The sequence below is a fragment of the Peteryoungia algae genome (assembly GCF_030369675.1).
Taxonomy (GTDB): Bacteria; Pseudomonadota; Alphaproteobacteria; order Rhizobiales; family Rhizobiaceae; genus Allorhizobium; species Allorhizobium algae.
Window position 1 is genome coordinate 949506 of sequence record NZ_CP128477.1, and the last position, 56718, is coordinate 1006223.

At 62.4% G+C, this 56718-nt stretch carries 54 protein-coding genes, 1 tRNA gene and 1 pseudogene (2 of these 56 running past the window's edge); 33 read left to right on the forward strand and 23 right to left on the reverse strand.

The window, feature by feature from the left end:
* The 4 genes from QTL56_RS04835 to tgt form a co-directional block, all read left to right on the forward strand.
* Window positions 1-494 carry the 3' portion of a peptidylprolyl isomerase gene (locus QTL56_RS04835; RefSeq protein ID WP_245136848.1) on the forward strand. 76 nt of this gene lie to the left of the window's left edge, so the window shows 494 of its 570 coding nt (coding positions 77-570); its start codon lies off the left edge, out of view; its stop codon occupies window positions 492-494.
* A 40-nt stretch (window positions 495-534) separates the two neighbouring features.
* The gene (locus tag QTL56_RS04840) at window positions 535-1044 is read left to right on the forward strand and encodes a peptidylprolyl isomerase (RefSeq protein ID WP_229575482.1); all 510 of its coding nucleotides are present in this window, start codon (window positions 535-537) and stop codon (window positions 1042-1044) included.
* Between the two features lie 92 nt (window positions 1045-1136).
* Complete coding sequence (gene queA / locus QTL56_RS04845; RefSeq protein WP_245136847.1) at window positions 1137-2231, forward strand: tRNA preQ1(34) S-adenosylmethionine ribosyltransferase-isomerase QueA; 1095 nt, start codon at window positions 1137-1139, stop codon at window positions 2229-2231.
* A gap of 3 nt (window positions 2232-2234) precedes the next feature.
* Window positions 2235-3365 carry a tRNA guanosine(34) transglycosylase Tgt gene (gene tgt / locus QTL56_RS04850; RefSeq protein ID WP_245136846.1) on the forward strand — a complete coding sequence of 377 codons (1131 nt, stop codon included), beginning with the start codon at window positions 2235-2237 and terminating at the stop codon, window positions 3363-3365.
* Between the two features lie 43 nt (window positions 3366-3408).
* Here tgt and QTL56_RS04855 read toward each other — a convergent pair whose 3' ends face one another.
* From QTL56_RS04855 to QTL56_RS04870, 4 genes are all read right to left on the reverse strand, one after another.
* Window positions 3409-3855: a DUF4864 domain-containing protein gene (locus QTL56_RS04855; protein WP_245136845.1), complete on the reverse strand. Its 447-nt coding sequence runs from the start codon at window positions 3853-3855 to the stop codon at window positions 3409-3411.
* 102 nt (window positions 3856-3957) lie between these two features.
* Complete coding sequence (locus tag QTL56_RS04860; RefSeq protein ID WP_306424870.1) at window positions 3958-5232, reverse strand: TRAP transporter large permease; 1275 nt, start codon at window positions 5230-5232, stop codon at window positions 3958-3960.
* A 9-nt stretch (window positions 5233-5241) separates the two neighbouring features.
* The gene (locus QTL56_RS04865) at window positions 5242-5799 is read right to left on the reverse strand and encodes a TRAP transporter small permease (RefSeq protein WP_245136844.1); all 558 of its coding nucleotides are present in this window, start codon (window positions 5797-5799) and stop codon (window positions 5242-5244) included.
* Window positions 5800-5886: 87 nt separating this feature from the next.
* On the reverse strand, window positions 5887-6867 hold the full coding sequence (locus tag QTL56_RS04870; RefSeq protein ID WP_370660344.1) for a sialic acid TRAP transporter substrate-binding protein SiaP: 981 nt from the start codon (window positions 6865-6867) through the stop codon (window positions 5887-5889).
* Window positions 6868-7327: 460 nt separating this feature from the next.
* On the opposite strand from QTL56_RS04870, the gene QTL56_RS04875 reads away from it, so the two are divergent.
* Complete coding sequence (locus QTL56_RS04875) at window positions 7328-8083, forward strand: metallophosphoesterase (RefSeq protein WP_245136843.1); 756 nt, start codon at window positions 7328-7330, stop codon at window positions 8081-8083.
* Window positions 8084-8233: 150 nt separating this feature from the next.
* On the opposite strand, the gene QTL56_RS04880 is transcribed toward QTL56_RS04875, so the two are convergent.
* Complete coding sequence (locus QTL56_RS04880) at window positions 8234-8989, reverse strand: DeoR/GlpR family DNA-binding transcription regulator (RefSeq protein WP_245136842.1); 756 nt, start codon at window positions 8987-8989, stop codon at window positions 8234-8236.
* A gap of 249 nt (window positions 8990-9238) precedes the next feature.
* Here QTL56_RS04880 and QTL56_RS04885 point away from each other — a divergent pair, with 249 nt between their 5' ends.
* From QTL56_RS04885 to QTL56_RS04915, 7 genes are all read left to right on the forward strand, one after another.
* Window positions 9239-10204 (forward strand): ABC transporter substrate-binding protein, encoded by a 966-nt coding sequence (locus QTL56_RS04885; RefSeq protein WP_370660325.1) that lies wholly within the window; start codon window positions 9239-9241, stop codon window positions 10202-10204.
* 100 nt (window positions 10205-10304) lie between these two features.
* Window positions 10305-11321 carry a quaternary amine ABC transporter ATP-binding protein gene (locus QTL56_RS04890; RefSeq protein WP_245136841.1) on the forward strand — a complete coding sequence of 339 codons (1017 nt, stop codon included), beginning with the start codon at window positions 10305-10307 and terminating at the stop codon, window positions 11319-11321.
* A gap of 4 nt (window positions 11322-11325) precedes the next feature.
* Complete coding sequence (locus QTL56_RS04895) at window positions 11326-13350, forward strand: ABC transporter permease (RefSeq protein WP_245136840.1); 2025 nt, start codon at window positions 11326-11328, stop codon at window positions 13348-13350.
* The gene (locus QTL56_RS04900; protein ID WP_245136839.1) at window positions 13347-14255 is read left to right on the forward strand and encodes a phosphotransferase; all 909 of its coding nucleotides are present in this window, start codon (window positions 13347-13349) and stop codon (window positions 14253-14255) included. The genes QTL56_RS04895 and QTL56_RS04900 overlap by 4 nt, the downstream gene beginning before the upstream one ends.
* Window positions 14252-16693, forward strand: a complete 2442-nt coding sequence (locus QTL56_RS04905) for a GcvT family protein (RefSeq protein ID WP_245136838.1) — start codon at window positions 14252-14254, stop codon at window positions 16691-16693. Before QTL56_RS04900 ends, QTL56_RS04905 begins: the two co-directional genes overlap by 4 nt.
* A gap of 11 nt (window positions 16694-16704) precedes the next feature.
* Window positions 16705-19122 carry a GcvT family protein gene (locus QTL56_RS04910; protein ID WP_245136837.1) on the forward strand — a complete coding sequence of 806 codons (2418 nt, stop codon included), beginning with the start codon at window positions 16705-16707 and terminating at the stop codon, window positions 19120-19122.
* Window positions 19119-20045 (forward strand): choline/ethanolamine kinase family protein, encoded by a 927-nt coding sequence (locus QTL56_RS04915; protein WP_245136836.1) that lies wholly within the window; start codon window positions 19119-19121, stop codon window positions 20043-20045. Before QTL56_RS04910 ends, QTL56_RS04915 begins: the two co-directional genes overlap by 4 nt.
* A 52-nt stretch (window positions 20046-20097) precedes the next feature.
* Here the strand turns inward: QTL56_RS04915 and QTL56_RS04920 are convergent, their stop codons facing one another.
* The 7 genes from QTL56_RS04920 to QTL56_RS04950 form a co-directional block, all read right to left on the reverse strand.
* On the reverse strand, window positions 20098-20916 hold the full coding sequence (locus QTL56_RS04920) for an MBL fold metallo-hydrolase (protein WP_245136835.1): 819 nt from the start codon (window positions 20914-20916) through the stop codon (window positions 20098-20100).
* Between the two features lie 10 nt (window positions 20917-20926).
* A complete protein-coding gene (locus tag QTL56_RS04925) occupies window positions 20927-21712 on the reverse strand; it encodes a TatD family hydrolase (protein WP_245136834.1) in 786 nt (261 codons plus the stop codon).
* Window positions 21713-21716: 4 nt separating this feature from the next.
* Window positions 21717-23270: a methionine--tRNA ligase gene (gene metG, locus QTL56_RS04930; RefSeq protein WP_245136833.1), complete on the reverse strand. Its 1554-nt coding sequence runs from the start codon at window positions 23268-23270 to the stop codon at window positions 21717-21719.
* A gap of 172 nt (window positions 23271-23442) precedes the next feature.
* Complete coding sequence (locus tag QTL56_RS04935; protein ID WP_245136832.1) at window positions 23443-24468, reverse strand: DNA polymerase III subunit delta'; 1026 nt, start codon at window positions 24466-24468, stop codon at window positions 23443-23445.
* Window positions 24465-25160, reverse strand: coding sequence for a dTMP kinase (gene tmk / locus QTL56_RS04940; RefSeq protein ID WP_245136831.1), 696 nt, complete (start codon window positions 25158-25160; stop codon window positions 24465-24467). The genes QTL56_RS04935 and tmk overlap by 4 nt, the downstream gene beginning before the upstream one ends.
* Window positions 25161-25280: 120 nt before the next feature.
* Complete coding sequence (locus QTL56_RS04945; protein WP_245136830.1) at window positions 25281-26447, reverse strand: D-alanyl-D-alanine carboxypeptidase family protein; 1167 nt, start codon at window positions 26445-26447, stop codon at window positions 25281-25283.
* 54 nt (window positions 26448-26501) lie between these two features.
* Window positions 26502-27560 carry a septal ring lytic transglycosylase RlpA family protein gene (locus QTL56_RS04950; RefSeq protein ID WP_245136829.1) on the reverse strand — a complete coding sequence of 353 codons (1059 nt, stop codon included), beginning with the start codon at window positions 27558-27560 and terminating at the stop codon, window positions 26502-26504.
* 289 nt (window positions 27561-27849) lie between these two features.
* Here QTL56_RS04950 and QTL56_RS04955 point away from each other — a divergent pair.
* Window positions 27850-27939: transfer RNA gene (locus QTL56_RS04955), tRNA-Ser, on the forward strand.
* Between the two features lie 331 nt (window positions 27940-28270).
* Here the strand turns inward: QTL56_RS04955 and QTL56_RS04960 are convergent.
* A complete protein-coding gene (locus QTL56_RS04960) occupies window positions 28271-28795 on the reverse strand; it encodes a TetR/AcrR family transcriptional regulator (protein WP_245136828.1) in 525 nt (174 codons plus the stop codon).
* 72 nt (window positions 28796-28867) lie between these two features.
* Between QTL56_RS04960 and QTL56_RS04965 the strand changes: the two genes are divergently transcribed.
* The 8 genes and pseudogenes from QTL56_RS04965 (at window position 28868) to QTL56_RS05000 (ending at window position 36609) form a co-directional block, all read left to right on the forward strand.
* Complete coding sequence (locus QTL56_RS04965; RefSeq protein WP_245136827.1) at window positions 28868-29938, forward strand: alcohol dehydrogenase family protein; 1071 nt, start codon at window positions 28868-28870, stop codon at window positions 29936-29938.
* A gap of 160 nt (window positions 29939-30098) precedes the next feature.
* A pseudogene (locus QTL56_RS04970) lies at window positions 30099-30503 on the forward strand ((R)-mandelonitrile lyase); the annotation flags it as partial.
* A gap of 147 nt (window positions 30504-30650) precedes the next feature.
* Entirely contained in the window at window positions 30651-31958 is a 1308-nt protein-coding gene (locus QTL56_RS04975) for a hypothetical protein (RefSeq protein WP_245136826.1), read from the forward strand.
* 62 nt (window positions 31959-32020) lie between these two features.
* Complete coding sequence (locus tag QTL56_RS04980; protein WP_245137186.1) at window positions 32021-32752, forward strand: COG3904 family protein; 732 nt, start codon at window positions 32021-32023, stop codon at window positions 32750-32752.
* A gap of 173 nt (window positions 32753-32925) precedes the next feature.
* The gene (locus QTL56_RS04985; protein ID WP_370660326.1) at window positions 32926-34230 is read left to right on the forward strand and encodes an efflux RND transporter periplasmic adaptor subunit; all 1305 of its coding nucleotides are present in this window, start codon (window positions 32926-32928) and stop codon (window positions 34228-34230) included.
* Between the two features lie 9 nt (window positions 34231-34239).
* Entirely contained in the window at window positions 34240-34956 is a 717-nt protein-coding gene (locus tag QTL56_RS04990) for an ABC transporter ATP-binding protein (protein WP_229575508.1), read from the forward strand.
* The gene (locus QTL56_RS04995; RefSeq protein WP_229575509.1) at window positions 34946-36151 is read left to right on the forward strand and encodes an ABC transporter permease; all 1206 of its coding nucleotides are present in this window, start codon (window positions 34946-34948) and stop codon (window positions 36149-36151) included. Before QTL56_RS04990 ends, QTL56_RS04995 begins: the two co-directional genes overlap by 11 nt.
* A gap of 116 nt (window positions 36152-36267) precedes the next feature.
* Window positions 36268-36609: a hypothetical protein gene (locus QTL56_RS05000; protein ID WP_245136824.1), complete on the forward strand. Its 342-nt coding sequence runs from the start codon at window positions 36268-36270 to the stop codon at window positions 36607-36609.
* 69 nt (window positions 36610-36678) lie between these two features.
* On the opposite strand, the gene QTL56_RS05005 is transcribed toward QTL56_RS05000, so the two are convergent.
* The 3 genes from QTL56_RS05005 to QTL56_RS05015 all read right to left on the reverse strand — a co-directional run bounded on the left by QTL56_RS05005 (window position 36679) and on the right by QTL56_RS05015 (window position 39887).
* Window positions 36679-37395: a phosphodiester glycosidase family protein gene (locus QTL56_RS05005; protein WP_370660345.1), complete on the reverse strand. Its 717-nt coding sequence runs from the start codon at window positions 37393-37395 to the stop codon at window positions 36679-36681.
* Window positions 37396-37518: 123 nt separating this feature from the next.
* Entirely contained in the window at window positions 37519-38223 is a 705-nt protein-coding gene (locus tag QTL56_RS05010) for a 4Fe-4S dicluster domain-containing protein (RefSeq protein ID WP_245136822.1), read from the reverse strand.
* A 98-nt stretch (window positions 38224-38321) separates the two neighbouring features.
* Window positions 38322-39887 carry a trimethylamine methyltransferase family protein gene (locus tag QTL56_RS05015; RefSeq protein ID WP_229575513.1) on the reverse strand — a complete coding sequence of 522 codons (1566 nt, stop codon included), beginning with the start codon at window positions 39885-39887 and terminating at the stop codon, window positions 38322-38324.
* Window positions 39888-40157: 270 nt separating this feature from the next.
* On the opposite strand from QTL56_RS05015, the gene QTL56_RS05020 reads away from it, so the two are divergent.
* Entirely contained in the window at window positions 40158-40859 is a 702-nt protein-coding gene (locus QTL56_RS05020) for a cobalamin B12-binding domain-containing protein (RefSeq protein WP_229575514.1), read from the forward strand.
* A 24-nt stretch (window positions 40860-40883) separates the two neighbouring features.
* Here the strand turns inward: QTL56_RS05020 and QTL56_RS05025 are convergent, their stop codons facing one another.
* Window positions 40884-41018 carry a hypothetical protein gene (locus tag QTL56_RS05025; protein WP_280640729.1) on the reverse strand — a complete coding sequence of 45 codons (135 nt, stop codon included), beginning with the start codon at window positions 41016-41018 and terminating at the stop codon, window positions 40884-40886.
* A gap of 54 nt (window positions 41019-41072) precedes the next feature.
* The gene (locus tag QTL56_RS05030; protein ID WP_229575515.1) at window positions 41073-41234 is read right to left on the reverse strand and encodes an entericidin domain-containing protein; all 162 of its coding nucleotides are present in this window, start codon (window positions 41232-41234) and stop codon (window positions 41073-41075) included.
* 37 nt (window positions 41235-41271) lie between these two features.
* Between QTL56_RS05030 and QTL56_RS05035 the strand changes: the two genes are divergently transcribed.
* Entirely contained in the window at window positions 41272-41898 is a 627-nt protein-coding gene (locus QTL56_RS05035) for a DUF1638 domain-containing protein (RefSeq protein ID WP_229575516.1), read from the forward strand.
* Window positions 41899-41924: 26 nt separating this feature from the next.
* On the opposite strand, the gene QTL56_RS05040 is transcribed toward QTL56_RS05035, so the two are convergent.
* Window positions 41925-42092 (reverse strand): entericidin domain-containing protein, encoded by a 168-nt coding sequence (locus tag QTL56_RS05040; RefSeq protein WP_370660327.1) that lies wholly within the window; start codon window positions 42090-42092, stop codon window positions 41925-41927.
* A 219-nt stretch (window positions 42093-42311) separates the two neighbouring features.
* Here QTL56_RS05040 and QTL56_RS05045 point away from each other — a divergent pair, with 219 nt between their 5' ends.
* The 8 genes from QTL56_RS05045 to QTL56_RS05080 all read left to right on the forward strand — a co-directional run bounded on the left by QTL56_RS05045 (window position 42312) and on the right by QTL56_RS05080 (window position 50951).
* The gene (locus QTL56_RS05045) at window positions 42312-42959 is read left to right on the forward strand and encodes an exopolysaccharide biosynthesis protein (protein WP_245136821.1); all 648 of its coding nucleotides are present in this window, start codon (window positions 42312-42314) and stop codon (window positions 42957-42959) included.
* An 11-nt stretch (window positions 42960-42970) separates the two neighbouring features.
* Window positions 42971-43747 carry a formyl transferase gene (locus QTL56_RS05050; RefSeq protein ID WP_245136820.1) on the forward strand — a complete coding sequence of 259 codons (777 nt, stop codon included), beginning with the start codon at window positions 42971-42973 and terminating at the stop codon, window positions 43745-43747.
* Between the two features lie 108 nt (window positions 43748-43855).
* Window positions 43856-44158 (forward strand): virulence factor, encoded by a 303-nt coding sequence (locus QTL56_RS05055; RefSeq protein WP_245136819.1) that lies wholly within the window; start codon window positions 43856-43858, stop codon window positions 44156-44158.
* Window positions 44151-44747, forward strand: coding sequence for a methylenetetrahydrofolate reductase C-terminal domain-containing protein (locus tag QTL56_RS05060; RefSeq protein ID WP_229575521.1), 597 nt, complete (start codon window positions 44151-44153; stop codon window positions 44745-44747). Before QTL56_RS05055 ends, QTL56_RS05060 begins: the two co-directional genes overlap by 8 nt.
* A gap of 3 nt (window positions 44748-44750) precedes the next feature.
* Window positions 44751-45848 (forward strand): methylenetetrahydrofolate reductase, encoded by a 1098-nt coding sequence (locus QTL56_RS05065; RefSeq protein WP_229575522.1) that lies wholly within the window; start codon window positions 44751-44753, stop codon window positions 45846-45848.
* 83 nt (window positions 45849-45931) lie between these two features.
* Window positions 45932-46894 (forward strand): methyltetrahydrofolate cobalamin methyltransferase, encoded by a 963-nt coding sequence (locus QTL56_RS05070; protein ID WP_229575523.1) that lies wholly within the window; start codon window positions 45932-45934, stop codon window positions 46892-46894.
* Window positions 46895-47005: 111 nt separating this feature from the next.
* The gene (locus QTL56_RS05075) at window positions 47006-49039 is read left to right on the forward strand and encodes an ASKHA domain-containing protein (RefSeq protein WP_245136818.1); all 2034 of its coding nucleotides are present in this window, start codon (window positions 47006-47008) and stop codon (window positions 49037-49039) included.
* A 127-nt stretch (window positions 49040-49166) separates the two neighbouring features.
* Window positions 49167-50951 (forward strand): SLC13 family permease, encoded by a 1785-nt coding sequence (locus QTL56_RS05080; protein WP_229575525.1) that lies wholly within the window; start codon window positions 49167-49169, stop codon window positions 50949-50951.
* A gap of 275 nt (window positions 50952-51226) precedes the next feature.
* On the opposite strand, the gene QTL56_RS05085 is transcribed toward QTL56_RS05080, so the two are convergent.
* Window positions 51227-52267 (reverse strand): sensor histidine kinase, encoded by a 1041-nt coding sequence (locus QTL56_RS05085; protein WP_245136817.1) that lies wholly within the window; start codon window positions 52265-52267, stop codon window positions 51227-51229.
* A gap of 358 nt (window positions 52268-52625) precedes the next feature.
* On the reverse strand, window positions 52626-53222 hold the full coding sequence (locus QTL56_RS05090) for an NAD(P)H-dependent oxidoreductase (protein ID WP_229575527.1): 597 nt from the start codon (window positions 53220-53222) through the stop codon (window positions 52626-52628).
* Between the two features lie 98 nt (window positions 53223-53320).
* Between QTL56_RS05090 and QTL56_RS05095 the strand changes: the two genes are divergently transcribed.
* The gene (locus tag QTL56_RS05095) at window positions 53321-53947 is read left to right on the forward strand and encodes a TetR/AcrR family transcriptional regulator (protein ID WP_245136816.1); all 627 of its coding nucleotides are present in this window, start codon (window positions 53321-53323) and stop codon (window positions 53945-53947) included.
* A 31-nt stretch (window positions 53948-53978) separates the two neighbouring features.
* On the opposite strand, the gene pdxR is transcribed toward QTL56_RS05095, so the two are convergent.
* A complete protein-coding gene (gene pdxR, locus QTL56_RS05100) occupies window positions 53979-55430 on the reverse strand; it encodes a MocR-like pyridoxine biosynthesis transcription factor PdxR (RefSeq protein WP_245136815.1) in 1452 nt (483 codons plus the stop codon).
* A gap of 64 nt (window positions 55431-55494) precedes the next feature.
* Here pdxR and QTL56_RS05105 point away from each other — a divergent pair, with 64 nt between their 5' ends.
* The gene (locus QTL56_RS05105) at window positions 55495-56220 is read left to right on the forward strand and encodes a pyridoxamine 5'-phosphate oxidase family protein (RefSeq protein WP_245136814.1); all 726 of its coding nucleotides are present in this window, start codon (window positions 55495-55497) and stop codon (window positions 56218-56220) included.
* Between the two features lie 92 nt (window positions 56221-56312).
* On the opposite strand, the gene QTL56_RS05110 is transcribed toward QTL56_RS05105, so the two are convergent.
* Window positions 56313-56718, reverse strand: the 3' portion of a protein-coding gene (locus QTL56_RS05110; RefSeq protein ID WP_245136813.1) for an acyl-CoA thioesterase. 29 nt of this gene lie beyond the right edge of the window; 406 of the gene's 435 nt are visible here — the last part of the coding sequence; its start codon lies beyond the right edge, outside the window — the gene reads right to left on this strand; the stop codon is at window positions 56313-56315.

Below are 56718 nucleotides of genomic sequence, written 5' to 3' on the forward strand. Positions count from 1 at the left end.
AGGACTTCCTGACCATCCAGCTGAAGGACGGCCCGGTCGTGATCCAGCTCATGCCGGACGTGGCGCCCAAGCACGTCGCGCAGATCAAGGATCTCGCCGCCAAGGGCGAATACGACAACGTCGCCTTCCACCGCGTGATCGAGGGTTTCATGGCCCAGACCGGCGATGTCCAGTTCGGCGACATGGAAAACGGTTTTGAGCCCGGCCGCGCCGGCACCGGTGGCTCCAGCCTGGGTGATATCCCGGCTGAGTTCTCCAGCGTGCCCTTCGAGCGCGGTACGGTCGGCATGGCCCGCAGCCAGGATCCGAACTCCGCCAATTCGCAGTTCTTCATCATGTTCGCCGAGGGCGGCTTCCTGAACGGCCAGTATACGGTCGTCGGCAAGGTCGTGGCCGGCATGGAATATGTCGACAAGATCAAGCGTGGCGAAGGCGGCAACGGCGAAGTCGCCGATCCCGACCGCATGATCAAGGTCACCGTCGGTCGCAACTGATACACCAAGGGCCAGACGCCCAAATACAAGGAGAAAACCCATGGCCGAGATCAAGGATCCGGAAAACACCATCCTGATGGAAACCACCAAGGGCAAGGTCGTCATTGCGCTCTTCCCGGACCTGGCCCCCGGCCATGTCGCTCGCATCAAGGAATTGTCGCGCGAAGGTGCCTATGACGGTGTCGTCTTCCACCGCGTCATTCCCGATTTCATGGCTCAGACCGGCGACGTCCAGTACGGCAAGAAGGGTGGCGAGAGCTTCAACCCCGGCCGTGCCGGCATGGGCGGCTCTGACAAGCCGGACCTGAAGGCCGAATTCTCGGCCACGCCGCATGTCCGCGGCACTTGCTCCATGGCCCGTTCGCAGAATCCGAATTCGGCCAACTCGCAGTTCTTCGTCTGCTTCACCGACGCTCCCTGGCTCAACAAGCAGTATTCCGTCTGGGGCCAGGTCATTGAAGGCATGGACATCATCGATCAGATCAAGAAGGGCGAGCCAGTCAGCGACCCCGATTCGATCCTGTCGATGAAGGTTGCCGCCGACGCCTGATCGGCTTACAGCACACGAAGCCCGCCACGGTGCGCAGCGCCCTGGCGGGTTTTCGCGTTTAGCCGCGCCATGACAGACCCGAACAGATAACGATGCGTGTAGACCTTTTCGATTTCGATCTTCCGGATGACAACATCGCGCTGAGGCCTGCAAGCCCGCGTGATCATGCCCGCTTCCTGGTGGTTCGCCCGAATGCGACCCCGGTGCTCGAAGATCACCATGTCTATGATCTGCCGTCCTTTCTGAGGCCTGGCGATGCGCTCGTGTTCAACGACACCAAGGTGATCCCGGCCCAGCTCGAGGGCATACGGCACCGCGAAGGCGCGGAAGAAATCGCCGTCTCCTGCACGCTGCATATGCGCGTTGGCGCCAGCCGCTGGAAAGCCTTTGCCAAGCCCGGCAAGCGCATCAAGCCAGGTGACCGCATCGATTTCGGGGTGGGGCAGGGCAACAGCGCCGTCTGCCTGCTCGGCTCGCTCGTCGCGACCGTCGCCGAAAAGGGTGACGCCGGCGAGATCGACCTCGCCTTCGACCTCTCCGGCCCCGATCTCGACCAGGCGATCGCCAGCGTCGGCCATATCCCGCTACCGCCTTATATCGCCGCCAAGCGGCCGGAGGACGGACGAGATCGCGCCGACTACCAGACCATCTATGCGCGCGAAGAAGGAGCCGTTGCGGCCCCGACCGCCGGCCTGCATTTCACACCTGACCTCTTCGCCAGGCTCGACGCTGCCGGCATTGAACGCCACTTCGTCACCTTGCATGTGGGCGCCGGCACCTTCCTGCCGGTCAAGGCGGACGACACGGCCGACCACAAGATGCATCAGGAAATCGGCCATATCGACGCGACCACGGCCGCAGCGCTCAGTGCCGTTCGTGCGCGAGGCAACCGCGTCATTGCCGTCGGCACGACTTCGCTTCGCCTGCTCGAAAGTGCCGCCGAGGACAATGGCCACATCCCCGCCTGGTCGGGTGCGACCGGCATCTTCATCACGCCCGGCTATCGCTTCAAGGCGGTGGACATGCTGATGACCAATTTCCACCTGCCCAAATCCACGCTCTTCATGCTGGTCTCCGCCTTTGCTGGCCTCGACACGATGCGCGGCGCCTATGCGCATGCCATCGAGACCGGCTACCGCTTCTACTCCTACGGCGATTCCAGCCTGCTCTTCCGGAAAGACGACTGACCGATGTCCGAGAATTTCACATTCAATCTGAAGGCCACCAGCGGCAAGGCCCGTCTCGGTGAGATCACCATGCCGCGCGGTACGATCCGCACTCCAGCCTTCATGCCTGTCGGCACCGTGGGCACGGTCAAGGCCATGTATCTCGACCAGGTCAAGGAAGGCGGCGCCGACATCATCCTCGGCAACACCTACCACCTGATGCTGCGCCCCGGCCCGGAACGCGTTGCCCGCCTCGGCGGTCTGCATGAACTCATCCGCTGGCCGGGCCCGATCCTTACCGATTCCGGCGGCTTCCAGGTCATGTCGCTGTCGGGCCTGCGCAAGCTCGACGAGCAGGGCGTCACCTTCAAGAGCCATGTCGACGGCTCGCTGCATCACATGTCGCCTGAACGATCGATCGAGATCCAGGGACTGCTCGATTCGGATATTCAGATGCAGCTCGACGAATGCGTGGCGCTGCCCAATGAACCCCGCGAAATCGAGCGGGCCATGGAACTGTCGCTGCGCTGGGCAGAGCGCTGTCGCGTGGCCTTCGGCACCCAGCCCGGTAAGGCCATGTTCGGCATCGTCCAGGGCGGCGACCAGCCTGCGCTCCGCATCCGCTCGGCCGAAGGCCTGAAGCAGCTCGACCTCAAGGGCTATTCCATCGGCGGCCTCGCCGTTGGAGAGCCGCAAGCCGTCATGTTGGAAATGCTCGGTATCACGCTTCCGGTCCTGCCGACGGAAAAGCCACGATATCTGATGGGCGTCGGCACACCGGACGACATGCTGAAATCCGTCGCCGAAGGCATCGACATGTTCGACTGTGTCATGCCGACAAGGTCTGGCCGCCATGGCCTTGCCTTCACGCGGCGCGGCAAGGTGAACATCCGCAACGCCCGCCATGCCGAAGACATGCGCCCGCTCGACGAGCAATCCTCCTGCCCGGCGGCCCGCGATTATTCGCGTGCCTATCTGCACCACCTTGTGCGCTCGAACGAGGCTCTCGGCGGGATGCTGCTCTCCTGGAACAATCTGAGCTATTATCAGGAACTGATGCAGGGCATCCGCCAGTCCATCGCCGAGAACCGCTTCGAGGATTTCAAGGCCGAAACCATCGAGACCTGGGCGCGCGGCGACATCGACCCGAAGTGATTGGCGCAGAGGGGCAGGGCAGCGTTTGTCCTGTCCGCGACCCTCAGATGCCTTGACTGTTGGTCTCGCGCATTATCCGCACGCCATTGATCGCAAACTGCCCATTACGCTGCCGCTTCAGTTCGTAATACACCGCCCAGTCCTTTCCGTCGGGCGCCGAGATCAGGACTTCCTGATAGGCGATCGTCCCGTCGGGCGAGACCTGGTTGCGCCCAAACGCGTAATTGCCCGGCCGGTAAACCGGCGCGTAGCTTTTTTTCACCATCTCGAAGAAGCGTTCCGCGTTCGGAAACACCGACTTGATCTCCGGCGACGCAAACGAGTACGCGGTCGTCGCATCATCGTTGAGAAAGGCGGTGATCTGTTGTTCGATCACATCCTTGGCGAGACCGGCGACACCAATGCTTTCCTCCTGCTGGGCGAAGGCCGGGGCATTGAGAATGCCGGCCACGAGAAAGATCGCAATTCCAATTCGCATGCGCATCATCATCCCCTTGCTTTAGAAAGTCCGAAACAAAAGGATAGGCGGATTCGTGACGATGAAAAGACCGTTCAAGTGGAAGTGAGCGCGTTTGCCCTCACATGAAGGGCATCACCGGTACCAGAGTGTGGGCAGGTAGAGCGTCAGTTGCGGGAACACCGTGATCAGCAGCAACACCGTCATCAGAGGGATGAGGAATGGCGCGGTCGCTCTCACGGTCTTCTCGATTGAGAGGTTGGATACCCTCGCCAGCACGAACAGGACCATGCCGATCGGTGGTGTGATGAGGCCGATCATCAGGTTGAGCACCATCACCACGCCGAACTGAACCGGGTCGATACCGACATGCAGGACGGCCGGCATCAGGATCGGGACGAGAATGGAGATCGCCGCAATCGTTTCCATGAAGCAGCCGACGATCAGGATGATGACGTTGATGATCAGCAGCAGCATGATCGGATCGTCGGTGATTGTCAGCAGGAGTTCCGTGAATTGCGCCGTCACCTGGGTGACCGTCAGGACCCAGCCGAACAGCGAGGCTGCGGCAACGATGACCAGCACCGAGGCGGTTGTTTCGATCGTCTGGATCGTGATCTGGTAGAAACGTTTCACCGACAAGGTGCGGTACACGACGAAGCCGAGGATGAGAGCCCAGGCGCAGGCGGCGATCGCCGCCTCTGTCGGAGTGAATGCACCCGTCGCGATGCCGCCGATGATGATCGCAGGCGTGAGCAGGGCCGGCACGGCATTCAGGGCACTTCTCGCCAGGACCCGCAATCTGAACGCCTGATCGGCGCCGATCTTGTGCCGCCATGAATACCAGGTGATGTAGGCCATCAGCGAGCCTGCCATCAGCAGGCCCGGAATGAAGCCCGCCGCAAACAACTGCCCAATGGAGACATTGGCCATGACGCCGAAGATCACCATCGGCAGGGACGGGGGGATGATCGGCCCGATGGTCGAGGATGCAGCTGTCACGCCGACCGCGAGATGGTCGTTGTATCCCCGGTCCCGCATCGCCTTGACCTCGATCGTCCCGAGCCCGCCGGCATCGGCCACAGCCGCGCCCGACATGCCCGCAAAAATGACCGATGCGATCACGTTGACATGGCCAAGCCCGCCCTTCAGCCAGCCGACAGCCGCCGTGGCAAAGTCGAAGATCCGGTTCGTAATGCCGGCGGAATTCATCAGATTGCCCGCCAGAATGAAGAAGGGAACGGCAATCAGCGGAAAGCTGTCAACGCCACCCACCATTCGGTGGAGCACGACGAAATCCGGCAGGTTTCCAATGAAATGTGTATAGGCAAGGGATGCACCACCCAACGCCACAAAGACAGGCACGCTGACCAGCAGCAGCCCGAAGAACACCATGAGAAGCAGGACCATCGACAGACCTCAATCGAAAATCTGCGACGGGTCCGAAACCGGATCCCAGCCGCGCTTGGCATTGGAAATGAGAGCCTGAACCGCCCGCCAGAGCATAAGCAGGCAGCCAACGAGCACGCCGCCATAAACCACGCTCATTGACACGTCGATCACGGTCATCCGCTGGATCATCATGCGTTGGGTCAGGTTCCAGGCGAACCAGACCAGCAGGATGACGAAGCCCAGCGTGATCATGTCGGCCACGAACCGCAACACCCTTGCAACGTTCGGCGGCATCATGTCCACGATCACTTCTACCGCGATATTGGTACGCCGCCGGAAGACGATCGCTGCCCCGAAAAAGGTCACCCAGATCAACAGATAGCGGCCGATCTCCTCGGTCCAGGCGACCGAGTCATTCAGCACATAGCGGCTGAAGAATTGCAGAAAGGTGACGCCGCCCAGGATCCAGAACAGGCAGAAGGCGAGAACGTCATCGATTCTGAAAATGAGCGGCGGATCGGCCTCGTCCTCGACATGCAGGATGGCGGCTGGCGTTGCAGCCTCGTCTTGCGGCTCGTGTGTCATGCGCTGTCTCCGCGCTGGCTGGCATCGAAGCGGCTGCGGCGCATCGCGCCACAGCCAATTCCCGCGAGGGGGTTAGCCCCAAAGGGGTCAGAGCGCCTGCAGCGCGTCATACTGCTCCTGTGACCAGCCGGCGCCGGACTCAGGATCGTTGTGCAGTGGTACTGCAGCATCGATGAACGGCTTGCGATCGATCTCGACCACCGTCTTTCCGAGCGTCCGGAATTCGTCGGCAAGACGGCCCTCCGAGGCGCGGATGTCTGCGGTCGCCCGCGAAGCCGCTTCCTTCAAGACTTCGTCCATGATCGTCTTCTGCTCGTCCGACAGTTGCGCCATCACATGGCCGCCGACGATGGTCAGCAGCGATTCCGTGATGTGACCGGTCAGCATGATATGGCTTTGAACTTCGTAGAATTTCTTGGCCATGATCGTCGGCAGAGGGTTTTCCTGCCCGTCAACCGTACCCTGCTGCAGGGCGAGATAGACTTCGGCGAAAGCGATCGGTGTCGCATTCGCGCCGACGGATTTGGTGAACATCAGGAAAAGCGGGGCAGGCGGCACGCGCAATTTCATGCCCTTCATGTCTTCTGGCTTGGTCACCTCGCGGTTGGCGGTCAGGTGCCGCTGGCCGTAATAGGTGAGGGCATGCACCTTGTGACCTGTGGCACTGTCATACCCGCCTGCGATCTCCTTGAAGAGGTCGCTGTCGCGATAAGCCTGCCAATGGTCGAAATCCCGCAGGATGAACGGCGCATTGGAGATCGCGATCGGCTTGTGGATCGCGCCGGCAAAGGCCACGCCCGTATAGATGATGTCGACGGTCCCGAGGCCGAGACCTTCATTGATCTGGTTTTCATTGCCGAGCTGTGAGGCGGGGAAGACCGAGATTGAGATCTCGCCATTGGTCCGCTTCTTGATTTCCTCGGCCGCCCATACCGCCTGGTTGTGATAGGGTTCGCTCGTCTCGTAGACATGCGCCCATTTCAATTCCATGGCCGACTGCGCCGGTCCTGCGAAGATGCCAGCCAAAGTGAGTGTTGCGATTGCGAGCGAAGCGCCCCTGCGGGTCAGTTTCATGATCAGTCCTCCCAATGCCGGCGGTCCCGGCCGTTCCTCCGAATGATCGTCCAGTCGCGCACTTCAGCGGCACTTCGCCTGGCGCTGGCGTCCCGCGTGCCTCCACATGCGTACCCCCTGTCCGTGGCCGGGACGCGAACTGCGTCACACCCAACCTGTCGTACAAGTAAATCGAGCGCTGGGCATGGTCAACAGACAACTGAAATTGCCTGGCATTTGCTGGGGCATTTGCGGCTGCCGTCCCAAAAGGAGCGCGGCGGACAGGGCCGTTGCTTCGGGCGCTCCGGTCGCAATACGCGCAGCGAGACGCATTCTCCGAAACCGATCCCACGACGATAGTCTGTCGTAGAGTGGCGGGTAGGGTGCTCGACAGCCCCTGCACCATGCCTTGCTCGCCGCCCAAAATGCGCTAGAAGGCTTGGATGCCTTTAGAACCGCAACGGATCCCCTGAGTATGCGTCTCTTCCTCGGATCCGATTTCCACGTTGATTATCAGGAGAACCTGGATTGGTTGCGCGCACTCTCGCGCTCCGAATTCACCGACGACGTTCTGATCGTGGCCGGAGACCTCTCGGACGAGATTGATCTCGTGAAGGCTTGTTTCGACGAACTGCTGCCGCGTTACGCCAAGCTCGTCTTTCTGCCCGGCAATCACGACCTCTGGACGTCGCGCAGCGGGAAGGGGCCGTCATTCGACAAGTTCGAGACGCTCAATGCGCTCTGCCGGGGCTACGGCATCGAGACCGGGCCGCTCGCGGTCGGCCGGACGCTTATCGTCCCTTTGCTTGCCTGGTATGATTATTCCTTTGGCGAGCCCGGACCCACCATCCGGCGCGGCTGGATGGATTTCTACAAGTGCAACTGGCAAGGCCTGACACCGCCGGAGGTCGCCGCCCGGTTCGACGCGATGAACGTGATCCCGGAGACATCAGGCTTCGAAGCGGTCTATAGCGTCTCGCATTTCGTGCCGCGCCTCGATCTCATGCCGGCGCGCTATCCGGAGAAACACAAGGCTCTGTTTCCGGTGCTCGGCACCGACCGTCTGGAAGCCCAGATCCGCCGGCTCGGCTCGTCGAAGCATTTCTACGGACACAGCCACCTGAACCGCAACAAGGTGATCGACGGCGTGACCTATATCAACAACGCATTCGGCTATCCTTCGGAGGCAGAGATCTCGGCCAAGACCATCCTGCATGTCGCGGATCTCTGAGGGCCGAGGGAATGCCAAGTGAGCGCCGACATCACCACATACAAAGATCGCATAAGATAGATTATGGAACTAATCTACATATAGAGATGGTAGGCATTTTAGGCTGCGGCAGTCGGTCAGCCCTCGACAATTGAAAGCCGATAAGGCTTGTCACGCAATCAACAGCCGCGCACCGGCATCAGCGATGGCCTGGGCGATTTCGGCCGACGGCGCTTTGTCTGTCGCAAGCTCGGAGATCGCCTCGAAGCCGCAAACGCGCACGAGCCCATCGCGGCCGAATTTGCTGTGATCGGTAACGACAAGCGTTCGCTGCCCGCGCATCAGGACCGTGCGGGCGAATTCCGCTTCTTCGAGATCATAGTCCATCATGCCATGTGTGTTGACCGCGCCGGTCGAGATGATGGCATGGGTCACGGAGAAGCGACTGATGAAGTCGATCGCCGTACTGCCGAAGGCCGCACCATTGTCGCTGCGCAATTCTCCGCCTGCCATATAGACCCGGTTATCGTTCAAGGTCGCCAGGGTCCGGGCAATGTCGGAGGAATTTGTAACGATCGTCAGGCGTCGGTGACCGATCAGTTCCCGCGCCAGGAAGCTCGTCGTGGTGCCTGTATCCAGCATGATGGAATCGCCGTCCCGGATCGTTGCTGCCACGGCCGCAGCAATCCCCCGTTTCGCCTCGCTGTTCTCACGCATTCGTCTCTCGAACGGCGCTTCGCCGATCGTCGACGCAAGGCCGACGGCGCCATGCATCTTGATCAGGGAGCCGCTGTCGGCCAACGGCTTGATGTCGCGCCGGATCGTCTCCAGCGACACATCGAGTTTACGTGCCAGGAGCGACAGGGCCACGCTTCCTTCGTGCTCCAGCACCCGCATGATTTCCCGCTGTCGCTTTGAAGGCGGCATGACGCTCTCTCCCCACACCCAATGTTACGGCCGCTCGATAGCGCGCCATGCGTCCAGTCGCAACCAATTACCACACATTCGGTCAAAAAAGCACAAAATGCCACAAATCGACATTGACAAGTCCGTACGCTTGATCCGAGACTGACGTCATACACACGCTCGTCATCAGATATGAAAAATACGGGGAACGACGACCGGGTGCCTTGCCAGTTCTATGGATTTTCAACGGGCTCTACTGGGAGAACTCGAATGCCTCATCTTGACCGCATGCCGAGGACCATCGCGACCGCATTGCTGATGTCCGCCTCATTTCTGGCCGTGCCGCTCTCGGCACAGGAATCCACCGATCCGATCAAACTGACGCTGCATGACTGGACAGGCCAGTTGATCACCACCCAGATCATGGGTGAAGTGTTGAAAAAAGCCGGCTATTCCGTCGAATTCGTTCAGGCTGATTATCTCGCACAGTTTGCCGGTCTCGAATCCGGCGATCTCCATGTCGCCATGGAAATCTGGGAGACGACCGGCCGTGAGGCCATGGATGCCGCAACGGCCACAGGCAAGGTCGAGAATCTCGGCGAAACCGGCATGCAGGCCAAGGAAGAATGGTGGTTTCCCGAATACATGAAGGAGAAATGCCCCGGCCTGCCGAATTGGGAGGCGCTGAAGACGGAGGCCTGTGCCGAAGCCTTCTCGACGGCAGAAACGGCACCGAAGGGTCGTTATCTCGGCGGACCGGTCACCTGGGGCGGATTCGACGACGAGCGCGTTGAAGCACTGGACCTCCCCTTCGAGGTCGTTCATGCCGGAACAGACGCGGCGCTTTTTGCCGAACTCGAAAGCGCCTATCAGCGCCAGGCCCCTATCCTCCTCTGGATCTACGCGCCGCATTGGGCGCCGGCCAAATACAAGGGCGAATGGGTCGAGTTCCCGCAATACACCAAGGAATGCTACACCGACGCCGCCTGGGGCTCGAATGCCGATATGGCCTATGATTGCGGCAAGCCCTTCGGTCCGATCTGGAAGGTCGCCTGGTCTGGTTTGAAGGACAAGTGGCCTGGTGCCCATGAAGCCATCAAGGCCTTTAACGTCGGCAATGACGAAATGGGCGCGATGATCACCGAGGTCGATCTCGAGGGCAAGAAGGTCGAGGAGGTCGTCGCCGAATGGGTCGGCGCCAACGAGGCCAAATGGTCGGAGTGGATCAAGAACTAGCCGAACTGGCTCCGGTCGCCTGCGCATGCACGCCGCGCGGGTGACCGGTCTTTCGAACGGCCCCGGCGGGCCACCCGTCCTGCGATCCAGCGGAACTGCCATGTCGATTGAAGCCAAACTCGTCTGTCGCAATGTCTGGAAGATATTCGGTGCGGGTGCCCGCGAAGCCGTGTCCTCAAACGGTGGCAAGCCGGACGCCGAGACCCTCTTGAGCGCCGGCCTGGTCGGTGCCGTCAGGGACGTCAATCTCGAGGTGCGGACCGGCGAGATCTTCGTCATCATGGGACTGTCCGGCTCCGGCAAGTCCACACTGGTGCGTTGCCTGTCGCGGCTGATCGAGCCAACCTCGGGTGAAATCCTGTTCAACGGGGAAAATCTGCTGGCGGCCAGCGAAGCCCGGATGATCGAGATCAGACGCCATCAGATGGGTATGGTCTTCCAGAATTTCGCGCTTCTGCCGCATCTGACCGTACTCGACAATGTCGCCTTTCCGCTGGAGGTCCAGGGCATTGACCGGCTGGCGCGGGAGGACCGCGCCCGACGCATGGTCGAACTGGTCGGTCTCGCCGGCAAGGAGACCGCCTTCCCGCGCCAACTCTCCGGCGGCCAGCAGCAGCGCGTCGGCATTGCCCGTTCGCTTGCGGTCGAACCCGAGCTCTGGTTCCTGGACGAGCCCTTTTCGGCGCTTGATCCGCTGATCCGCCGAGAAATGCAGGACGAATTCCTGCGCCTGCAATCGGTGCTGAAGAAGACCATCGTCTTCATCACCCACGATTTCGACGAAGCGATCCGGCTCGCCGACCGCATCGCGATCATGAAGGATGGCGAAATCGTGCAGGCCGGCACGCCCGAGGAACTCGTTTTGGCGCCCGCCACCGATTATGTCGCCGAATTCACCCGCCATGTCGCCCGCTCCAAGGTCGTCAAGGTCGCGTCCCTGATGACGGCTGCAACCGGCCCCCTGCCCGCGGCCACCACCTCGCAGTCGGCCTCCGTCTCCGAAGCCGCCGCCCTCTTCCTCAACGCCGGCGACACGCTTGGCGTCGTCGATGCAGAGGGCCGACCGGTTGGCCTCCTGCGACGCAGCGATGTCGTCGACGTGATGATGCAGGGCTGAAGCCATGAACCCATTGCCCGCCCCGCCATTCCAGGCCGTCGAGACCGACAAAACATCGACTGGCAAACGCCTGGCGGATGGCGCCCTGGCGATCGTCGCTTTCACCGTCTTCATGGCCTGGTGGCTCGGCCCGTCGATCGGCCAATGGGCCTTCGACTATCCACGCGCCTGGCAAATTCCCGCGGCTCGACACATCAGCCAGTGGATGAAGTGGTTGGTCAACGAGGCGAGCTTCGGCCTCTTCTCCTTCACCGATTTCACGCGCTTCATCGCAGATCTCATCGACATTCCCTATACCTTGGCGCTCAGCCTGCTCGCCACGGGCTTTCTTTCCGGCCAGGGGTCTGCAGCAGTCCAGATCGTCCCGCCGATTTCCTTCCTGGGTGTGATCCTCCTTGTCGGCCTGTTGGGATACTATGCGGGCGGACGCAGGCTGGCGACACTGGTCGTGGTCTGCTTCGGTTTCCTCGCCGCTTTTGGTCAATGGTCGAGTGCCATGGTGACGCTCGCGTCCATCCTCGTCGCCGTTCCGATCGGTGTCGCATTTGGTCTGCTTCTGGGGCTTGCCGGTTATCGCTGGCCCTGGGTTGACCGGGCCATCACACCACTCCTGGACCTGATGCAGACGATCCCGATTTTCGCCTATCTCGTGCCGATCCTCTTCCTCTTCGGTTTTGGCCCGACGGCTGCCATTGTCGGTACGGTGATCTATGCCATGCCGCCCATGGCCCGTATCACCATCCTGGGCCTGAGAGCCGTGCCGTCGGAAATCCGGGATCTCGGCCACATGGTGGGCTGTTCGCGTCACCAGATGACATGGAAAGTCATGGTGCCCTCAGCGGCCGATCCGATCATGGTCGGCGTCAACCAGGTCATCATGCTCTCGCTCAACATGGTGATCATTGCCTCGATGATCGGCGCCGGCGGCCTCGGTTTCGAGGTGCTGGCCGCGCTGCGCCGCCTCGACATCGGAGCAGGCTTCGAGGCGGGCTTCGCAATTGTTGCCCTTGCTGTCGCCCTCGACCGCCTGAGCCAGGCTATCGCCCGGAAAGCTGGTGTTCCTCCTGTTCTCGCTGAGGGCAGGACCAGTCTTGTCCAGCGCCACCCCTATCTGTCTGCAGCCCTAGCAGTCATCGTCGTCAGCCTGATCGCAAGTTTTCTAACCCCTTCTCTCGCCACACTGCCAGACAGTCTCACCCTGTCGACCGGCACCTTCTGGAACGAGGTGGTGAAATGGATCAACATCAACTTCTTCGACGTGCTCGAGGTGATCCGCACCACCCTCCTGCTGCACCTGCTGGTGCCGGTCAAACGCTTCCTGGCCGAATTGCCCTGGCTCGGTGTCGTCGCCCTTCTCGCCATCGCCGGCTTCCGTCTTGGCGGTTTCAGGCTCGCTGCACTGGCCGGCGCCCTCTCCTTCCTGATCGCCGCGACAGGTCAATGGGAAAAGGCGATGGTGACGGTCTATCTGTGCGGCATCGCCGTCATCATCGCGAGCCTGATCGGCATCCCGATCGGCATCCTTGCCTCGGAGCGGGAACGGGTCTGGAGGTGGCTGCAGGTGGTGATCGACACGCTGCAGACGCTGCCCTCCTTCGTTTATCTTATGCCGGCCGTGATGCTGTTCCGCGTCGGTGATTTCACTGCCCTCATCGCCATCGTTGCCTATGCCGTGGCACCCGCGATCCGTTACACGGCGCTCGGCCTCCAGCGCGTCGATCCAAAGGTCATCGAGGCCGGGCGCGCCATGGGCTGCACCCCCTTTCAGATCCTCACCAAGATCAAGCTGAAGCTCGCACTTCCCGAACTCATGCTCGGTCTGAACCAGACGATCATGTTTGCGCTCTCCATGCTCGTGATCACGGCCTTGGTCGGCACCCGCGATCTCGGCCAGGAGGTCTATATCGCTCTGACCAAGGCCGATACCGGCCGCGGTATTGTCGCCGGGCTCGCTGTCGCCTTCATCGCCATCATCGCCGATCGGCTGATCTCTGCCGGCGCTGCGCGTCTTCGGGAGCGGATGGCATGACCGACGTCACCCCGCCCCCCCTGATTGAAAATCGCATCGCGGCCCTGCCCTGCTGGAATGGAGCACTGGAGATCTCCGTACTCAAGGGCGGCCTGAGCAATGAAAGCTTCCTGGTGGCGGATGCCACCGGCCGCCACGTTGTGCGTTTCGGGACCGACTATCCCTTCCATCAGGTGTCCCGGACCCGCGAACTCATGACGGCGCGCGCCGCCCATGGGGCCGGCTTTGCTCCGAAGGTGGAATATGCCGAGCCCGGCATCATGGTTTCGACCTTCCTCGATGCGAAGACATTCTCAGCCGGCGACGTTGCGGCCGAACGCGAACGCGTCGCTCTTCTGCTCAGGCGCTTTCACAACGAGATGCCACGCCACGTCTCCGGCGCCGGTTTCATGTTCTGGCCCTTCCACGTAGTGCGCGACTACGCCCGCACGCTTGAGGCTGGCGGCAGCCGGATGATCCCTCAACTCGCGCGCTACCTTGTTCTGGCCGAGGAACTGGAAGCGGTTCAGTCCCCTCTCCCCATTGTTTTTGCCCACAATGACCTCCTCCCCTCGAACATCCTCGATGACGGCGAGCGGCTCTGGTTGATCGATTTCGAATATGCCGGCTTCTCGACGGCGATGTTCGACCTCGCCGGGGCGACCTCGAATGCCGGGCTGACAGCCGACCAGTCGGAGGAGTTTCTCACCGCCTATTTCGGCGGAGCCCCCTCGTCCGAGATCCGCCGCTCGCTCGCCGCCATGCAATGTGCCTCGCTGCTACGCGAGGCGATGTGGAGCATGACCTCCGAGCTCTATCTTGATGCGCCGGGCGCCGACTATGTCGGCTATACGGCCGAAAACCTCACGCGCCTGCAAGAAGCGCTGGACCACTATAACTCTGTCTATGGGAAACACTCCAAATGACCCTTCCCTCCCACGCCCAGATCGTCGTTATCGGCGGTGGAATCATCGGCTGCTCGACCGCCTATCATCTTGCCAAGGAACACAAGGCAGACGTGTTGCTCCTCGAACAGGGCGCACTCACATCGGGTTCGACCTGGCATGCGGCCGGCCTCGTCGGCCAGTTGCGCTCCTCCGCGTCCATCACCCGCGTGCTGAAATATTCTGTCGACCTCTACAAGGGTCTCGAAGCCGAAACCGGTCTGGCCACGGGCTGGAAGATGAGCGGCTGCCTGCGACTGGCGACGAACCAGGACCGCTGGACCGAGTTCAAGCGGCTTGCCACGACCGCCGGCAGCTTCGGCATGGAGATGCATCTCGTTTCCCCCGCAGAGGTGCAGCGTATGTGGCCGCTGATGAATGTCGATGATCTCGTCGGTGCCAGCTGGCTGCCGACCGATGGCCAGGCGAGCCCGTCCGACATAACCCAGTCACTGGCCAGGGGCGCGCGGATGCATGGCGCGAAAATCGCCGAGAACGTGCGGGTGACGGGCTTCGAGATGAAGGACGGCCGGATCACCGCGGTGAAGACGAGCGAGGGCGATGTCACCTGCGAAAAAGTGGTGAACTGCGCCGGGCAATGGGCGCGTCAGGTCGGTGCGATGGCCGGCATCAACGTCCCTCTGCAGGCCGTCAAGCACCAGTACATCATCACCGAGAAGATCGACGGCCTGTCGACCGACGCCCCGACGATCCGCGACCCCGACAGGCGGACCTACTACAAGGAAGAGGTTGGCGGCCTGGTGATGGGCGGCTATGAGCCCAACCCGCAAGTCTGGTTCACCGGTGATCTGCCGGATGATTGGGCCTTCCGCCTGTTCGACGACGATTTCGACCATTTCGAGCAGCACATGGTCCAGGCCATCGAACGCGTTCCGGCTTTGGAAAAGGTCGGGGTCAAGCAGATGATCAATGGACCCGAGAGCTTCACGCCGGACGGCAATTTCATTCTGGGTGCAGCGCCTGAATGCAAGAACATGTTCGTCGGCGCAGGTTTCAACGCCTTTGGCATCGCGTCCGGCGGAGGCGCCGGCTGGGTGCTGGCACAATGGGTGATCGATGGCGAGGCCCCGCTCGATCTCTGGGTCGTCGATATCAGGCGTTTCGCCGACATGCATCGCGATCGTCAGTGGGTCTGTGACCGCACGCTGGAAGCCTACGGCAAACATTACACGATTGCCTTCCCGCACGAGGAATATGAAAGCGGCCGCCCCCGCCTCGTCTCTCCGCTCTACGACCGCCTAAAAGGTTCGGGCGCCGTTTTCGGGTCGAAACTCGGCTGGGAGCGTCCCAACTGGTTCGCCCCGTCGGGCACGGAACCGAAGGATGTCTATTCGATGGGACGGCAGAACTGGTTCGATCCCGTCGGCGAGGAGCACCGCCACGTGCGTGAAGCGGTCGGCATCTTCGACCAGTCGTCCTTTGCGAAATACGAACTGTCGGGTCCCGATGCCTTGAAAGCGCTGGACTGGATCTGCGCCAATGACGTGAACAAGCCTGTCGGCCGCCTGACCTACACACAGCTCCTCAACACGAGGGGTGGCATTGAGGCGGACTTGACCGTCGCTCGCGTCTCGGAGGAAACCTTCTATATCGTCACCGGCACGGGTTTCCGCACCCATGACTTCGGCTGGATATCAGATCATATTCCGCCGGGTGCCGATTGCACCCTCGCCGATATCACCGAAGACTGGGGCACACTGTCACTGATGGGGCCGAAGTCCCGCGACGTGCTCAGCAACGTCACCTCGGCTGATCTCTCGAATGCGGCCTTTCCCTTCGGCCATGTGCGCGAACTGTCCATCGCCGGAGCAACCGTTCGAGCGCTGCGTGTCACCTATGTGGGTGAGCTCGGCTGGGAACTGCATATCCCGATCGCCGCACTTGGAGACGTCTATGATGCGCTGATGACCGCGGGCAAAAGCCATGACATCCGCCCGATCGGATACCGCGCCCTGGAATCCCTGCGCCTCGAAAAAGGCTACCGTGCCTGGAGCTCCGACATCACGCCAAACGACACCCCCTTCGAGGCAGGCCTCGGCTGGGCGGTGAAGCTCCGCAAGAACACGGATTTCCTGGGTCGCCGGGCGCTGGAAAGCCTCGCCGGCCAGCCGCTCAAGAAACGGTTGATGGGTTTCACCGTCGATGATCCCTCGATCGTGCTTGCCGGGCGCGAGACGATCCTCAGAAACGGCGAGCCGGTCGGCTACCTCACGAGCGGCGGCTACGGCTACACGGTGGCCAGGAATATCGGCTACGGCTATGTGCGCAATGCCGAGGGCGTCAGCGACGACTACCTAAAAAGCGGCGTCTACGAATTGGTGGTCGCAGCGGCAAGGACGCGGGCCACGCTTCACTTCGGGGCAATGGTCGACCCGGCCATGGACAAGATCAAGGCCTGAGGGGTTTGCCCATGTCATTTCGCGCGGATCGTCACGTCCACATCCTCATCATCGGCGGCGGCGCCATCGGCACCTCTATTGCCTACCACCTCGCCCGCGATGGTGCGAAGGATGTCCTTCTTGTCGAAAAATCCATGCTCACCCATGGCTGCACCTGGCATGCGGCAGGCCTCGTCGGTCAGCTCCGGGGAAAGCGCAATCTGACCAGGCTGATGCAGAACTCGGTCGCCGTCTTTGATCGGCTGGAAGAGGAGACCGGGCAGCACATCGCCTGGAAGAAAGTGGGCTCCCTCAGGCTTGCCGGCAGCCCGGAACGCTGGAGCGAAATCCGCCGGTCGATGACCCAGGCCAAAAGCTTCGGCGTGGAATGCCATTCCCTCTCCGCTGACGAAGCAGCCAGCCGTTTCCCGTACATCGTCAGGGACGGCATTGAAGGTGCAGCCTTCATCCCCGGCGACGGCTATATCGATCCCTATTCCCTGACCATGGCCTATGCCAGGGGCGCCCGCATGAACGGCGCGAAGATCGAGGAAGGCGTCACCGTCGAGGAGATCGTCGTCGACAATCGCCGCGTCGTCGGTGTCGTCACGAATGGTGGCACCATCTCCTGCGACATCATCGTCAACTGCGCCGGCCTCTGGGCAAAGCGCGTCGGCGAGATGGCAGGCGTGCCGCTGGCTGCGGGTGTCGTGGAACACCAGTATTTCCTCACCGAGAAGAAGCTGACCCTGCCGCCAGACCTCACCACGCTGCGCGATCCTGACAACAATTTCTACCTGAAGCCGGATACCGGCTCCTTCGCCATCGGCGGCTGGGAAGACGGCACGAAGGGCTGCTGGCGCGGCAAACCGCCGCTCGATTTCGGTCGCGAACTCTTCGAGCCCAACTGGGAGCGGCTGGAGCTCTTTGCCCTGCCAACCGCGACCCGCATTCCCGCCCTGAACGACATCGGCATCCAGACCGTGATCAACGGCCCGATCCCGGTCTCCTTCGACGGGGAACCGATCATGGGGCTCGCGCCGGAACTCGACAATTTCTATGTCGCCTGCGGCTTTACCGCCGGCATCGCGGCCTCTGGCGGTGCGGGACTGGCGCTCTCCAACCTCATCCTGCACGGTGATGCCGGCATGGACCTTTGGCCTTTCGACGTCCGTCGCTTCGGCGCGGTGCATGCCCAGGGACGGTATCTCGAGCAACGGGCCATCGAGGCCTATGGCGCCTATTACAAGGTCCATTGGCCGGGCGAGGAGGCACAAGCCGCGCGAGGCCTGCGCCGCTCGCCGTTGCACGAGGTCCTTGCCAGGAACGGTGCTGTCTTCGGCTCGAAATTCGGCTGGGAACGCCCAAACTGGTTTTCCCAAGCGGGCTCGGAAAACCGGGATATCCCCTCTTTCGAGGACAAGCCGAACTGGTTCGACGCTGTCGAAGATGAGGTCAAGGCAATCCGCGAGCGCGTGGTGCTCATCGACCAGTCTTCCTTCTCAAAGTTTCAGATCAGCGGCCCCGGTGCCTGGGCCGCCATGCAGCGGATTGCGGCAAACGATCTCTCCGGCCCGCCCGGCAAGGCCGTCTACACCCAGCTTTGCAACGCGCGCGGAGGTGTCGAGGCCGATGTGACCATTGTCCACCTCGCCGACGACCTGCTCTACCTGATCACCGGATCCGGCTTCGGTGTGCGAGACGGCAACTGGGTCTCCCGACATCTGCCCGAGGGCGTGATCCTCAGCGACTTAACGAACCGGTTCGCCACGCTGAACATCTGCGGTCCGCGGGCTCGCGAGGTGCTGCAGAGCGTGTCCGACGACGACCTTTCCAACGCAGCCTTTCCCTTCCTATCAGCAAGACGCATCGAAATCGGTGCTGCAACGGCGCTTGCTGTCCGCATCGGTTATGTCGGCGAGCTCGGCTATGAACTCTATGTCGACCAGGAGTATGCCGCTCACGTCTACGACACGCTGAAGGCGGCCGGAAAGTCCTTCGGCATCGCCGATGCCGGCTACCGGGCCATCGATGCGGCGCGTCTGGAGAAGGGCTATCTCTACTGGTCCGGCGACATCACGCCCGACTACAACCCATATGAGGCCGGTCTCGGTTTCTGTGTTGCCCTCGACAAGGGGGACTTCATAGGCCGCGATGCCTTGGCGACGATCAAGGCGGCAGGCGTCGGGCGCAAGCTCGTCTCCTACACCATCGACGGCTTTGCCCCTTTTCACGGCGGCGAGGCCGTCTTGCTCGACGGCAAGGTCGTCGGTTCCACGGCCAGCACCGGTTACGGATATACGCTCGGCAAGACGATCGCCTTCGGCTACCTGCCAGCCGAGATGGCGAACGGTGAAGAATTTGAGATCGAGGCCTTCGGCAAGAGCTACCCGGCGCGCCGGGGTGCCCGCAGTCTCTACGATCCGAAGATGCTGAGGCTGAAAGCATGACCGAAGAGGCCGAGATTGCGCTTGCCCGCGAAACAATTAAGACGATTCCCCTGCTTGCCGGATACAACGGACCGATCGAGCGTCTGGGCGGCCTCACCAATCTCGTCTTCCGCGTCGGCGACCACTGCCTGCGCATCCCCGGCAAGGGCACCGAGGAATACATAGATCGGGTCAACGAAATGGTGGCGACGGAGGCCGTCGCCCGTGCCGGTGTCGGCCCGGATATTCTCTTTGCGGATCCCGCGAGCGGCATCTTCCTCTCGCGTTACCTCAATGGTGCCGCGACCATGACACCGGATCGCTTCCGCTCGCGCGCCGGCGCCGCTGCCCGGGCCGGCAAGGCCTTTCGAAAGCTGCATGACAGCGGGGCCATCTTTCCGGCACGGTTCGAGCTGTTCGCAATGATCGACAGCTATCTCGGCATCCTCGAAACGAAGGATGTCGCCCTTCCCATGGGATATCATGATGTGCTCCGGGAGGCCGAAGCCGTGCGGGCGGCGCTGTCGGCCCATCCACTGCCGAATCTTGCCTGCCACTGCGATCCGCTTTGCGAAAACTTCCTCGACGATGGCGAGCGCATGTGGATCGTCGATTGGGAATATTCCGGCATGAACGACCCCATGTGGGATCTCGGCGATCTCTGCATCGAAGGCGGTTTCGGCCCGGAGCAGGAGGAGGAGATGATCCAGGCCTATTTCGGCCGCGAGCCCTCCCCCGCCGAGCGGGGCCGGATTGTCATCTACAAGGCAATGTGTGATTTGCTGTGGACCCTCTGGGGCCTGATCCAGCTCGCCAACGGCAACCCTGCAGACGATTTTCGCATCTATGCCGATAACCGTTTCGCCCGCTGCCGCGGCTTGATGCAGATCTCGGATTTCTCCCGCGCCATCGAATCCGTCGCGCGCGGCTCATCTGGCGGATGATGCCGGCTTCGCCGAGACCGGCCGGCGAAGCTAATTCAGGATCTTAAAGAACTCAGATATCCATTTCAAATTGCATGGTAAACTGGTCGTAGCCGGGTTCGACATGCGACGGCGTCTCGGCCATGACTGTCTCGTAGTCGAGCGGCGTATGCATATGCGTCAGCACAGCACGTTTCGGCGCCAGCCGCGCGATCCAGCCGAGCGCCTGTTCCAGCGACAGATGGCTCGGATGCGAACGATACTGCAAGGCATCGATGACGAGCAGATCGAGACCGGAGAGTTTCGCCACCGTCTCGTCCGGAAAATCGGAGACGTCGCAGCAATAGGCGACATTGCCGACCCGCAGACCGATCGAGATGATGTCGCCATGCTGCTGTTTAAGCGGCAGAAGTGTGATCGGCCCGCCTGCCCCGTTGACCTCGATCGGCGCGGACATGTCCTCGATGATCTGCGGCGCGACGATCGGCGGATAGTTGCTGCCTGAAGGCGTCTTCAGGCAATATTCGAAGCCCTCCTCGATGCGCGCCATGGTGTAGGGCTCGGCATGGATCGGAATACGGTTCCTCTGGGTGATGAAATAACCTCTGAGGTCGTCGATCCCGTGCAGATGGTCCGCATGCGCATGGCTGTAAATCACGGCATCGATATGTGCGACCTTTGCGCGGATCATCTGCTCGCGAAAATCCGGTCCGGTATCGACAACGACGGTTGTCTTGCCGCCATCGGGTCCGACCTGCTCGATCAGGAAGGAGGCGCGGGTCCGCCGGTTGCGAGGATTGTTCGGGTCGCAATTGCCCCAGTCGCCGTTGATCCTCGGCACGCCTGGTGACGACGAACAACCGAGCAGCGTGAACCGGCGCGTGACCCTCATCAAAGCTCCCTCAGCTGAGCCGTGGCATCTTGGAGAAGCAGCGGAAGGCATTCTCTGTCGTGATGTCTGCCATCTCCGCGTAGCTCACGCCCTTCACCTCGGCCAGAACCTCCGCCGTATTCACCACATAGGACGGCTCGTTGCGTTTTCCACGCCAGCGCTTCGGCGCCAGATAAGGGGCATCCGTTTCGACCAGCAACCGGTCCAGTGGCACGCTCCTGGCGATCTCGCGCAACTCTTCCGATTTCGGGAAAGTCACAATGCCGGAAAAGGAGACGTAGCCGCCGAGCGCCACCCCGGTATCGGCAAGCGTCTGTCCCGATGAGAAACAATGGAGGATGAAGGGGAAGGCACCCTTCCCGGTCTCGGCAGTCAGGATATCGGCCATGTCCTCATCGGCGCTACGACTGTGAATGACGAGCGGCAAGCCCGTGCGTCGCGCCGCCTCGATATGGCGGATCAGGCCGGTCTTCTGGTCCTCGGGCTTCTGCGTGTCATAGAAATAGTCGAGCCCCGCCTCGCCGATCGCCACGATCTTCGCGTGGCTTTCCGCCAGCCGAACGAGTTCGTCCGCCGTCACGTCCAGCTCGTCGCCCGCATTGTTTGGATGCGTTCCGACCGAGCAGAAGACGCTCGGGTAACGCTCGGTGAGTGCAAGCAGCGTCTCGAGTTTCCGAACCCGCGTCGAGATCGTCACCATTTGGCGGACGCCGGCCTGGTGCGCACGCGTGACAAGCTCGTCACGCTCTGCGTCAAAATCGGCGAAGTCCAGGTGGCAGTGCGTATCGATCAGCATCGTCTCACGCCTTGCCCGTGTCCGGCGCAACGTAACGCGGATAGACCGGCGACGGTGCCGGCAGTTCCGTGCCCGGCTGAAGGCGACCGGCAGAGCCGAGCTTGGCAAAGACCCGGTCTTCGTCGGCCACGGCCACGAGATCCAGGATCTTCGCCGAAGACGCCGGCATGATCGGCTGGAAGAGGATGGCGATCTGCCGCACCACTTCCGCCGTCACATAGAGCACGGTGCCCATGCGCGCCTCGTCGGTCTTCTTCAGAACCCACGGCGCCTGGGCTGCGAAATAGCGGTCGGCCTCGTTGACGATGTTGATGATCGCTGCCACCGCCTTGTGGATCTGCTGGCGGCCCATCTCTTCGCGGCAGATCGCGATGGCGTCGTCGGCGACCTTGAGGATCGCCTCGTCTTCCGCCGTCAGCGGACCGGGTGTCGGCACCCTGCCCTCGCAGTTCTTGTTGATCATCGACAGGGAGCGCGAGGCGAGATTGCCGATGCCGTTTGCGAGGTCGGCATTGATGCGGGTCGCAATCCCCTCTTCTGAATAGCTTCCATCCTGGCCAAAGGAGACCTCGCGCAAGAAGAAGTATCGCACCTGGTCGAGACCGAAATGGGCAACGAGATCGACAGGATCGACGACGTTGCCTACGGATTTAGACATCTTCTCGCCCTTGTTGAGCAGGAAGCCATGGGCATAGACGCGCTTCGGCAAAGGCAGGCCCGCCGACATCAGGAAGGCCGGCCAGTAGACGGCGTGAAAGCGGATGATGTCCTTGCCGATGATATGAACGTCGGCCGGCCAGTATTTGGCGCGCGGTCCATTCTCGTCTTCAACATAGCCCGTCGCGGTAATGTAGTTGGTCAGTGCGTCGACCCAGACATACATGACATGCTTGTCGTCGCCGGGCACCTTGATACCCCAGTCGAAGGTCGTGCGCGAAATCGACAGGTCCTTCAAGCCCGACTTGACGAAGGAGATCACCTCATTGCGGCGCTCGTTCGGTCCGATGAAATCCGGCTGGTCCTCGTAAAGCTTGAGAAGCTTGTCTTCGTAGGCCGAGAGCTTGAAGAAATAGCTCTCTTCCTCGACCCATTCGACCGCCGTCCCCTGCGGCCCGTAGCGCACGCCATCGGCGCGCAGCTCGGTCTCTTCCTCCTGGTAATAGGCCTCGTCGCGCACCGAGTACCAGCCGGCATAGCCGCCCTTGTAGATGTCGCCATTCTTCTCCATCCGCCGCCAGACCTCCTGCACCGTCTGGTGATGGCGCTGCTCGGTCGTGCGGATGAAGTCGTCGTTCGAGGCATTCAGCAGCGTGCCCATCTCGCGAAAGGCATTGGAATTGCGCTCGGCCAAAGTCTCGGGCGAAATCCCTTCCGCGCGTGCCGTCTGCTGCATCTTTTGCCCATGCTCGTCCGTTCCGGTCAGGAAGAACACATCCCGACCGTCGAGCCGCTGGAACCGCGCCATGGCGTCCGTCGCGATCAGCTCATAGGCATGGCCGATATGCGGCTTGCCGTTCGGATAGGAGATGGCAGTGGTGATGTAGAAGGGATCGCTCATGGCTTCTTGTTGTCTTTTCGTCGGTTGCGATGTCACGAAGCCGGACAATGGCGGCGTAGGGCCGGCCATGAACGGCGAAAACAATTGGGGTCGAACGCTCTTAAAGCATTCCTCGGCCTTTAGGAACATCCGTTTTGCTGCAGCGCCACGAAGTCGCTTCCCGGCCGCAGGATCAGCGCACGATCGCCGCCAGCACGTCGAGGATCGTCTGCTTGCGGTCCAGATTGTAGGCAGCCGCCACGCCGAGCTGCTGGTTGATGACGGAGGAGAGCCGGGCATAGTGCTCGGCGCCGCCGAGATCACCCGCCATGGCAAGCTTCCGTGCCGCCTCAGCCAGATGATCGCCGAGATGTTCGGTGAAGAAGCCGAAGGCGACTTCGCTGTCCTTGCCCGAAAGCGCGTCGGCAATCTTGAACATCATCCGCCGCTGGGCGGGCCCCGTCGCGGCAAGCATCTGCTCGAAGGCCTCCAGAATGTCGGCGCCGCCATAGTTCACCAGCTTCAGCGCGCGCGCCACGCTGCCCTTGGCCAGCGAAAGCACCGCCTCGCGCTTCTCCGGGGGAACCGAGAGACCGAGCTGCCCCAGCGCCTGATCCATGGCCGGCGGCGATAGTTCATGCAGTTTGAGCGGCAGGCAGCGCGACCGGATGGTAGGCAGGAGCTTGCCGGGCGCGTGGGACAGCACCAGGAACATCGCGCGCTTCGGCGGCTCCTCAAGGATCTTCAGGATCGCGTTTGCCGCATTCCGGTTGAGATCGTCGGCGGGATCGATGATCACGATACGCCAGCTGCCCGTGCCGGATGTCTGGCTGAAGAAATGTCCTGCTTTCCGCACTTCGTCGACGGTGATCGCAGTCCGCACACGGCCTGTCTTTTCGTCAACGGGCCGCGACAGATGCAGAAGATTGTGGCTGGCACCCGAGGCGAGTTGCCGTGTCACGGGATGCGCCGGATCCGGATCGGCAATCACCTCCGGCGCAGTCTGTGGCTCCGGATGGCGCAGGATGTGATTGGCAAAGCGAAAGGCGAGCGTTGCCTTGCCGATACCCTCGGGCCCCTCGATCAGGACGGCATGGTGGCCCTTGCCCGATCGATAGCTGCGCGCCAGAAACTCTTCCGCCGCCTCGTGACCGAAAAGCTTGATATTGCTGACCGGCGCGATCGCCCCGTCGAGAAGCCCTGCTCTCTCGTCACTCATGACCGCGCCGCCTGCCCGTCGTCGGTCTGGCCGGAAGCCGGTCCGGCCATCACGCGTTCCACTTCCGACAGGATGTCGCGCGCAATGTGGTCGACATCGAGCGAGGCATCGATAACCCGACAACGTCCCGGCTCGCGCAGAGCAATGTCGAGAAAGCCTTGCCGGCGCTTTTCGTGGATTTCGAGTTTTTCCTTCTCGAAACGGTCCGGTGTGGCCGTTTCGGCCAGGGCGCCTGCCCTGCGCCGCGCCCGCTGCAATCCGACCTCCGCCGGAAGGTCCAGCACCAGCGTCACGTCGGGCATGCTTGTCCCAATCGAGACGCGCTCGAGCGCGGCCATGAGCGGCGGTTCGAGATTGCCGGTCACGCCCTGATAGACGCGCGAGGAATCGACAAAACGGTCACACAGGACGGTCTCCCCGCGCGCGAGCGCCGGGCGGATCACACAATCCAGATGATCCGCCCGGGCCGCTGCGAAGAGCAATGCCTCCATGCGCACGCCGAAAGGTTCGGCAGCACCCGAAAGCAGAACATGGCGGAGCGCTTCTGCCCCGGCAGAGCCACCCGGCTCGCGGGTCGTGACGACCGTATGGCCGCGCACGCGCAAGGCTTCCGCAAGCAGGCGAATCTGGGTCGATTTCCCAGCCCCCTCGCCTCCCTCGAAAGTCACGAACAATCCGCGCGCCGTCGTCAATGCCTTGCCTACTTCCCGCCTGCGGCGTTCCAGATTTTCACCCTGTCGGGCATGCCTACGGCTCTAAACCAAGATGCTCGCCCGCGAAACCGCGAACAGCAGATGCGGCTGCATTTTACGTCAGATCCAGAAGAACAGGAGTTCGACCACTGCATCCCAGGCCCGCTGGCGCAGTGTCCCCACTTCAACCGCCTCGGCACTTTGCAGGGGCAGGCTTCTCAACAGCCGTTCGCCGGAATAGAGGTTGAGCGTGGCGATTTCGCGATCCGCGGCGACCGGTGGATCGAGCGGCCAGCGATAGACGATGCGCGCCTGCAGCCGTTCTGGATTGTTGACGGGAACATAGACCTCGATTGCTCGATCGGCGACAAGTGGCACCTTGGACGACGCGCCGCCATAGACACTTGCTTCACCGACGACCTCACCTGCCTTGAACAGCGTGCGCATCTCGAAACTGTCGAAACCCCATGCAAGCAGCCGCGCCGCTTCATCGGTTCGCTCCTTGTTGGTCTGAGCGCCGCCCAGGCCCAGAAAGAGCCGCCGTCCCCCCCGCTCCATCGAGGCGACGATGGCAAAGCCGCTGCCTTCGGCAAAGCCGGTGCCGAGCCCGTCCGCGCCGAAGGATAAAAGCGGGTTGCGATTGCGCTGCAGGATCGTGTTCCACTCGAATTCAGGCAGGCTGAAGGTCCGGTAGAAGTCCGGATAGGTGTCGACGAGATGGCGCGACAGTTTCACGAGGTCGAAGAGTGTGGATCGATTGTCGGGATGCGGCAGGCCCGTCGCATTGCCGAAGTGGCTATCCGTCAGCCCGAGTTCGGCAGCCCGGGCATTCATCCGATCGACGAACTTCGCCTCAGACCCCTCCATGCCCTCTGCAATGATCAGACAGCCGTCATTGGCCGTCTGCACTGCGATCCCCTTGATCAGATCGCCCACCGATACCTGGCTCTTCACCGCTGCAAACATGGTGGATGTGCGTGACGGCGCGCCCCCCGTTCGCCAGGCGTATTCCGAAACCGGATAGATCGTATCCGGCCGGATCTCGCCCTTTGTCAGTGCATGGAAGACGACTTCGAGCGTCATCAGCTTGGTAAGTGAGGCTGGCGCAAAACTCTGGCGTTCGTTCTTGGCGAGCAGTACCGTGCCGGTGGATGCCTCGATCAGATAGACTTGCGTTGCCTTTGTCTCGATCAGTTGCGGGGCGGGAACGGCCTGTGCGCGCGCCGAACCCGGCTCGGCCGAGACGAGTGCTGCAAGCAGCAGAAAAAGGGAGAGGAAAGGACGCATGATCACACTTCGGCTAAGGGACGCAGGCCCTCTCCTTGCCCGGTCGCAGCGGCGTCAGAGCCCGCTGGAGAGCTTGATGCCGCCCGTCGCGACCGAGGAGAGAATCGACCGCTCGGTGAGGCCGTCATTGCGCACGAGAATGGCATCGAAGGCAAGCGCGCCGGCTTGTGCCGGTTGCTCGGCGTAGGCCGAAGCAAAGCCTGACCCGTCGTAGCCGTCGACATGATGCGGCCTCGGCATTGGCGTCGGACCATAATCCGGAAGCGCCGCAAAGGTCTCGCCCGGCATCACCGTTGCGCCAGCACTCCCCTGCATCAGAAGCTGGGCATCCAGCGTCTGCTGGACCGCTCCGCCACTGGGCGTCGAACCGGCGAGCGCTGTCTGATAGGTGGTCGCGACCGGGGGCTGATATTCAGGCATGGTTGTGTCGTTCGACGCGACCATGACGCCGGATGCGATCTGGCCACCCGGATCGATGACAGGGCCTCGATCGCCCTTCCGGGTGTAGGAGGCCATCAGATAGGGCATGTCATGCCCGTCCATCCGGGCCGGCCCGACATATTGCACGCGCACTTCGCCGGTACCGCTGTGTTTCATGTCCAGCATGTCGGCCGTCTTGCGCGACAGGTCTATGATACGGCCCTTGTGAAACGGACCGCGATCGTTGATGCGCACGACGACGGAACTGCCGGTATTCAGGTTGGTGACGCGTGCATAGCTGGGCAGAGGCAGAGTCGGATGGGCAGCCGACAAGTGTTCCTTGTCGTAGAGCTCGCCATTCGCCGTCATCCGCCCATGGAAGGCATCGCCATACCAGGAGGCAACGCCGACCTTGTCATAGCCGGGATTTTCCTTCGGCACGAAGGTCTTGCCCTTCACCACATAGGGCTTGCCGACCATATATCGCCCGCCGCCCTTGGGGACCGGCCCACTCGCTACCAGCCTCGGGCTCGCCTTCACGCCATAATCCGACTCGGCAAAATATTCCTTCGACCGCTTCGGCTTTTCAGCCGTGTCCTTGGTGGTCGAACAGGAGGCGAGAGAAGCGCAGAGCAGCGCCAGGCCGAACCACTTTGCCGATTTGGCCCCAAGGCCGTGCGTCGTCAGATGCATGTGTCCCACTTCAGATCAGCGGGGCATGCTGACATCGCGCCCCATCTGCGAGGCCCCCATGCCCCGCTCACTTGCGCGCAATTAACCTGTGCAAAAATGGCCAAAATGGGAAAAGTCACAATTTGAACGATCCAGAACGCCAGAATCTGCATTCATGGTTAATCGGACACTAACGTCGGGCGGCGCATGACCCGATGCGAGCCGGGTGGCTGCATGCGGCAAAACCATGCCGCAAGGCGCGACAACACTCTTGCCAAGTGTGATCGCTTTGCGCATAACGCCCCCGTCTGGAAGAGTGTCCGAGTGGTTTAAGGAACCGGTCTTGAAAACCGGCGTGCGGGAGACCGTACCGTGGGTTCGAATCCCACCTCTTCCGCCACAACCCTATATTTGTGCCGCGCAATTTGCGTGACGTCGGCTGCCCCAATCCGGGCTACCCTGAAACATCGTCAGCAACACACTGCAACTGATTTGCTGTTGCGGCATCTAGTGATTCCCTCATCAACCAGGCACAGTCGATCCCGCGCGCCCCGCATGGCGGCACTTCGCTGACGCCCCTGCGGCTGCGCTGTGGCCTGATCTTGCCACGCGCGAATCCAGCCCCGGCCGTTGCGGAGCATGGGCTCAAGCTTCCGATGCGCTCTCCCCGCAAGTCGTCGGACTCTGTCGGTATGGTCAGGCTGCCGCAGCGTAGACCGGGCAAGAGGTCGTTACGGGTTGCTCGATGCGAATGCCGATGCCAGGCGTTTGGCAGCCGCGACCGCCTGGTCCCCGTGCAGCGGCCAGGACTGCGTCAGGCCTTCGAGGATGACCAGCATGGCCACCTCCTGTCCGGCAAGCCCCGCTGCGGCGGCCGCACGCTCGGCCACATCTTTCTTGTGCCGCTCGAGCAGGTCGCGCACGGATGCATTGCCGGGGTCGGCAGCCACCGCCGCATGGAACAGACAGCCATGCGCGGCCTCGGTCTGCATCCACGTGCCAATCCGGTCCATCAACAGGGCACGGGCCTCGCCTGGATCATCCGGCAAGCCGTCCATCACCCGCGCCATGTAACGTTGATGACGATGCTCCAGTGCAGCCTTCACCATATCGGCCCGCGAGGGCGTATATTTGTAGAGCGTGCGCAGGCTCACCCCGGCGGCCTCGCGCAGGGTGTCGACATTCGGCTCGGCAAAGCCGTGGCTGGCAAAGGCCCGTTCCAGCCCGGCGGCGATCTTTTCTCGGATTCCGTCCATGCTTGACGCGGTAAAGGGATTGCTCTACCGCCGCAAGTAGAGGAAGTGCTCTACTTTGCGAAAGGACGACCGATGGCCCGGCCCGAAACGATGAAAGCCGTCCTTCTGACCGGTCACGGCGGCCTCGACCGGCTCGAATTCCGCGACGATGCACCTGTCCCTGAGCCGACAGCCGGCGAGGTTCTGATCCGCGTCCGCGCCTCGGCGGTAAACAATACCGACGTGAACACGCGCACGGGTTGGTATTCGAAGGTCGTGCGCGGCGACACCAATTCGGCCGCGACCGCCGGCTATGACGGCGCGTCGGATGCCGATGGCGGATGGTCGGGCGCGCTGTCCTTTCCGCGGATTCAAGGCGCCGATTGCTGCGGCGAGATCGTCGCCGTGGGGCAGGATGTCGACCCGGGCCGCGTGGGCCAGCGCATTATCGTGCGCCCCATGTATCAGCCGAAGGCCAGCGATGACCCGCACGCGCTTTTCACCTTCGGATCCGAAGTCGACGGGGCCTTTGCCCAGTTCGCCGTCATCGAGACCGAACATGCCATCGCGGTGGACAGTGCCCTGACGGATCTTGAGCTGGCCTCCTTTCCTTGCGCCTTTTCCACCGCCGAGGGCATGATCCAGCGTGCGGGCCTTCGCGCCGAACGCGTGCTGATCACCGGGGCATCCGGCGGGGTGGGGTCGGCGGCAATCCAGCTGGCGAAACGGCGAGGCGCCCATGTGACTGCGGTGACCTCCCTGTCGAAGGCTGAGGCCCTGCGCGATCTTGGCGCAGACGCGACGCTGGCGCGCGCCGACGCGCTGCCGACGGATGCCTTCGACGTGGTGCTCGACCTGGTGGGCGGCGCGCGCTGGCCAGACCTGCTGGAAGCGCTCAATGTGCGCGGGCGCTATGTGACCTCCGGCGCGATTGCGGGCCCGATCGTCGAACTGGACCTTCGCACGCTCTATCTCAAGGACCAGACCCTGATCGGCAGCACCCGGCAGGACCCGCGCGTCTTTGCCGACCTCGTGGGATACATCGAGCGGGGGGAAATCCGTCCGGTCCTTGCCGGCAGCTATCCCCTGCACGAGATCCGGAGCGCCCAGGCGGCGTTTCTCGAAAAGGGCCATATCGGCAAGATAGGCCTGCACATTCCGTAACGCCCATGGCACGGCCTCACCGTGACGTGTAGCATGTCCTGTGCATGCACTTTCGGCCGGACCAGAGTGCCAAAGATTGGACGGCAGGCCCATCCCTTCGGCCACTGACCACGTATGTGCGTGCCGATGCGGGAAAGGAACTTCAGTGACAGCTCATGAGACAAGTCTGAAAATTATTCGTGCCGAGACGGGCGCTGCGCCAGCTCCACCGGAATATTTTACCGGTGACGTGCAGATCTCGGGCCGCTACCAGGCCGACGCTCCTGCCTGCATCGGCGGCGCCACCGTGTCTTTCGCCCCCGGCGCAAGAACGGCCTGGCATACACATCCTCTCGGACAGACCCTGTTCATCGTCAGCGGGCACGGCTGGGTCCAGCAGGAAGGTGAGCCGGTCCAGGACGTCCGGCCCGGGGATGTGGTCTGGATCCCGCCGCTGCTCCGGCACTGGCACGGGGCATCCGCGCATGAACCGATGACGCATTTTGCAGTCGCCGAGGCGCAGGCCGGAAGCTCGGTCACCTGGATGGAAAAGGTCTCCGACGAGGATTACCTCAAGGGGCCTTGAAGCGTAGCACCGGTACCTCGGGTGGTCGCCTGTCGCCCCCTCGGATCTGTGGCACCGGGTTGCAGCCCAATGGTCGGCCGCCCGACAGCCTTCATTTTGCCTGCTTCTTGAGAACTTGTTAAGAATTCATTCCTGTCGGAGGTCTTCATGGCGCTTGGCGCATCGCATCGCTTGCAGGACGGCGTTCTTGCCGTCGAAACCATGACGCGCTTTGCGCTCGCGGTCCTTGCTCTCGCCTCCGGCGTCTACACCTATCTCGGGGTGCGCAGTCTCCTCGACGGTTCGCCGACCGCTATTTTCTTTGCCGCCATCATCTACTCGGCATCGGTTTCGGTGGCGATCTATGCCTTCTGGTCCTACATGGCGCGCTTCTATCCGCATGTCACCGGCGCGGCCTCGCGCGGCGCCATGATCGGCGTCATGGCGCTTGGCTGCGCCATGATCATCGCCATGTCGAGCTGGCTGAATGCGGCCGCCCTTGCAGGCTCTGCAGCGCTCGAACAGCATCTCGCCGAAACGGTGCAGGACTACACGGCCGACCTTGATCAGGCGCACCAGAATGCGCTCGCCGCGCAAAGCCTGCTGCCGGATATCCAGCGCACATCGGAGCGCTTTTCGAGGCTTGCCGAAGATGAACGCCAGAACGGCGCCCTGACGGGAACAACCGGGTCTGGCAGCGTCGTCCAGCTCCTGACGCAGATGTCGGCGCAGTTGAGCGAGCTCGAGACCGGCATCGTGGCATCCCGTGAACGGGTCACGACACTCTTCGACCAGGGGCGCACCCATCTGGCAACCATGCGCACACTGGTCTCCGCGCCGGGCGCGATAGCACCGCGCAGCGACGAATTCTCCGCCGAGGTCGTTGCCCTGTCAGGTGTCATAACCTCCCTGGAACAGACCTCGATTGCGCCCTCGGTCAAGCGGGCGGCCGAAGACCTCTCGCTCGGCTTCATCGCGCCCGTTGCCGATGGAAGGGCCGCCGATCTGGCCGACCGTCAGGACCAGGTGATGCAGACGATCCGCACCTCTGTCTCTGCCCAGTCGCAAGTCCTGTCACAGGCCGCGGACGATATCCTGGCGCGCGAGCCGGTCGCGGAGCGCCGGTTCGTGCCGCTATCGTCTGCAGAAGCCGTTCTGCGGTATGCCGCCGATTTCATTCCGGCCTGGGCCGGTGCCATCTCCATCGACCTGCTACCCGCCGTCCTCGTCTTCATCCTGGCCGTGGTGCATGGGGCAATCAGACGGCAGGAGGAGCGCATGCCCTTTGCCCACAGGATCACGGCGGCCGAACTTCTGGAAGCCCTCGAAGTGCAGCGCGCGCTCGCCCGGCAAGGGGTGGACGTCGAGCAGGTCTTGAAGGCTGCCGAGCCCGAGGATGAGCATGGTCGGACGGACTCCAACATCACCAGCCTCGACATGTCGGCAAAGGCGCCGCGAAAGGGACCGCCCGCGTGAGACCCGCTTCGCTTTTCCAGCGCTTTAAGACCGCTGTCCTGCGCGCCGACGACGGTCTGCTGATGCGCGGTGCATTCTTCGGCCTTCTGGCGGCAGCGGGGACCTTCCTCTTCGTCGACCTTCGGGAAATGAGCCTGGCACGCGCTGCGCTCCCGGGGCATGATCCCATGACGACGGACGCCCCGGTGCTGCCACCGGCCTTGACGGACGGCGTTCCGCAGGCGCCGCCGGTGGAGCCGGAAGCCTCCCGCGAGGTCCTGCGCCAGGCGATGCGCTTCGAACTCCTGCCAGGTGGCCAGCTGAAGGCGGAAGGGTCGATCGATCCGGGTGCCGCCGACCGCTTCGCCGAGGAAATCGCCGCGCGCGGTGAATATGTGAAGGAAGTGTCCTTGAATTCGCCGGGTGGCTCGGTTGACGATGCACTGGCGATGTCGGCGCTGATCCGGGAACAGGGGCTGAGCACCAGAGTGGCGGCAAAGTCGCTCTGCGCCTCGTCCTGCCCTCTGATATTTGCCGGCGGTGTCGCGCGCGAGGCGGAAGAAAACGCCATTCTCGGCGTCCACCAGGTCTTCAATGCCGGCCAGGAGCGACCGTCTCCCGAACAAGCCATGTCGGCAGCCCAAAGCACGACGGCGCGCATCACCCGGCATCTCGGCGAGATGGGCATCGGCGAGGGCCTCTGGATGCACGCGCTGGAAACACCTCCCGACCGCCTCTACTACCTGACGCCGAAGGAAATGGTCGAGTACAAGCTGATCACAGCACCGCAGGCGGCGGCAAAGCAGGCGGACTGATCCGGAACGCGCTTTGCCACTTCGGCATCACAGCGGAGACGTCCAGATTACAACCTTACCAATCTTTCACTGTCCTTTCTCCACCGAACCTCTATCTCCATGCAAACGGAACAATGACGCCGATTGACCCGGATCAAGGGCGCGGCGCCGGTTCTGGTCCAGGTTGTGGGCCGATGCATTTCTGCGACGGAGTGGCTGTGAAAGACGACGTGAAATCCGAGACTTCTCCCGAGACGGAGGAACTGAAGGTCATCCTGGCAAATGCGGCGCGGCCGAAGGCCCGCTGGGGGCTGCGTATGCTCGGCCTTCTGGTTCTGGCCGGCCTTGGTTACGGTGCCTATCTCTGGTCCGCCGGCGGAACCACCGTCAGTTACACCACAGCCGAGCTGAAACCCGGCGACCTGACCGTCCTTGTGACCGCCACCGGCTCGGTCGAGCCGACGGTCCAGGTCGATGTTTCCTCCGAGCAATCGGGCACGGTCCGCGACGTTCTGGTCGACTTCAACAGCGAGGTGAAGAAGGGCGACGTTCTGGCGCGCCTCGACACCGACAAGCTGAGCGCCGACCTGAAGGCCAAGGAGGCCGCCCTCGCCTCTGCCCGTGCCTCCGTATCGAAGGCGCTTGCCGACGAGCAGTCCGCCAAGGCCAAGCTCGACCGTCAGACCACGCTGGTTTCGAGCCGTGTCTCCACCCAGCAGGATCTCGACACGGCCGAATATACGTTCCAGGCCGCCTCTGCCGCACGCCAGAGCGCCGAAGCCGATGTGATCTCGGCAGAAGCAGCCCTCGAACAGGCGAAACTCTCGGTGTCCAAGGCGACCATCGTGTCGCCGATCGACGGCATCGTACTCTCGCGTGACGTTGACACAGGTGCGACCGTCGCGGCCTCCCTCGAGGCGCCGACACTGTTCACCCTTGCCGGCGACCTGCGCCAGATGGAGCTGCAGGTCTCGATTGACGAGGCCGATGTCGGCCAGGTCGCCGTCGGCCAGACCGCCACCTTTACGGTCGATGCCTTCCCCGAGCAGCGCTTTCCGGCCGAGATCACCTCGATTCGCTACGCTGCCGAAACCGTCAGCGACGTCGTCACCTACAAGGGCATCCTCTCGGTTGCCAATGACGATCTTCTTCTGCGCCAGGGCATGACCGCGACGGCCGACATCGTCGTCCAGTCGGTCGAAAACGGTCTTCTCATCCCCAATGCCGCCTTGCGTTATTCTCCGCCGGCCACCGCCACAGCCGAAACCACCGGCGGCGGCAGCGGTGTCTTCAGCCTCTTCCGCCCGCCGCGCGAGGCGGCGCGCAGCGCACCCGAGCCCGAAGGCAGCGAACGCACGATCTGGTTGCTGCGAGACGGTGAACCCGTCGCGGTCAACATCGAGATCGGCGCATCCGACGGACAGAACACCGTCATCGTCAAGGGCGACGTGAAGCAGGGCGACCGGGTCATCACCGACCAGACCGTCCGCAACGGCTAAAGGCGCGCAATGGCCTCCTCCCCTCTCCTCGAGTTTCGCCAGATCTCCCGCATCTATGGACGCGGCGAGGCGACGATCCGTGCCCTCGACCGGGTGGACCTGTCGATCGACCGAAATGAATTCGTCGCGATCATGGGACCCTCCGGCTCCGGCAAATCGACCGCCATGAACATCCTCGGCTGCCTCGACGTGCCGACCTCGGGCCAATATCTCTTCCAGGGCATCGACACGACCGGCTTCAACCGCGCGCAATACACGCTTCTGCGGCGCCACATGCTGGGTTTCGTCTTTCAGGGTTTCAACCTGCTCCCCCGCACCTCCGCCGTCGAAAATGTCGAATTGCCACTGGTCTATCGTGGCATGGATCCCCGCGAGAGACGTCTGCGCGCGATGAAGGCGCTTGCCCAGGTCGGCCTGGCCGGGCGCGAGAATCACACGACGCAGGAACTCTCGGGCGGTCAGCAGCAACGCGTCGCGATCGCCCGTGCCATCGTCACCAGCCCCGCCGTGCTGCTCGCCGATGAGCCGACCGGCAACCTCGACACGAAGACCAGTCGCGAGATCATGGAACTCATCACCGGCCTCAACCGTGATCACGGCATCACGGTCATCATGGTCACCCATGAAGACGATATCGCGGCTTATGCGAAGCGGACCCTGCGTTTCGTCGATGGGCATATCCAGTCCGACAGCGGGATCCAGGAGGCACGCGCCCATGTTCGGTGAAACCCTGAAGCTGGCGCTCCGCGCGATCAGCCGGAACCTTCTGCGCTCCTTCCTGACGGTGCTCGGCGTCGTCATCGGCGTTGCCGCCGTCATCGCCATGGTGACGATCGGCAACGGCACGACCGCCCAGGTCACCAGCGAGATTTCCAAGCTCGGAACCAATCTTCTCTTCGTCCGCCCCGGCCAGTTCGGCCCGGGACGCGCTGCAACCGATGCCAAGAAGTTCACCATCAGAGACATCGAGGCGATCCGCGAGCAGATCCCCGGCCTGCGCGCTGTCGCCGCCATCAACCAGTCCAGCCAGACCGTGATCTTCAGCGGCCAGAGCCGCCAGACCTCGATCATCGGCTCGGGAGACGATTACCTGATCGCACAAAACTGGGACCTGGCCTCTGGCCGAACCTTCCTGGCTTCCGAAGAGCGCGGCGGCCAGGCAGTCTGCCTCGTCGGCGAAACCGTCCGCTCCAAGCTCTTTGGCTCGACGCCGGCGATCGAACAGACGATCCGGGTCGGCAGCGTCGCCTGCCAGGTGATCGGCATTCTCGCCAAGAAGGGTCAGAGCGGCATGGGCAGCGACCAGGACGATGTCGTGATGATGCCGCTCAAGGTCTTCCAGCGCCGCATCGGTGGATCGACGGATGTCTCCAGCATCATGCTCTCGGCCGATGACGGCGTGTCGACCTCCAAGGTTCAGGCCGATGTCGAGCGCCTGCTGCGGGAGCGCCGCAAGATCGTGGCAGGGCGCGAAGACGATTTCAGTGTCAACGACATGACCCAGATGGCCGCGACGCTGACGGGCACCACCACCCTGATGACTGGCCTGCTCGGCGCGGTCGCGGCCGTCTCGCTGCTCGTCGGCGGCATCGGGATCATGAATATCATGCTGGTCTCCGTCACCGAGCGCACCCGCGAGATCGGTATCCGGCTGGCGATCGGTGCGGTCGAACGACAGGTGCTCATGCAGTTCCTGGTCGAAGCCGTCACACTCTCCGTCTTCGGTGGCGTGGTCGGCATCGCGCTGGGCCTGGCGATCGCCTATTCGGCCGTGACGCTGATGTCTGTCCCCTTCGTTGCAAGCCCCTCGATCATTCTGCTCGCCTTTGTCTTCTCGGCGGCGATCGGCATGGTCTTCGGCTATTTCCCGGCCCGGCGCGCCGCCCAGATGAACCCGATCGACGCACTCCGCCACGAGTAAGGCGGCCCTGCGACCACCGGGGCAAGCCTCGGGCAAACTTGTTGTGGTGTAGCTGGCCCTAATGGATGCGGGCCCGCCCCGTTTCCGAGAGTCCTGACCATGTGAGGAGCAAGCCCATGTCAGTCTTTCCGGATCGCGACAGCGTCGCCGCCAAGATCGCCTCGATGCAGGAACCGGACCAGGCCTTTCTGAAGCTCATCTTCGAGAACCCGGCCCAGGACGATGCCCTGCTTGAAGGCCTTTGCCTCTATCTCGACATCGCCTCTGAATCTCGGTTTCTCAATTCGCTGAAGCTCGAGCGCAATGGCGAATGGATCGGCCTCAATGCGCCGACCCGCCTGCAGATCAGGCTGATGGAGGCCGCACGCTCCAGCCAGCACCCGGCCTTCACTTCCTTCCGCGCCGGTCTTGCCCGCTCCGGCGGCCTGGAGCGCGCCTATCCGAAGGCTGCCGTCTAGAACATTCCGGGAAAACAGAGAGATAGGGCGTTTGCGGCGATCCGGTTTTCGCCGGAACGACCTGATATCCTATTGTGGAATGGGCATGCTCACCGAGAGGATCGGGCCCATGGGAAACAACCGGTCCATCCGCTTGTCCTCGGCGCTGAACACGCTCGAAATCGTCCCGTCGAGATAAAGCGCATTGTCGCAGCCCAGCCGGTCGCGGAAAAAGACCGCGAAGTCGTAGAACCGCACCGGCACTCTCGACACCACCATATGCACATGGCCCTCGGCATCGACGCCCACACCGTTGCGGATCTTGTAGCTGTCGCTGTCCGGCAAGAAACGTGGATGCAGCTTGCCATCGATGACGAGCATCGGCCCCGATTGCGTCCCGAAATCAGGCGCAACGCCGCGCGCGACGAAGGCCTTCGTCTCCATCACCTCGGCCTTGCCCTGCGTCATCAGAAAGACGCCATTCGGCAAGAGGTGGAAATTCCCCCAGCCGCCAGTGGTCACCGCCGGCTTCGACACCTTGCCATATTCGGCAAAATAACCGACGGGCGAGAGGTCGTCGTGATACATGCCGGCATTCATGGCAAAAAGCAGCACGCGCCGTTCGGCCCAGAGCTGCCGGCGGAGCGTCGCGAAGCCGCCATAGGCCTGGCCGTCGAGTGAGGCGAGATGCGTTCTTATATCGTAGCGACCGGGATCGAAGCGGCAAGCGAGATAGCTTGTGCTCCCCTCCTGCATCTGATCGCACGCGGCATGCGCCAGCGTCGGAAGGGAGAAAGTCGCAGCCATCAAGCCGAGTATGGTTAGGAAGTATCGCACGCAGAGCCCTTTCGCTGGCTCCGCTACTTGGCTGTGATTCCGGGCATTGTGAAGGCCGTTTCCCAGGAATTCCCCAAGCGATCGCACGGGCTCTCAGCCAGGCAGCGTCAGGGCCTGCATGTGAAAGCGCAGTAGTGCGTCGGGATAGCGATGCTCGACCCCGACAGGACAGGCATTGCGAGCAAGGCAACCCGAAACCATGCAGCCACCCTGCCCCGCCACAGTCGCAAGGTGCTGCCGACAGCGCGCGACATCGAAGCTGTTCTCCAAGACGGCCCCGACCGGACACGCCGACAGGCAGGGTTTTTCGAAACAGCGATCGCATGGATGCGCTTTTGCCTTGCCAACCGCCCCGATCTCTTCGCCCCAGTTACGAAACAGGAGCGCGCCGCGATAGCTGTGCCAGAGCCCGTATTGCGGATGGATCAGAATGCCGAGCGGCGAGGCCTTCAACCCTTCCGCCTGCATCGCCCATCTCTGAAATGGTTGGTAAGGCGGCTCTGACGGATAACAGGCCGAAGCCCCGAATTGCGCCGCCACATCGCCGATCACGAATTTTGACCAGCGATCCAGCGGATCGGCCCCGCCACCGTCAGTTTGCGCCTCCCGCCAGGCACTGAAGATCGGCCACATGGCACCACCGGCGACACCGACCAGCACCACGACCGAAACCGGTCCGTCATCGCCAAGCAACGCTGCGGGCTCTCCGTCTCCGAACCGAAGCACCCCACGGCATGAAAGGCCGAACCCTGCCAGCCGCGCATCGATTTCGGTCAGAACGGATGAAGGGCCGCTCATCGCGGCCCCTCGATTTTATAATGGGGTCGCCAAACCTCCTCCTGGATCATGTCGGCGACCTTGGTGGCTCCGCCTTGCTCCCTGGCAACGGGACCCTTTCAAGTGAAGGCGTCGGGCATCGAATCCTTGCGGCCAGCGATGAAGGCCAGCAGTGCCTCGTCGATCGCAGGATCGAGCGGCGGCGCCTCGTAGCTGTCGAGCCAGGAGCGGCAGAGTGTGTTCGCCCGTTCCTCGACGCGCTTGCGTCCCTCGATTTCCCACTGCTCGAACGAGTTGTTGTCGGCCAGTGCAGAACGGTAGAAGGCGGACTGGAAGTTCGCCTGCGTATGGGCGCAACCGAGATAATGGGCACCGGGACCCACTTCGCGGATCGCATCCATCGCCTGGCCGCTTTCGCTGAGATCCACGCCCTGCGCCATCTTCTGCATCATGCCGAGCTGGTCCTGGTCGATCATGAACTTCTCGTAGCAGGCGGCAAGACCGCCCTCGAGCCATCCGGCCGCATGCAGAACGAAGTTGGCACCGGCCAGCAGTGTCATGTTGAGCGTATTGGCGCTCTCATGGGCGGCCTGCGCATCCGGAACCTTGGACGCGCAGAGCGACCCGCCGGTACGGAAGGGCAGCCCCATGCGCCGCGCGAGCTGCGCTGCTCCATAAGAGACAAGAGCTGGCTCCGGCGTGCCGAAGGTCGGCGCACCCGACTGCATCGAGATCGAGGCGGCAAACGTTCCGAATAGCACAGGAGCACCTGGGCGGATCAGCTGCGTGAACGAGGCCCCGGCCAACACTTCGGCGAGGATCTGCGTCAGGGTTCCAGCAACCGTGACCGGGCTCATTGCGCCGGACAGAATGAAGGGTGACACGACGGATGCCTGGCCGTGACGCGCATAGACCTTCGACGCCCCGAGCATGGTCTCATCGAAGACCATCGGCGAGTTGGCGTTGATCAGGTTCAGCATGACGCAATTGTTTTCGACGAAGTCGTCGCCGAAGACGAGTTTCGCCATGGCGATCGAATCTTCCGCCCGTTCCGGCGCCGTCACCGAGCCCATGAACGGTTTGTCGGAATATTTGATATGGGTATAGACCATGTCGAGATGGCGCTTGTTGACGGGTACGTCGACCGGCTCGCAGACCGTGCCGCCCGACGAATGCATCGACGGCGCCATATAGGCGAGCTTCACGAAATTGCGGAAATCCTCGATCGTCGCATAACGCCTGTTGCCGTCGAGGTCGCGCACGAAGGGCGGGCCATAGACCGGCGCAAACACGGTGGCATTGCCGCCGATGCGAACGCTGCGCTCGGGATTGCGCGCATGCCAGGTGAATTCCGAAGGCGCCGTCTTCAGGAGCTCGCGGCAGAGCCCCTTGGGGAAATGCACCCGCTGTCCCTTTACGTCGGCGCCGGCATTCTTCCAGAGTTCCAGCGCCTCGGCGTCGTCACGGAATTCGATGCCGATTTCCTCAAGCACGATGTCGGCATTGTGCTCGATCAGCTGAAGGCCCTCTTCGTCCAGAACGTTGTAGGGCTGGATCTTGCGGGTGATGTAAGGCATGGCGGGGCCGGAACCACCGCCGCTGCGCGAGGCCCTGCGGGCTGCGGCGCCACGTCCCTCGCCGCGAGAACGACGTCCTGCACCCGGTTCTTCGATGATCTCATCCATGTCTGCTTCCTCGCTCGAGCGCTCGTCCGCGCTGCTTCTCTCCTCCATTATGCTATTCCAATCTGCATGTGAAACCATCCTTTATGCGCCAACCGCTTGCGTCTCACAGACATCGCATTTCGCACGGCTAGTCTCACACCGTCGCATTTCAGGGTCGCCGCGTCGTAATCGAAAAGAGTTTTTCACGAACTTGAGGTTTAACTTTCCTTCGGGCAATCTCATGCCCGGCGCGATCGGAATCGCGTTAAAAAAGAAGCGGGAAGCACCACCATGGCCGAAGATGACATCATTCTTTCCGAACTCTCCGATGAAGAGCTCGTGCAGCAGATGCATGATGACCTCTATGACGGCCTGAAGGAGGAGATCGAAGAAGCGACGAACATCCTCCTGGAGCGTGGCTGGGTGCCCTATGACGTCCTAACGCAGGCCCTCGTCGAAGGCATGCGCATCGTCGGCGTGGATTTCCGCGACGGCATTCTTTTCGTGCCGGAAGTTCTGTTGTCGGCCAATGCCATGAAAGCCGGCATGACGATCCTGCGACCGCTTCTCGCGGCCACCGGCGCACCGAAACAGGGCAAGATGGTCATCGGCACCGTGAAGGGCGATATTCACGACATCGGCAAGAACCTCGTCGGCATGATGATGGAAGGTGCAGGCTTCGACGTCATTGACCTCGGCATCAACAACCCGGTCGAAAACTATCTGGAAGCCCTGGAACGCGAAAAGCCCGATATCCTCGGCATGTCGGCTCTGCTGACGACAACCATGCCCTATATGAAGGTCGTCATCGACACGATGAAGGAAAAGGGCATTCGCGACGATTACGTCGTGCTCGTCGGCGGTGCGCCGCTCAACGAGGAATTCGGCAAGGCCGTTGGCGCCGATGCCTATTGTCGCGATGCGGCTGTCGCCGTCGAAACGGCCAAGGACTTCATCAGCCGCAAACACAACAGCCTGGGCGCTCGCGCCTGATCCGCGAAACGGCGAAGCCGGCCCTTAAAGGCCGGCTTCTGCGTAGAATTCTCCCTGGGGGGCCGTCGCCATGGTCTGCCAGGCGACATGCCCTCCGGCATACAGGATGGCCGCCAGCATGTAGATGGCACTGGCCTTCGCGATGGTGGTGAGCGTCATGCTCCCTCTCCTGTTTCAGATGCGCTCAAAGCGGTGTCCCCCGCGCGGTCGCGATTAGCGGGAAGCTGCGGCGTCGACGTTGTTGGCAGCGTTCTGGGTCGCATCGACCGTGTTGGCAGCGTCCTGGCCAACGCCGCGGATGGTATTGCCGCAAGACGACAATGCGAAGACGGTGACGAGAAGAACGGCGCCGGCTGTCAGTTTTTTGGCCATCATGTGTATGTACCTTCTGTCTGGTGAAGAGTGGATTGCGATGGAACAACGCGCAAATTCGGAAAAGGTTCACGTGATCGCATGCGGAGCGATCGCGCGCGAAATTCTGGCCGTGAAAGCTCTGAATCGGCTCGATCATCTGACGCTGGAATGTCTGCCGGCCATCTGGCATGTCTGGCCGGATCGCATCGCCCCGGCCTTGCGCGAAAAGATCGCGGAGGCCCGTGCTGCCGGCCACGAAAACATCTTCATCGGCTATGCGGAATGCGGCACGCAGGGTGAAGTCGACAAGATCTGTCGTGAGGAAGGAATCGAGCGCCTTTCAGGCCCTCATTGCTACGCCTTCTTTACCGGCACGGAGAAATTTCTCGCCGAATGCGAGACGGAATTTACCGCCTTTTACCTGACCGACCTGATCACCCGGCAGTTCGAGGCATTCGTCATCGAACCCCTGAAGCTCGATCGACATCCCGAACTGCGCGACATGGTCTTCGGAAATTACACGAAGATCGTCTATCTCGCCCAGACCCAGGACGCCGAGCTTCAGGCGAAGGCAAAATGGGCGGCGGATTATCTCAAGCTCGACTACGAATACCGTTTCACCGGTTATGGCGATCTGGCACCGGAACTGGTCGCAGCAGCAGGTGTCGCGGCCGAGACTGCCTGAAAACCGACAGTTCCGGACACGCCTGCTCAGTTGATGGAATTCGCGACGCTGCGGCCCGCATCCTGCGTCGCATCGACCGCATTGCCGAGATCGCTGCCAATCCCGCGGATCGTGTTGCCGCAGGACGACAGACCGATCGTCATAACGATCAACATGGTCACAAAACCTGCACAGCGTTGAAGAACGACAGTCATCCTGATTCCCCGTCTGATCAAAACAAGACGACCTAGGTGACAAGCGCTTGCGAAAAAATCAAGGCAACAGCCTAAGCCGGTTCCAGGATGGTTTTCGCATGATTCACCCTCTCTTTACCATTCCCGAAAGCACGGCAGCGTCACCGATCCGCTTTAATCGCCCTGTAATAACCCTGTGCAAACGTGGCGATAGGTCAACAAAAAACAAGAGATCAAGGAATGACCGACAGGGCGGAAACATGGGTGGCGGGTCTCGTCACCGCGCGTGAACATCATCAACCCGAGAACCTCTCGGACCTTCTGGTACGGCTGGCCCGCACCACGGACCGCAAGGTGACGATCCGCGACATCGCGATCGCCCTGCAGGACCGGTCCTTCGGCGCCTTCCTTCTTGTCTTTGCCCTTCCCAATCTCGTGCCCATGCCCCCGGGCGCCACCTTCATTCTGGGGCTCCCGCTGATTTTTGTCGCCTGGCAGATGGTCGCCTCTCCCGGCGGACGCGTCTTCTTTCCGCGTGTCGTCAACGCGTATGGCGTTGAACCGCAGACATTCGAGGCCATCGTCAGTCGCCTCGTTCCCTGGATGCGCCGGGCCGAAAAGCTCGTGATCCCGCGCTTCTGGCTGTTCGAAAGCCGATTCGCAGAGCGCGTGATCGGTCTCTTCGCCCTGATCCTCGCAGTCGTCGTCTTCCTGCCGATCCCGCTTGGCAACTGGCCGCCGGCCTTCGCCCTTGCGCTGCTCGGCTTTGCCCATTCCCAGCGTGACGGCCTCGGCGTCATCATCGGCTGCGCCCTCGGCCTCCTTTCACTGCTACTCGCCGGCTTCGTCGTCTACACCGCCATCGCCGTCGTTTCGCTCGTCGTCTGATGCCCGAAACCATGGCCGAGCCGATTCGCCGTCCGGTGGTCGTCATGACCGCCGGCGGCCTCAATCCGACCATCGTGGTCCAGCACCTCGCCAGAAGCGGCCACGACGTTCACGTCCTGCTGGAAGATCCCGAGGGCAAGGGCGAGATCACCCGCCGTCGCGCCCGCAAACTCGGCTGGACCGCTGCCCTTGGCCAGCTCGGTACGATGGTTGCCGCCCGCCTCCTGCGCCGTCTGGCCGATCGTCGTGTCGCAGAACTGCTCAGCCTTCACAGTCTGGAACGGGATCTGCCGAAGACAATCCCCATCCACCCCGTCACCTCGATCAACGCTGCGGATACGACAGACCTCGTCGAAAAGATCCAGCCCGGCGCCATCCTTCTCGTCTCTACCCGCCTGATGTCGGAGCGCCAGATCGCAGCAATGCCCTGCCCGGTCATCAATCTGCATGCCGGCATCAACCCCCATTACCGCGGCCAGATGGGCGGCTACTGGTCCTTGCGCGAAAACGACGCGCAGAACTTTGGCGCCACACTCCATCTCGTCGATGCCGGCACCGATACAGGTGGCACGCTTTACGAAGTCCGCACCCGGCCTGCGCGCACCGACTTCATCTCGACCTATCCGCTGCTGCTGACGATTTCCGCCCTGGAGATCACCCGCCACTCGATCGAAGATGCGCTCCACGGCCGCCTGTCTCCGAAGGTCCCGCAAGGCCCCTCCGCTCTCCGCTTTCCGCCAACGCTCTGGTCCTGGATCTGGTGCGGCATCACGCGCCGAATCTGGTAAAATCAACAGGACTCATGGCAGCGTCGTATTTGGCGACAAGCGACGTCGTGAAAAGCGCAGTCCGGCGAATGCCCCCCGTGCATTCTGGTCTCAAAGGGAGAGAGTGGCATGGCAGACAAGATCGTCGTTTACTGGCGGGATATTCCAGCGCAGGTAATCGTCAAGCGGGGGCGCAAATCCGCCAAACGCGAACTCTCGCTGCGCTTCACCGAAGCCATCGACATGGCCGCAATGCGCTCCGGCGCTGCCGAGACCGACGCCTATCTCGCCGACTGGCGCAAGGCTGATCCGGTTCCCGTCGGAGACGACATGGAAGCGGAAGCGGAAGCCGCGGCCGCCGAAATCGAGGCGGCCTACGACAAGGCCCGTCTCGTCGCACTCGTCCATACCGGAGGCCGCGACAATGGGTGAGCCGCAACTCGTCGATCCCGGTCCTCCGAAAAAGGGCAATGCCGCCCCTGCGGCCAAGGCCAAGACCGGCGCCTTCACGCCAGCCGGCGTCTCGCCCAACCGCCGCGCCCGCCGCTCCTATACGATACGCCTCTGGGCCGTGCGCAATTCGCGCCTGCTCGAATGGATCTACCGCAATTTCGCCAGCGCCTTTCTCTTCCTCCATCCGGTCTGGAAGGCGCTCGGTTATAGCAGGGTCGAAACCCCGGTCACCTTTGTCGAGCGCAATGTGAAGGGCCTCCTCTTCGACTGTCGCATGTGCGGCCAATGCGTACTGTCCTCCACCGGCATGTCATGCCCGATGAACTGCCCCAAGCAACTGCGCAACGGCCCCTGTGGTGGTGTGCGCGCCAATGGCAATTGCGAAGTCGAGCCCGACATGCCCTGCGTCTGGGTCCAGGCCTGGAACGGTTCGCGCAACATGGTGTCAGGTGACGCGATCCTGAAAGTGCAAAAACCGGTCAACCAGTCGCTGCGCGAGACATCCTCCTGGCTGCGGGTCACGGCGGAAGCCGCCGCCGAGCGTGAAAAATCGGCAAAGGAAGCCTGACCCATGGCCCATATCGACGAAAACCCGCTGGGTCCGCATCTGCCGCTCGATCCCTTGCCCGGCCACTCTTCGCTGGGCCGCCTCGAACGCGTGCTCCGACGTGGTGAGTTCGCCGTCACTGCCGAGCTCAACCCGCCAGACAGTGCCGATCCGGAAGACGTGTTCGAACGCGCAAAGATCTTCGACGGCTGGGTCGACGGCATCAATGCGGTGGATGCCTCGGGCGCCAATTGCCACATGTCCTCCGTCGGTATCTGCGCGCTTCTGACCCGCATGGGTTATGCCCCGATCATGCAGATCGCCTGCCGCGACAAGAACCGCATCGCCATCCAGGGCGACGTGTTGGGCGCTGCCGCCATGGGCGTCGCCAACATCATGTGCCTGACCGGCGACGGCGTGCAGGCGGGCGACCAGCCGGGCGCAAAGCCGGTCTTCGACCTCGACTGCATGTCGCTGCTCGAAACCGTGCGCACCATGCGCGACGAATCGAAATTCCTCTCCGGCCGCAAGCTGACCACGCCGCCCAAGGTCTTCCTCGGCGCCGCGATCAATCCCTTCGCCCCGCCTTACGACTTCCGTCCCTATCGCCTCGGCAAGAAGATCGAGGCCGGCGCCCAGTTCGTCCAGAGCCAGTACTGCTTCGACGTGCCGATGTTCCGCGATTACATGAACAAGGTCCGCGACCTCGGTTTCCATGAGCAATGCTACATCCTGGTCGGCGTCGGCCCACTCGCGTCGGCCAAGACCGCCAAATGGATCCGCTCCAACGTGCCGGGCATCCACATTCCGGATTCCGTCATTGCGCGCCTCGAAGGTGCGCAGGATCAGAAGAAGGAAGGCAAGCAGCTCTGCATCGACATCATCAACGAGGTGAAGGAGATCGAGGGCGTCTCCGGCGTTCATGTCATGGCCTATCGCCAGGAAGAATTTGTCGCCGAAATCGTCCACGAATCCGGCATCCTCAAGGATCGTCGTCCCTGGAAGCGCGAACACGGCCGGGCCGATGACATGGCCGCCCAGCGCATGCACGAAATCGGCGCCGATCCCGTTCAGGACCAGCAGGAAATGGCGGCCAAGGCCGCTCATCCCCAGCCGCACTGAGCGCAGCCCATTGCTTTTTCCCGGCACCTGCCGGCACAACCCATTCCCGCCGCGCGTCAGCCGGCAACGACCGGAGGACTGAAATGACCCGCACCATCGTCGCATCCGCCACACGAGAAATCATCATCGGCTTCGACCAGCCCTTCTGCGTGATCGGCGAGCGCATCAATCCGACCGGCCGCAAGAAACTCGCCGCCGAGATGATCGAGGGCAATTTCGACACGGTCATAAAGGACGCGCTGGAACAGGTCGCGGCCGGCGCCACCATGCTCGACGTCAATGCGGGCGTCACCTCCGTCAATCCGAACGAGACCGAGCCGGCGCTTCTGGTCAGGACCATGGAAATCGTCCAGGGCCTGGTCGACGTGCCCTTGTCGATCGATAGTTCCGTCACCGCCGCCATCGAGGCGGCCCTCAAGGTCGCCAAGGGCCGCCCGCTGGTCAATTCGGTCACCGGCGAGGAAGAAAAGCTCGAAGCCATCCTGCCGCTCTGCGCCAAGTATGACGTGCCGGTCGTTGCCATTTCCAACGACGAGACCGGCATTTCGATGGACCCGGATGTACGCTTTGCGGTGGCCAAGAAGATCGTCGAACGGGCCATGGATTACGGCATCAAGCCGCATGACATCGTCGTCGACCCGCTGGTCATGCCGATCGGCGCGCTCGGCGATGCCGGCCGCCAGGTGTTCCAGCTGCTCTACCGCCTGCGCAACGAGCTGAAGGTCAACACCACCTGCGGCCTGTCCAACATTTCCTTCGGCCTGCCCCACCGCCACGGCATCAATGCCGGCTTCATTCCCATGGTCATTGGCGCCGGCATGACGTCCGCGATCATGAACCCCTGCCGCCCGCAGGAGATGGAAGCCGTCCGCGCCGCAAACGTCCTGAACGGCACCGACCCGAACTGCGGCAACTGGATCATGACCTACCGCGACCACAAGCCTGCCGAAGCCGGTGCGCCGGCGTCCACAAGTGCGCCGGGAGCCTCCAGCGGTCGCCGCGGCGGTCGCGCGGGCCGGACGGGTGGAGGCGGCGCCACGGAGTGAGCCTGTCCTCCGATCTCCCCCCTTGTGGGGGAGATGTCACGCAGTGACAGAGGGGGTTGATACCTCCGCGCAACAGATGAGGGAGACGTCCCTCGCAACCGGAAGACCAGAATGACAGACGCCGCTGATCCCCTCGTCCTCTTCATGCCATCGGGCAAACGTGGCCGATTCCCGGTCGGGACATCCGTGCTTGAAGCCGCCCGCACGCTCGGCGTCTATGTCGAAAGCGTGTGCGGGGGGCGCGCCACCTGCGGGCGTTGCCAGATCGAGGTCCAGGAAGGTCAGTTCGCCAAACACGGCATCACCTCCGCCAACGACCACATTTCAGCCATCGGGCCGAAGGAAAAGCGCTACGCGGAAATCCGCACCATCCCGGCCGGGCGGCGCCTGTCCTGCTCGGCCCAGATCCTCGGCGATCTCGTCGTCGATGTGCCACCGGATACCGTGGTCAATGCCCAGGTCATCCGCAAGGCCGCGACAGACCGGACTTTCCCGCGCAACCCGGCCATCCAGCTCTGCTATGTCGAGGTAGACGAACCCGACATGCACAAGCCACTGGGCGATCTCGACCGGCTCAACCTGATGCTCGAAAAGGATTGGGGTTTCAACGACATCCTCGTCGCCCAGCATCTCCTTCCGGATGTTCAAAAGACCTTGCGCAAGGGGAACTGGGGCGTTACCGCCGCCATCCACCGCGACCTTGATGCATCGCGCCCCAACATGATCGCGCTCTGGCCCGGCCTGCACAACGAGGCCTATGGCATTGCCTGCGACATCGGCTCGACGACGATTGCCATGCATCTCGTCTCGCTTCTGTCAGGCCGCGTCATCGCCTCCTCCGGCACATCAAACCCGCAGATCCGCTTCGGCGAGGACCTGATGAGCCGCGTCTCCTACGTGATGATGAATCCGGATGGGCGCGAGGCCATGACCAGGGCTGTCCGTCAGGCGATCAACGAACTGACGGTCAAGGTCTGCGCGGAGGCCGGCGTCAATCCCGACGACATTCTCGATGCGGTCTTCGTCGCCAATCCGATCATGCACCACCTCTTCCTCGGCATCGACCCGACCGAACTCGGCCAGGCACCCTTCGCGCTCGCCGTGTCAGGCCCCGTCCACACCTGGTCGCGCGAGATCGATCTCGCCATCAACCACGGTGCGCGCATCTACTGCCTGCCCTGCATTGCCGGTCATGTCGGCGCGGATGCAGCCGGCGCCACTCTGTCTGAAGGCCCGCATCGCCAGGACAAGATGATGCTGCTCGTCGATGTCGGCACCAATGCCGAGATCGTGCTTGGTAACCGCCAGCGCACCGTTGCCGCCTCCTCGCCGACGGGCCCGGCCTTCGAAGGCGCGGAAATCTCCTGCGGCCAGCGCGCCGCCCCCGGCGCCATCGAACGCGTCCGCATCGACCCAGACACGCTGGAGCCACGTTTCAAGGTCATCGGCGTCGAGCAGTGGTCGGATGAAGAGGGCTTTGCCGAAGCCGCGAGCAAGACCGGTATCACCGGCATCTGCGGCTCGGCCATCATCGAGGTCGTCGCCGAAATGTATCTGTCGGGCGTCATCTCCACCGACGGCGTGGTCGATGGCGGCATGGCCGCCAAAAGCCATCGCATCCTCGAAAACGGCCGCACATTCTCCTATCTTCTGCATGACGGCGCCCAGAAGATCACCGTCACCCAGAACGACGTTCGTGCCATCCAGCTCGCCAAGGCCGCCCTTTATGCCGGCATTAAGCTCCTGATGGAAAAGCTCGCCATAGACACCGTCGACACCATCCGCTTCGCCGGCGCCTTCGGCTCCTTCATCGATCCGAAATACGCGATGGTCCTGGGCCTGATCCCCGATTGCGAACTCTCGGAAGTCAAAGCCGTCGGCAATGCCGCCGGCACCGGCGCCCTGATGGCCCTGCTCAACCGCGACTACCGCCGCGAAATCGAGGAAACCGTCACCCGCATCGAGAAGATCGAGACCGCACTGGAGCCGCATTTCCAGCAACTCTTCATCGACGCCATGGCCCTGCCGAACAAGGTCGATCCGTTCCCGAAGCTGTCGGCGACGGTGACGCTGCCGGAGCGGAAGGTGCTGGCGGACGGCGATGGCGAAGGTGGCGGCCGCAGACGCCGCCGATCGAGGGAATAGCCGCAGGCATCAATTGCGCCTGGGTTAGCGTCGCCGGAGATTGCCCCGACAGAAATTTTCTTCCTTCAAGGGAGCTTGTTCCCGTCTGGCGCGTTCAGCGTGGTCGGTATCATGGGGCCATCTCTATATGTTCACAGAGTTCTTTGCAGACTACCAGGCGCAGGTTGCCCTGGGGCTGGTCGTCTTGCTGTTTGCCTTTTTCGTCTGGGAGAAATACCCCGCCGAAGTCACCGCGTCTGCCGGGGCCGCCCTCTTCATCGTGCTCGGCTTCGTGCCGACCGACAAGGCGATGGCCGTCTTCTCCAACTCCGCCCCCCTGACGATCGCCGCCATGTTCGTGCTCACGGGCGCTCTTGTGAGAACCGGTGTCCTTGAACGCGTGGCCGGCCTCGTTTTGGAGCGGTCGAAGACCTATCCGAGGCTTGCCCTCGGCGTCTTCCTGTTCACCGCCCTCGTCGCATCCGCCTTCATGAACAATACCCCCGTCGTGCTGGTGCTCATCCCGATCGTGATCCGGCTTGCCGCAGCGCTCGACATCGCCTCCACCCGCCTTCTGATCCCCGTTTCCTATGCGGCCATTCTTGGCGGCACCTTGACCCTGATCGGCACCTCCACCAGCCTGCTCGTCGATGGCGTCGCGCGCGGCCAGGGTCTGGAACCCTTTTCCCTCTTCGAGATCACGCCGGTCGGCCTCGCCACGGCCGCGACCGGCATTCTCACCATGCTCGTGCTCGGCAAGTTCCTGCTCCCGGATCGGCGCGACGAGGGCGGCGAACTGGAGAATGAAAACGACGCCGAATATCTTTCGGAAATCACCGTGTTGTCAGACGGTCCCTTCACCGAAAAACCCGTCGGCGAGATCGCCGAATTCAAGCAGCCTGGACTGCGCATCACCGGCATCCGCTCGAATGGCGAGATGATCCGAAAGGGCCTCAATGCCCTGACCCTGAGGAAAGGCGACAGCCTGGTTGTTCTGGCAAAGTCGGCCGAACTCCTCACGCTGAACAACCTCGAAGGCCTGCGCGTCGGTCAGCGTCGCGGAACGTCGGGCGAAGGCGAACGTTCGGTGGTCGAAGCCGTCGTCGCACCCGGACGGTTCTCGCAAGGCATTCGCCTTTCCACCCTTACGCTCGGCCGCCGGTTCGGCGTGCGCATCTTGGGCGCGCACAGGCATAAGCACGTGCCTGGCCCCGATCTCGGCAATGTCCGGCTTCGCCCGGCCGACAAACTGCTACTCGAAGGCACGCCGGAGGCGCTCGACGAACTCTCCCACGAAAGCGAGCTCGTATCGGTCACCCGCTCGACCGCGCGCGCCTTCCGTCCGACCAAGGCACCACTGGCGCTGCTCGCGCTGGGCTTGGTCGTCGTCCTTGCGGCCTTTGACGTCATGGATATCGGCATCCTCGCCATGATCGCCGTCCCCGCCATCCTCATCCTGCGCTGCATCGATGCAGACGAGGCCTGGGGATCGATCGAGGGCGGCATCCTGATCCTCATCTTTTCCATGCTGGTCGTTGGCCAGGGCCTGCAGGAGACCGGTGCGGTGACACTTGTCGTCGACACCGCCATGCCGCTGATGTCCGCCGTCTCGCCCTTCGTGGTCCTGCTTCTCGTCTACGCGCTGTCCTCGACATTGACCGAATGCGTGACCAACAACGCCGTTGCCGTCATCCTCACACCAATCGTAATCGGTCTTGGCCAACAGCTCGGCATAGAGCCGCGCGCCCTTGTCGTCGCCGTCATGTTCGGCGCCAGCGCCAGCTTCGCGACCCCCATCGGCTACCAGACCAACACCCTGGTCTATGGTGCCGGCAACTACCGCTTCAGCGATTTCGTCAAGATCGGCCTCCCGATGAACATCATCGTCGGCTTCGTCACCTGCTACGCGATCTATCTGTATTATGGGGTTTGAACTGGCAGGTGACGGCGCGCGAGGACGACGAAATGTTCCGGCATCATCGCCGGAAGGAGAGCGAGAGCAGCCACGGCATTTGGCAGCTCAGGCGCAAAGGAGATGCACGAACCCGTTCGGAAAACGCAGTGAGGTCCAGGTCGAATGCGCCATGCCTGCGTGTTACGTCCTGGGCAGGTGAATTCCACTGTGCCGAGCGCAAACCGACCGTTGCACGCGCAGTTAAGAGCAAATGACCTTGTAACTGCCAGGAATGTCAGCTGAATGCTGCATTCCTACAGTTCGCGAATGTCCTTCAGACTGCCTCGGAACGTGGCAACGAGCCCGTCCGGCAAATAGCGCTTCTCGGCATCGCCATTGCCAACCAAGCCCAGCTGGATGAGGCGGGAACCGAAGCCTCTTCTGACCGGATCGGCAACGATTGGTCCGCCCGATTCCTTCCATGTCACGGTCAGCATTGGCTCAGACGCATCTGTTTCGATCTGCCAAGAGAGGTCCACGCGTCCTTCCGGAAGAGAAAGTGAACCATACTTTGCAGCATTGGTGGCGAGCTCATGCAGCAGCATCGACATCGAAAGTGTCGCTCTCGGTCCTAATTCCAGTTCAGGACCAATCGCGTAAATCCTTCCAGCGTCGTCATGCAGGTTGAGCAACAGGCGAACCACCCGTCCGAGAGGGGCGGCTGTCCAGTTCTCCTGCTGAAGCTGATCGTGCGCCAGATCGAGTGCAGATATCCGGCGCTGAAAGGCCTGCACCGCGTCTCTTTCGGCTACCTTTTTGAGCGTTTGATTGGCGATGGCCTGGACCATCGACAGCGTATTCTTCATCCGGTGCGAGATCTCCTTGTTCAGGAGGTCCTGCCGGGCCTGCGCTGCTTCCCGTTCGCGCAAGAGTTGCCGCAATTCAATCTGCCGCATGACCTGACGCGCCAGAACGCGGAGTGCAGTTTCCTGGAGCGGAGAGAGAGATCTCGGTTTGTAGTCCAGGACGCAGACTGTCCCGATGGCATGACCAGCCTCCGTCTTGAGCAAGGCGCCGGCATAAAACCTCAGATTTGGCTCACCAGTGACGAGTGGATTACAGGCAAAGCGCTCGTCCTTTGTGGCATCCGGCACCATGAGGAAATCTTCCTCCAGGATCGCCTTTGCACAGAACGAAGAATCTATCGGTGTTTCCCGTACGCCAAGGCCGACTTCCGCCTTGAAGAACTGCCGATTCTTGCCGATCAGGTTGACCACCGCGATCGGTGTTTCGCAGATCTGCGAAGCGAGTTCCGCGATGTCATCGAAATCGCGCTCACGCGGGGTGTCGAGCATGTTGTAGGCTTCGAGGGCCTCAACTCGATCTGCTTCCCGATCATGCACAATCATACGTCAGAACCCGATATACCCAATCGAATCATGAGTGCCATCTCTGCCATCGAGATGCAACCGGTGCACATCGACGCCTCGGGGGGAAACTGCGCGATTACCGCTTGCCGCAGGGGAACATCGGCCATTCGGCTCAAAATTGGCATGATGCGCATGGCATGCGCGGGTCAATCGACCTGTGGTTTAAGCAAAATCCTGGCAAATGATTTCATGGGGTCGTCGAGAACACCCCCACGCTTACCGGCAGCAATTCAACCATGAGCGCGGGTCGCGGACAGTGTCCTCACGGCCCAAGGCGCCTCGCTCACCCCAGAATGTCGGGCGCTGCCTCCACCATCTTCGTCAAAGCCTCCGCCTTCGCCCCGCGCACCGGCCCGCAATACTTCACCTTGAGATCCCTGAACCCGCAAAAGCCGAGGATCTGCCGGCGCAGAATCTTCACCCAGCCATTGCCATAGCCCCATTTGAGGAAGAAGGTCGGCGTGTCGGACGTGATGACCACGCGCGCCTTGCGGCCCTTGAGCAGTGCCAGCGGAAACGCCTTTCCGTCGACATATTGAAAGCCGAATCCCGGCATCAACAGCCGGTCGAAGAGACCCTTGAGCTTGGCCGGCGCCGCCCCCCACCAGAGCGGATGCACGATGACAAGACGGTCGCACCAGGTGAGGCTTTCGGCCAGGGCCTGAAGATCCGGCTCCCAGTCCATCCGGGCCCGATAACCGTCACGAAGATTGGCGTCGAAGTCCAGAGCCTCGAGATGCACCAGCCGCACCGTCTGGCCCTGCTGGCGGGCGACATCCGCAATTCGTTCGGCCATGTCCCCGCACAGGGTTTTCCGTGCCGGATTGCCGTTCAGGACGAGTACGCGCGATGGCTGCGCATCGCGTGACAGGAAGGACATGAGGGATCCTCTTGTTTTTGACCACGGTCATTTTATGCTGCGTAAATTGACCTCGGTCAAGTTAGTTTTGGCGTAGGCTCGTCCAAAAGGAATCGCGCATGAAACTTCGCCAGTCCCGCAGCCGCCAGACCCGAGACCAGATCCTTGGCGCCGCGCGCGAGCTTTTTTCGCGCCAGGGTTACGAGCCGACCAGCATCGACCAGGTGGCCAGCGCGGCAAAAGTGGCGAAATCGAGCGTCTTTGCCCATTTCGGCGACAAGGCCAATCTGCTGGCAGCACTCGGCCTGGGCGAAATCGAGAAGCTGGCGGAGGCTGGCAAGGCAGAAGTCGCAAGGGCCGACGACCGCCCGCTGGCTGAGCAACTGCGCGCCCTGCTCCAGCCTTGGCTCTCCTATTTCTGCCGGGAACACGCCTTTGCCGGCCTCTATCTCAGCCAGTCCGCCTTTACCCGCGGGCCCCATACGGAGGCCTTTCTCGATCTCTGTTGGGTGCTGGAAGATCAGGTGGCCGAACTGTTCCGCAAATCGCACAAGGGATCGCTGCCGGCCGAGCGGGCGCAACTGCTCGCGCGCGGCGTTCAGGCCCTGTTTCACGAAGTCATCGTCTTCGAGATCTCCGGCTGGATCGTGCCGCCGGAGAGCGCCGAGATCATGCTTGGCCGGTTCCTCGATATCTGGATCGCAGGCGCCCAACAGACCTCGATACCGCCGGACCCCATCGCCTGAGATCCGGAATCCGCATCTGCGAATTTCGGCGTCAGGCGAGCCCGGCGAGAAACCGTCGTGCTGCGCCGGCCAGAACCTCGGGCGGAAAACCGGAAAAGCCGATTACCAGGCCGCGCCGTGCCGGCAAGGCCCGATAGAGCGGCGAAAGCGCCTTGACACCGAAGCCGGACTCGAGCGCCTTCTGCGCAAGCCCGACATCGTCGTTTCTGGGCGGAAGGTCCGCCACCAGGTGCAGGCCCTGCTCGGGCGTGGAAACGGCGAACGGCCCTGGCTGCAACGCCTCCACCAGCGCATCCCGCGCTGCTCGGACCCGTTTTCGCGCCCGCTTGATATGCGCCGAAAAATGCCCGTCGCGCAGGAATTCCGTCAGCGCATCCTCCGATAGCGTCGAGGGGAAGCGGTCGGTTAGCCGGCGAATGGTCAATATGCGCTCACGCAAACGTCGCGGCACGACAAGATAGCCGATCCGGAAACCCGGCAGCAGCGTCTTGGAAAACGTGCCGAGATAGATGACATGGCCCGATCCATCGATCCCCTGAAGGGCACTCAGCGGCGGGCCGGCGAAGCGGAACTCGCTGTCGTAATCGTCCTCGATGATGTAGGCGCCTGCAGACCTTGCCCAGTCGATCAGCGCCAGCCGCCGCGTCATGGACAGCGTGACACCGAGCGGATACTGGTGCGACGGCGTCACGTAAACGGCCCTTGCATCCGGCCGCGTCGCGATGCCGGCGGCAACATCGATCCCCTCGCCATCGACCGGTACGGGTGTCACGGAAAGGCCCGCCCCCTCGAACAGCTCCCTTGCGGCGGCATAACAGGGATCCTCCAGCCACACCGGATCTCCTGGTTTGAGCAGCGCCCTCACCGCGAGATCGAGACCCTGCTGGGTTCCCGACGTCATGATGACCTGCTCGGGCTCGCAGACAACCCCGCGCGCCGCCTTGAGGTAAGCGGCGACTTCCACACGAAGCGCCAGGCTCCCGGCCGGATCATTGTAGTGGAAATGCCGCGGCGACGGTTTCATCAGATGCCGGTTCATCAGCATGCGGAAGATCCTCAGTGTCGTCTCGTCCGCCGTCGAACAGCCCAGCGCACCCGGAAGCGGCGCTCGCCCTTCGTCGCCCCTGATCTGCTGGGAGACGTGCGGGACGGCCTCCTTGGCGACCTCCGGGGAAAACTGCGGCAAAACCGGCGCCGGCTGGACCAGCGGCACGGCCTCGGCCACATAAGTGCCAGCCCCGACCCGCGCCTCGGCAAAGCCATCCGCCACGAGCATCTCATAGGCCGCCACTGCAGCGCCCCGCGACATGCCGAACCGTGCCGCAATGTCCCGTGTCGTCGGCAGCTTGTCGCCAGGCCGCATCTGCCCGCTTTCGATCAGCCCCCGCAGCGACCGGTAGAGCGCCTGGCGCCGCGGCCCCGTGGCCGGCAGCACGGGCGTACTGGCCGACCAGTCGGAATTGGTTCTTACTTTCCTTGCCATCATGGATCTTCTTTGGACCAATCACTGCGACTATCCCTGCCGCATCAGCCGTCAGGAGGCAAGCATGAACGAGCGACCAGACCCGCAAACCTACCCCGTCACCCCGCGCAACCGGGCAAAACGCCTGCATGAGCGCGCAGCCTACGACCGGGAGGCCGTCTACGCCGTGCTCGACGCTGCCCTTCTGTGTCACGTGGCCTATGTCATCGACGGCCAGCCCTATTGCACGCCGACCATCCACTGGCGCGAGGGCGACTGGCTGTTCTGGCACGGCTCGTCTGCCAGCCGCATGCTGAAGACCCAGAAATCCGGCATCCCTGTCTGCCTCACGGTCGCTCATCTCGACGGCCTGGTGCTGGCCCGCTCCGGCTTTCACCACTCCGCCAATTACCGCTCCGCCATGTGTTTCGGCACGGCCCATGTCATCGACGATCCGGCCGAAAAGGCGGACGCCCTGAAAGCCGTCGTCGACCGCTTCTATCCCGGCCGCACGCAGGTCTTGCGCGAAAACGACCCCCAGGAAGCCAAGGGCACCATGGTCATCGGGATGCGCATCGAGGAGGCCTCGGCCAAGATCCGCTCAGGCGGCGTCTCGGATGATCCCGCCGATAGCGACGCACCGGTCTGGGCCGGCGTCATCCCGGTCGAGACCCGCCTCGGCACGCCGGAGATCTGTCCGAAGGTCCCGGACGGCGTCACCTATCCCGACCATCTCGCCCATTTCCGAGAAGGCCGGAGGCTGGACGAAGTCTTGACGGAGAGCCAGGCGCTCTACGAAAAGCAGGGCTGACGGGGCCATCCCGCCTCTCGACACCGTGCAATGAACAAGGGGCGGCGCATCGACCGATGCCCGCCCCAGCAGAGCCATCCCTTGATCGCCCCTCACGCCGCCGAAATCCACCCCTCGAGCTTGACCCGTTGCGCCTCGGAAAACGCATGCGACTTGCGCGTCGTCTGGTCGAAATGCACCACCACCGTCTCGGCCGAGGCGCAGAGCCTGCCGTTCTGGAACACCGCCTGGCTCATCGTCACCGACGACCGCCCGACCCGTGTCACCCGTGTCCCGATCTCGACCGTGCCCGGCCACAAGATCTCCGCGACATAATCGATGTCGAGCTTGGCCAGAACGAAGGAAAAGCCTTCGTCGAGCAGCGGATCATCCGGGTTGTAGATCAGCTCCACACGCCCCGTTTCCATGAAGGTGGCAAACACGGCATTGTTGACATGCCCCTGCCGGTCCGTGTCGCCATAACGCAGCTTGTCGTAAGCCTGGCCTGCAAAATCCTCG

Coding starts and splice junctions, on each gene's coding strand:
- QTL56_RS04840 (WP_229575482.1), top strand. CDS start 535: ATGGCCGAGATCAAGGATCCGGAAAACACCATCCTGATGGAAACCACC.
- queA (WP_245136847.1), top strand. CDS start 1,137: ATGCGTGTAGACCTTTTCGATTTCGATCTTCCGGATGACAACATCGCG.
- tgt (WP_245136846.1), top strand. CDS start 2,235: ATGTCCGAGAATTTCACATTCAATCTGAAGGCCACCAGCGGCAAGGCC.
- QTL56_RS04855 (WP_245136845.1), bottom strand. CDS start 3,855: ATGATGATGCGCATGCGAATTGGAATTGCGATCTTTCTCGTGGCCGGC.
- QTL56_RS04860 (WP_306424870.1), bottom strand. CDS start 5,232: ATGGTCCTGCTTCTCATGGTGTTCTTCGGGCTGCTGCTGGTCAGCGTG.
- QTL56_RS04865 (WP_245136844.1), bottom strand. CDS start 5,799: ATGACACACGAGCCGCAAGACGAGGCTGCAACGCCAGCCGCCATCCTG.
- QTL56_RS04875 (WP_245136843.1), top strand. CDS start 7,328: ATGCGTCTCTTCCTCGGATCCGATTTCCACGTTGATTATCAGGAGAAC.
- QTL56_RS04880 (WP_245136842.1), bottom strand. CDS start 8,989: ATGCCGCCTTCAAAGCGACAGCGGGAAATCATGCGGGTGCTGGAGCAC.
- QTL56_RS04885 (WP_370660325.1), top strand. CDS start 9,239: ATGCCTCATCTTGACCGCATGCCGAGGACCATCGCGACCGCATTGCTG.
- QTL56_RS04890 (WP_245136841.1), top strand. CDS start 10,305: ATGTCGATTGAAGCCAAACTCGTCTGTCGCAATGTCTGGAAGATATTC.
- QTL56_RS04895 (WP_245136840.1), top strand. CDS start 11,326: ATGAACCCATTGCCCGCCCCGCCATTCCAGGCCGTCGAGACCGACAAA.
- QTL56_RS04900 (WP_245136839.1), top strand. CDS start 13,347: ATGACCGACGTCACCCCGCCCCCCCTGATTGAAAATCGCATCGCGGCC.
- QTL56_RS04905 (WP_245136838.1), top strand. CDS start 14,252: ATGACCCTTCCCTCCCACGCCCAGATCGTCGTTATCGGCGGTGGAATC.
- QTL56_RS04910 (WP_245136837.1), top strand. CDS start 16,705: ATGTCATTTCGCGCGGATCGTCACGTCCACATCCTCATCATCGGCGGC.
- QTL56_RS04915 (WP_245136836.1), top strand. CDS start 19,119: ATGACCGAAGAGGCCGAGATTGCGCTTGCCCGCGAAACAATTAAGACG.
- QTL56_RS04920 (WP_245136835.1), bottom strand. CDS start 20,916: ATGAGGGTCACGCGCCGGTTCACGCTGCTCGGTTGTTCGTCGTCACCA.
- QTL56_RS04925 (WP_245136834.1), bottom strand. CDS start 21,712: ATGCTGATCGATACGCACTGCCACCTGGACTTCGCCGATTTTGACGCA.
- metG (WP_245136833.1), bottom strand. CDS start 23,270: ATGAGCGATCCCTTCTACATCACCACTGCCATCTCCTATCCGAACGGC.
- QTL56_RS04935 (WP_245136832.1), bottom strand. CDS start 24,468: ATGAGTGACGAGAGAGCAGGGCTTCTCGACGGGGCGATCGCGCCGGTC.
- QTL56_RS04945 (WP_245136830.1), bottom strand. CDS start 26,447: ATGCGTCCTTTCCTCTCCCTTTTTCTGCTGCTTGCAGCACTCGTCTCG.
- QTL56_RS04950 (WP_245136829.1), bottom strand. CDS start 27,560: ATGCATCTGACGACGCACGGCCTTGGGGCCAAATCGGCAAAGTGGTTC.
- QTL56_RS04960 (WP_245136828.1), bottom strand. CDS start 28,795: ATGGACGGAATCCGAGAAAAGATCGCCGCCGGGCTGGAACGGGCCTTT.
- QTL56_RS04965 (WP_245136827.1), top strand. CDS start 28,868: ATGGCCCGGCCCGAAACGATGAAAGCCGTCCTTCTGACCGGTCACGGC.
- QTL56_RS04975 (WP_245136826.1), top strand. CDS start 30,651: ATGGCGCTTGGCGCATCGCATCGCTTGCAGGACGGCGTTCTTGCCGTC.
- QTL56_RS04980 (WP_245137186.1), top strand. CDS start 32,021: ATGCGCGGTGCATTCTTCGGCCTTCTGGCGGCAGCGGGGACCTTCCTC.
- QTL56_RS04985 (WP_370660326.1), top strand. CDS start 32,926: ATGCATTTCTGCGACGGAGTGGCTGTGAAAGACGACGTGAAATCCGAG.
- QTL56_RS04990 (WP_229575508.1), top strand. CDS start 34,240: ATGGCCTCCTCCCCTCTCCTCGAGTTTCGCCAGATCTCCCGCATCTAT.
- QTL56_RS04995 (WP_229575509.1), top strand. CDS start 34,946: ATGTTCGGTGAAACCCTGAAGCTGGCGCTCCGCGCGATCAGCCGGAAC.
- QTL56_RS05000 (WP_245136824.1), top strand. CDS start 36,268: ATGTCAGTCTTTCCGGATCGCGACAGCGTCGCCGCCAAGATCGCCTCG.
- QTL56_RS05005 (WP_370660345.1), bottom strand. CDS start 37,395: ATGGCTGCGACTTTCTCCCTTCCGACGCTGGCGCATGCCGCGTGCGAT.
- QTL56_RS05010 (WP_245136822.1), bottom strand. CDS start 38,223: ATGAGCGGCCCTTCATCCGTTCTGACCGAAATCGATGCGCGGCTGGCA.
- QTL56_RS05015 (WP_229575513.1), bottom strand. CDS start 39,887: ATGGATGAGATCATCGAAGAACCGGGTGCAGGACGTCGTTCTCGCGGC.
- QTL56_RS05020 (WP_229575514.1), top strand. CDS start 40,158: ATGGCCGAAGATGACATCATTCTTTCCGAACTCTCCGATGAAGAGCTC.
- QTL56_RS05025 (WP_280640729.1), bottom strand. CDS start 41,018: ATGACGCTCACCACCATCGCGAAGGCCAGTGCCATCTACATGCTGGCG.
- QTL56_RS05030 (WP_229575515.1), bottom strand. CDS start 41,234: ATGATGGCCAAAAAACTGACAGCCGGCGCCGTTCTTCTCGTCACCGTC.
- QTL56_RS05035 (WP_229575516.1), top strand. CDS start 41,272: ATGGAACAACGCGCAAATTCGGAAAAGGTTCACGTGATCGCATGCGGA.
- QTL56_RS05040 (WP_370660327.1), bottom strand. CDS start 42,092: ATGACTGTCGTTCTTCAACGCTGTGCAGGTTTTGTGACCATGTTGATC.
- QTL56_RS05045 (WP_245136821.1), top strand. CDS start 42,312: ATGACCGACAGGGCGGAAACATGGGTGGCGGGTCTCGTCACCGCGCGT.
- QTL56_RS05050 (WP_245136820.1), top strand. CDS start 42,971: ATGGCCGAGCCGATTCGCCGTCCGGTGGTCGTCATGACCGCCGGCGGC.
- QTL56_RS05055 (WP_245136819.1), top strand. CDS start 43,856: ATGGCAGACAAGATCGTCGTTTACTGGCGGGATATTCCAGCGCAGGTA.
- QTL56_RS05060 (WP_229575521.1), top strand. CDS start 44,151: ATGGGTGAGCCGCAACTCGTCGATCCCGGTCCTCCGAAAAAGGGCAAT.
- QTL56_RS05065 (WP_229575522.1), top strand. CDS start 44,751: ATGGCCCATATCGACGAAAACCCGCTGGGTCCGCATCTGCCGCTCGAT.
- QTL56_RS05070 (WP_229575523.1), top strand. CDS start 45,932: ATGACCCGCACCATCGTCGCATCCGCCACACGAGAAATCATCATCGGC.
- QTL56_RS05075 (WP_245136818.1), top strand. CDS start 47,006: ATGACAGACGCCGCTGATCCCCTCGTCCTCTTCATGCCATCGGGCAAA.
- QTL56_RS05080 (WP_229575525.1), top strand. CDS start 49,167: ATGTTCACAGAGTTCTTTGCAGACTACCAGGCGCAGGTTGCCCTGGGG.
- QTL56_RS05085 (WP_245136817.1), bottom strand. CDS start 52,267: ATGCTCGACACCCCGCGTGAGCGCGATTTCGATGACATCGCGGAACTC.
- QTL56_RS05090 (WP_229575527.1), bottom strand. CDS start 53,222: ATGTCCTTCCTGTCACGCGATGCGCAGCCATCGCGCGTACTCGTCCTG.
- QTL56_RS05095 (WP_245136816.1), top strand. CDS start 53,321: ATGAAACTTCGCCAGTCCCGCAGCCGCCAGACCCGAGACCAGATCCTT.
- pdxR (WP_245136815.1), bottom strand. CDS start 55,430: ATGGCAAGGAAAGTAAGAACCAATTCCGACTGGTCGGCCAGTACGCCC.
- QTL56_RS05105 (WP_245136814.1), top strand. CDS start 55,495: ATGAACGAGCGACCAGACCCGCAAACCTACCCCGTCACCCCGCGCAAC.